General features: G+C 63.2%; 58 protein-coding genes (2 of these 58 cut by a window edge). 29 read left to right on the top strand and 29 right to left on the bottom strand.

The annotated features are described in order from the left end of the window. The 3 genes from D8W71_RS15715 to D8W71_RS15705 form a co-directional block, all read left to right on the top strand. Window positions 1-445, top strand: the 3' portion of a protein-coding gene (locus D8W71_RS15715; protein ID WP_121114584.1) for a glutamate ABC transporter substrate-binding protein. The gene continues 383 nt to the left of window position 1, outside the view; the window shows 445 of its 828 coding nt (coding positions 384-828); its start codon lies off the left edge, out of view; it ends in the stop codon at window positions 443-445. A gap of 85 nt (window positions 446-530) precedes the next feature. Next, window positions 531-1,208 carry an amino acid ABC transporter permease gene (locus D8W71_RS15710; protein WP_121114582.1) on the top strand — a complete coding sequence of 226 codons (678 nt, stop codon included), beginning with the start codon at window positions 531-533 and terminating at the stop codon, window positions 1,206-1,208. Further along, entirely contained in the window at window positions 1,208-2,089 is an 882-nt protein-coding gene (locus tag D8W71_RS15705; protein ID WP_121114580.1) for an amino acid ABC transporter permease, read from the top strand. Before D8W71_RS15710 ends, D8W71_RS15705 begins: the two co-directional genes overlap by 1 nt. 107 nt (window positions 2,090-2,196) lie before the next feature. Here the strand turns inward: D8W71_RS15705 and D8W71_RS15700 are convergent, their stop codons facing one another. From D8W71_RS15700 to D8W71_RS15675, 6 genes are all read right to left on the bottom strand, one after another. Further along, window positions 2,197-2,748, bottom strand: coding sequence for a regulatory protein RecX (locus D8W71_RS15700; RefSeq protein WP_121114578.1), 552 nt, complete (start codon window positions 2,746-2,748; stop codon window positions 2,197-2,199). A gap of 17 nt (window positions 2,749-2,765) precedes the next feature. Further along, on the bottom strand, window positions 2,766-3,803 hold the full coding sequence (gene recA / locus D8W71_RS15695; protein ID WP_121114576.1) for a recombinase RecA: 1,038 nt from the start codon (window positions 3,801-3,803) through the stop codon (window positions 2,766-2,768). A 182-nt stretch (window positions 3,804-3,985) separates the two neighbouring features. Further along, window positions 3,986-4,180 carry a DUF3046 domain-containing protein gene (locus D8W71_RS15690; RefSeq protein WP_121119311.1) on the bottom strand — a complete coding sequence of 65 codons (195 nt, stop codon included), beginning with the start codon at window positions 4,178-4,180 and terminating at the stop codon, window positions 3,986-3,988. A 23-nt stretch (window positions 4,181-4,203) separates the two neighbouring features. Continuing rightward, window positions 4,204-5,352 carry a glycosyltransferase gene (locus D8W71_RS15685; protein ID WP_201265099.1) on the bottom strand — a complete coding sequence of 383 codons (1,149 nt, stop codon included), beginning with the start codon at window positions 5,350-5,352 and terminating at the stop codon, window positions 4,204-4,206. A gap of 18 nt (window positions 5,353-5,370) precedes the next feature. After that, window positions 5,371-6,921: a glycerol-3-phosphate dehydrogenase/oxidase gene (locus D8W71_RS15680; RefSeq protein ID WP_121114573.1), complete on the bottom strand. Its 1,551-nt coding sequence runs from the start codon at window positions 6,919-6,921 to the stop codon at window positions 5,371-5,373. Next, on the bottom strand, window positions 6,918-7,529 hold the full coding sequence (locus D8W71_RS15675; RefSeq protein ID WP_121114571.1) for a TetR/AcrR family transcriptional regulator: 612 nt from the start codon (window positions 7,527-7,529) through the stop codon (window positions 6,918-6,920). Before D8W71_RS15675 ends, D8W71_RS15680 begins: the two co-directional genes overlap by 4 nt. 152 nt (window positions 7,530-7,681) lie before the next feature. On the opposite strand from D8W71_RS15675, the gene D8W71_RS15670 reads away from it, so the two are divergent. Beyond that, entirely contained in the window at window positions 7,682-9,280 is a 1,599-nt protein-coding gene (locus D8W71_RS15670; protein WP_121119307.1) for an FAD-binding oxidoreductase, read from the top strand. Then, window positions 9,277-10,167 (top strand): diacylglycerol kinase, encoded by an 891-nt coding sequence (locus D8W71_RS15665; RefSeq protein ID WP_236077453.1) that lies wholly within the window; start codon window positions 9,277-9,279, stop codon window positions 10,165-10,167. The genes D8W71_RS15670 and D8W71_RS15665 overlap by 4 nt, the downstream gene beginning before the upstream one ends. 4 nt (window positions 10,168-10,171) lie before the next feature. On the opposite strand, the gene D8W71_RS27640 is transcribed toward D8W71_RS15665, so the two are convergent. The 5 genes from D8W71_RS27640 to pgsA form a co-directional block, all read right to left on the bottom strand. Then, window positions 10,172-10,345 (bottom strand): hypothetical protein, encoded by a 174-nt coding sequence (locus D8W71_RS27640; RefSeq protein WP_201265098.1) that lies wholly within the window; start codon window positions 10,343-10,345, stop codon window positions 10,172-10,174. 105 nt (window positions 10,346-10,450) lie between these two features. Continuing rightward, window positions 10,451-11,242 carry a phage shock envelope stress response protein PspM gene (pspM, locus tag D8W71_RS15660; RefSeq protein ID WP_121114569.1) on the bottom strand — a complete coding sequence of 264 codons (792 nt, stop codon included), beginning with the start codon at window positions 11,240-11,242 and terminating at the stop codon, window positions 10,451-10,453. A 48-nt stretch (window positions 11,243-11,290) separates the two neighbouring features. Continuing rightward, entirely contained in the window at window positions 11,291-12,103 is an 813-nt protein-coding gene (locus D8W71_RS15655; protein WP_121114567.1) for a PspA/IM30 family protein, read from the bottom strand. Between the two features lie 130 nt (window positions 12,104-12,233). Then, on the bottom strand, window positions 12,234-12,590 hold the full coding sequence (locus tag D8W71_RS15650) for a helix-turn-helix domain-containing protein (protein WP_121114565.1): 357 nt from the start codon (window positions 12,588-12,590) through the stop codon (window positions 12,234-12,236). A 189-nt stretch (window positions 12,591-12,779) separates the two neighbouring features. Further along, a complete protein-coding gene (gene pgsA, locus D8W71_RS15645) occupies window positions 12,780-13,400 on the bottom strand; it encodes a CDP-diacylglycerol--glycerol-3-phosphate 3-phosphatidyltransferase (RefSeq protein ID WP_121114563.1) in 621 nt (206 codons plus the stop codon). Window positions 13,401-13,486: 86 nt separating this feature from the next. Between pgsA and D8W71_RS15640 the strand changes: the two genes are divergently transcribed. Both D8W71_RS15640 and D8W71_RS15635 read left to right on the top strand, forming a co-directional pair. After that, window positions 13,487-14,071 carry an amino-acid N-acetyltransferase gene (locus tag D8W71_RS15640; RefSeq protein ID WP_442971976.1) on the top strand — a complete coding sequence of 195 codons (585 nt, stop codon included), beginning with the start codon at window positions 13,487-13,489 and terminating at the stop codon, window positions 14,069-14,071. Between the two features lie 48 nt (window positions 14,072-14,119). Next, window positions 14,120-14,401: a YciI family protein gene (locus D8W71_RS15635; protein WP_121114561.1), complete on the top strand. Its 282-nt coding sequence runs from the start codon at window positions 14,120-14,122 to the stop codon at window positions 14,399-14,401. Window positions 14,402-14,473: 72 nt separating this feature from the next. On the opposite strand, the gene D8W71_RS15630 is transcribed toward D8W71_RS15635, so the two are convergent. Together D8W71_RS15630 and D8W71_RS15620 are read right to left on the bottom strand one after the other, a co-directional pair. Beyond that, a complete protein-coding gene (locus D8W71_RS15630; RefSeq protein WP_201265097.1) occupies window positions 14,474-17,122 on the bottom strand; it encodes a DNA translocase FtsK in 2,649 nt (882 codons plus the stop codon). A 60-nt stretch (window positions 17,123-17,182) separates the two neighbouring features. Then, window positions 17,183-17,806 (bottom strand): TIGR03085 family metal-binding protein, encoded by a 624-nt coding sequence (locus D8W71_RS15620; RefSeq protein WP_201265096.1) that lies wholly within the window; start codon window positions 17,804-17,806, stop codon window positions 17,183-17,185. 61 nt (window positions 17,807-17,867) lie between these two features. On the opposite strand from D8W71_RS15620, the gene D8W71_RS15615 reads away from it, so the two are divergent. Then, window positions 17,868-18,647 carry a sulfite exporter TauE/SafE family protein gene (locus D8W71_RS15615; RefSeq protein ID WP_121114557.1) on the top strand — a complete coding sequence of 260 codons (780 nt, stop codon included), beginning with the start codon at window positions 17,868-17,870 and terminating at the stop codon, window positions 18,645-18,647. A 46-nt stretch (window positions 18,648-18,693) separates the two neighbouring features. Here D8W71_RS15615 and D8W71_RS15610 read toward each other — a convergent pair whose 3' ends face one another. From D8W71_RS15610 to thyX, 3 genes are read right to left on the bottom strand one after another with little or no spacing between them, the layout of a single operon-like run. Then, window positions 18,694-20,532, bottom strand: coding sequence for a ribonuclease J (locus D8W71_RS15610; RefSeq protein ID WP_121114555.1), 1,839 nt, complete (start codon window positions 20,530-20,532; stop codon window positions 18,694-18,696). Beyond that, entirely contained in the window at window positions 20,529-21,437 is a 909-nt protein-coding gene (gene dapA, locus D8W71_RS15605) for a 4-hydroxy-tetrahydrodipicolinate synthase (RefSeq protein ID WP_121114553.1), read from the bottom strand. The genes D8W71_RS15610 and dapA overlap by 4 nt, the downstream gene beginning before the upstream one ends. Window positions 21,438-21,476: 39 nt before the next feature. Continuing rightward, a complete protein-coding gene (thyX, locus tag D8W71_RS15600; RefSeq protein ID WP_121119299.1) occupies window positions 21,477-22,277 on the bottom strand; it encodes an FAD-dependent thymidylate synthase in 801 nt (266 codons plus the stop codon). 51 nt (window positions 22,278-22,328) lie between these two features. On the opposite strand from thyX, the gene D8W71_RS15595 reads away from it, so the two are divergent. Then, window positions 22,329-22,772 carry a toxin-antitoxin system HicB family antitoxin gene (locus tag D8W71_RS15595; protein ID WP_121114551.1) on the top strand — a complete coding sequence of 148 codons (444 nt, stop codon included), beginning with the start codon at window positions 22,329-22,331 and terminating at the stop codon, window positions 22,770-22,772. A 17-nt stretch (window positions 22,773-22,789) separates the two neighbouring features. Here the strand turns inward: D8W71_RS15595 and zwf are convergent, their stop codons facing one another. The 6 genes from zwf to dapB all read right to left on the bottom strand — a co-directional run bounded on the left by zwf (window position 22,790) and on the right by dapB (window position 28,232). Continuing rightward, window positions 22,790-24,244, bottom strand: a complete 1,455-nt coding sequence (gene zwf, locus D8W71_RS15590) for a glucose-6-phosphate dehydrogenase (protein WP_121119297.1) — start codon at window positions 24,242-24,244, stop codon at window positions 22,790-22,792. Between the two features lie 53 nt (window positions 24,245-24,297). Beyond that, window positions 24,298-25,518 (bottom strand): winged helix-turn-helix domain-containing protein, encoded by a 1,221-nt coding sequence (locus D8W71_RS15585; RefSeq protein WP_121119295.1) that lies wholly within the window; start codon window positions 25,516-25,518, stop codon window positions 24,298-24,300. Window positions 25,519-25,553: 35 nt separating this feature from the next. After that, window positions 25,554-26,465, bottom strand: a complete 912-nt coding sequence (locus D8W71_RS15580) for an alpha/beta hydrolase (protein ID WP_121114549.1) — start codon at window positions 26,463-26,465, stop codon at window positions 25,554-25,556. Between the two features lie 85 nt (window positions 26,466-26,550). Beyond that, on the bottom strand, window positions 26,551-27,003 hold the full coding sequence (locus tag D8W71_RS15575; RefSeq protein ID WP_121114547.1) for a flavodoxin family protein: 453 nt from the start codon (window positions 27,001-27,003) through the stop codon (window positions 26,551-26,553). Further along, the gene (locus tag D8W71_RS15570) at window positions 27,003-27,467 is read right to left on the bottom strand and encodes a hypothetical protein (RefSeq protein WP_121114545.1); all 465 of its coding nucleotides are present in this window, start codon (window positions 27,465-27,467) and stop codon (window positions 27,003-27,005) included. Before D8W71_RS15570 ends, D8W71_RS15575 begins: the two co-directional genes overlap by 1 nt. A 6-nt stretch (window positions 27,468-27,473) precedes the next feature. Beyond that, window positions 27,474-28,232 carry a 4-hydroxy-tetrahydrodipicolinate reductase gene (gene dapB / locus D8W71_RS15565; RefSeq protein WP_121114543.1) on the bottom strand — a complete coding sequence of 253 codons (759 nt, stop codon included), beginning with the start codon at window positions 28,230-28,232 and terminating at the stop codon, window positions 27,474-27,476. A 178-nt stretch (window positions 28,233-28,410) separates the two neighbouring features. Between dapB and D8W71_RS15560 the strand changes: the two genes are divergently transcribed. Genes D8W71_RS15560 through D8W71_RS15540 form a run of 5 tightly spaced genes read left to right on the top strand, consistent with a single transcriptional unit; the run spans window position 28,411 to window position 32,138 of the window. Then, window positions 28,411-29,319, top strand: coding sequence for a TIGR04222 domain-containing membrane protein (locus D8W71_RS15560; RefSeq protein ID WP_153275387.1), 909 nt, complete (start codon window positions 28,411-28,413; stop codon window positions 29,317-29,319). Next, the gene (locus D8W71_RS15555; RefSeq protein WP_201265094.1) at window positions 29,316-30,257 is read left to right on the top strand and encodes a TIGR04222 domain-containing membrane protein; all 942 of its coding nucleotides are present in this window, start codon (window positions 29,316-29,318) and stop codon (window positions 30,255-30,257) included. The genes D8W71_RS15560 and D8W71_RS15555 overlap by 4 nt, the downstream gene beginning before the upstream one ends. Beyond that, window positions 30,172-30,999 (top strand): DUF692 domain-containing protein, encoded by an 828-nt coding sequence (locus D8W71_RS15550; RefSeq protein ID WP_121114540.1) that lies wholly within the window; start codon window positions 30,172-30,174, stop codon window positions 30,997-30,999. The genes D8W71_RS15555 and D8W71_RS15550 overlap by 86 nt, the downstream gene beginning before the upstream one ends. Beyond that, window positions 30,996-31,346 carry a hypothetical protein gene (locus D8W71_RS15545; protein ID WP_236077452.1) on the top strand — a complete coding sequence of 117 codons (351 nt, stop codon included), beginning with the start codon at window positions 30,996-30,998 and terminating at the stop codon, window positions 31,344-31,346. Before D8W71_RS15550 ends, D8W71_RS15545 begins: the two co-directional genes overlap by 4 nt. After that, on the top strand, window positions 31,347-32,138 hold the full coding sequence (locus D8W71_RS15540; protein ID WP_121114536.1) for an ABC transporter ATP-binding protein: 792 nt from the start codon (window positions 31,347-31,349) through the stop codon (window positions 32,136-32,138). It begins immediately after the preceding gene. Here D8W71_RS15540 and D8W71_RS15535 read toward each other — a convergent pair. From D8W71_RS15535 to D8W71_RS15505, 7 genes are all read right to left on the bottom strand, one after another. Then, on the bottom strand, window positions 32,135-33,238 hold the full coding sequence (locus tag D8W71_RS15535; protein WP_121114534.1) for an alcohol dehydrogenase catalytic domain-containing protein: 1,104 nt from the start codon (window positions 33,236-33,238) through the stop codon (window positions 32,135-32,137). The two genes, D8W71_RS15540 and D8W71_RS15535, sit on opposite strands and share 4 nt — an antisense overlap. Window positions 33,239-33,314: 76 nt before the next feature. Further along, window positions 33,315-35,984 (bottom strand): MGH1-like glycoside hydrolase domain-containing protein, encoded by a 2,670-nt coding sequence (locus D8W71_RS15530; RefSeq protein ID WP_121114532.1) that lies wholly within the window; start codon window positions 35,982-35,984, stop codon window positions 33,315-33,317. A gap of 24 nt (window positions 35,985-36,008) precedes the next feature. After that, complete coding sequence (locus D8W71_RS15525) at window positions 36,009-37,880, bottom strand: putative nucleotidyltransferase substrate binding domain-containing protein (protein WP_121119293.1); 1,872 nt, start codon at window positions 37,878-37,880, stop codon at window positions 36,009-36,011. Next, complete coding sequence (locus tag D8W71_RS15520; protein WP_121114530.1) at window positions 37,864-39,417, bottom strand: GMC family oxidoreductase; 1,554 nt, start codon at window positions 39,415-39,417, stop codon at window positions 37,864-37,866. Before D8W71_RS15520 ends, D8W71_RS15525 begins: the two co-directional genes overlap by 17 nt. After that, window positions 39,414-40,934 carry an APC family permease gene (locus tag D8W71_RS15515; protein ID WP_121114528.1) on the bottom strand — a complete coding sequence of 507 codons (1,521 nt, stop codon included), beginning with the start codon at window positions 40,932-40,934 and terminating at the stop codon, window positions 39,414-39,416. The genes D8W71_RS15520 and D8W71_RS15515 overlap by 4 nt, the downstream gene beginning before the upstream one ends. 37 nt (window positions 40,935-40,971) lie before the next feature. Then, on the bottom strand, window positions 40,972-42,477 hold the full coding sequence (locus D8W71_RS15510; protein ID WP_442972052.1) for an aldehyde dehydrogenase family protein: 1,506 nt from the start codon (window positions 42,475-42,477) through the stop codon (window positions 40,972-40,974). Between the two features lie 159 nt (window positions 42,478-42,636). After that, window positions 42,637-42,807 (bottom strand): hypothetical protein, encoded by a 171-nt coding sequence (locus D8W71_RS15505; RefSeq protein ID WP_236077450.1) that lies wholly within the window; start codon window positions 42,805-42,807, stop codon window positions 42,637-42,639. 225 nt (window positions 42,808-43,032) lie between these two features. On the opposite strand from D8W71_RS15505, the gene D8W71_RS15500 reads away from it, so the two are divergent. The 15 genes from D8W71_RS15500 to nuoN all read left to right on the top strand — a co-directional run. Next, a complete protein-coding gene (locus tag D8W71_RS15500; protein WP_121119291.1) occupies window positions 43,033-43,416 on the top strand; it encodes an Rv3143 family two-component system response regulator in 384 nt (127 codons plus the stop codon). 224 nt (window positions 43,417-43,640) lie between these two features. Further along, the gene (locus tag D8W71_RS15495) at window positions 43,641-44,000 is read left to right on the top strand and encodes an NADH-quinone oxidoreductase subunit A (protein WP_121114521.1); all 360 of its coding nucleotides are present in this window, start codon (window positions 43,641-43,643) and stop codon (window positions 43,998-44,000) included. Window positions 44,001-44,050: 50 nt separating this feature from the next. Next, complete coding sequence (locus tag D8W71_RS15490; protein ID WP_068375664.1) at window positions 44,051-44,605, top strand: NuoB/complex I 20 kDa subunit family protein; 555 nt, start codon at window positions 44,051-44,053, stop codon at window positions 44,603-44,605. Next, on the top strand, window positions 44,602-45,255 hold the full coding sequence (locus D8W71_RS15485; RefSeq protein ID WP_121114519.1) for an NADH-quinone oxidoreductase subunit C: 654 nt from the start codon (window positions 44,602-44,604) through the stop codon (window positions 45,253-45,255). The genes D8W71_RS15490 and D8W71_RS15485 overlap by 4 nt, the downstream gene beginning before the upstream one ends. Further along, window positions 45,255-46,571 carry an NADH dehydrogenase (quinone) subunit D gene (gene nuoD / locus D8W71_RS15480; RefSeq protein WP_121114517.1) on the top strand — a complete coding sequence of 439 codons (1,317 nt, stop codon included), beginning with the start codon at window positions 45,255-45,257 and terminating at the stop codon, window positions 46,569-46,571. Before D8W71_RS15485 ends, nuoD begins: the two co-directional genes overlap by 1 nt. 13 nt (window positions 46,572-46,584) lie before the next feature. After that, window positions 46,585-47,412: an NADH-quinone oxidoreductase subunit NuoE gene (gene nuoE, locus D8W71_RS15475; protein WP_121114515.1), complete on the top strand. Its 828-nt coding sequence runs from the start codon at window positions 46,585-46,587 to the stop codon at window positions 47,410-47,412. Window position 47,413: 1 nt separating this feature from the next. Continuing rightward, a complete protein-coding gene (gene nuoF, locus D8W71_RS15470) occupies window positions 47,414-48,712 on the top strand; it encodes an NADH-quinone oxidoreductase subunit NuoF (protein ID WP_121114513.1) in 1,299 nt (432 codons plus the stop codon). Beyond that, on the top strand, window positions 48,658-51,069 hold the full coding sequence (locus D8W71_RS15465; protein WP_121114511.1) for an NADH-quinone oxidoreductase subunit G: 2,412 nt from the start codon (window positions 48,658-48,660) through the stop codon (window positions 51,067-51,069). The genes nuoF and D8W71_RS15465 overlap by 55 nt, the downstream gene beginning before the upstream one ends. Then, window positions 51,066-52,328: an NADH-quinone oxidoreductase subunit NuoH gene (gene nuoH / locus D8W71_RS15460; protein ID WP_121114509.1), complete on the top strand. Its 1,263-nt coding sequence runs from the start codon at window positions 51,066-51,068 to the stop codon at window positions 52,326-52,328. Before D8W71_RS15465 ends, nuoH begins: the two co-directional genes overlap by 4 nt. Then, a complete protein-coding gene (nuoI, locus tag D8W71_RS15455) occupies window positions 52,321-52,824 on the top strand; it encodes an NADH-quinone oxidoreductase subunit NuoI (RefSeq protein ID WP_121114507.1) in 504 nt (167 codons plus the stop codon). The genes nuoH and nuoI overlap by 8 nt, the downstream gene beginning before the upstream one ends. Then, on the top strand, window positions 52,821-53,552 hold the full coding sequence (locus D8W71_RS15450; RefSeq protein ID WP_121114505.1) for an NADH-quinone oxidoreductase subunit J: 732 nt from the start codon (window positions 52,821-52,823) through the stop codon (window positions 53,550-53,552). The genes nuoI and D8W71_RS15450 overlap by 4 nt, the downstream gene beginning before the upstream one ends. Then, window positions 53,549-53,848, top strand: a complete 300-nt coding sequence (gene nuoK, locus D8W71_RS15445) for an NADH-quinone oxidoreductase subunit NuoK (RefSeq protein ID WP_068375643.1) — start codon at window positions 53,549-53,551, stop codon at window positions 53,846-53,848. Before D8W71_RS15450 ends, nuoK begins: the two co-directional genes overlap by 4 nt. Window position 53,849: 1 nt before the next feature. Further along, window positions 53,850-55,730, top strand: a complete 1,881-nt coding sequence (nuoL, locus tag D8W71_RS15440) for an NADH-quinone oxidoreductase subunit L (RefSeq protein ID WP_121114503.1) — start codon at window positions 53,850-53,852, stop codon at window positions 55,728-55,730. Between the two features lie 14 nt (window positions 55,731-55,744). Next, a complete protein-coding gene (locus D8W71_RS15435) occupies window positions 55,745-57,262 on the top strand; it encodes an NADH-quinone oxidoreductase subunit M (protein ID WP_121119289.1) in 1,518 nt (505 codons plus the stop codon). After that, window positions 57,259-57,671, top strand: partial view of an NADH-quinone oxidoreductase subunit NuoN gene (gene nuoN / locus D8W71_RS15430; RefSeq protein ID WP_121114501.1) — the 5' end (the start) only. The gene runs 1,144 nt beyond the window's last position; 413 of the gene's 1,557 nt are visible here — the first part of the coding sequence; it begins with the start codon at window positions 57,259-57,261; its stop codon lies beyond the right edge, outside the window. Before D8W71_RS15435 ends, nuoN begins: the two co-directional genes overlap by 4 nt.

The raw sequence follows: 57,671 nt of genomic DNA, 5'->3' as shown, positions 1-57,671 counted from the left end.
ACAGTCTCTCCTCGTCGCCGACGGCAACACCGACATCACCGGTCCCGACACCCTCGCGGGCAAGAAACTGTGCTCGGTGACCGGATCGACTCCCGCCCAGAAGATCGCCGACGAGTACCCCGACGTTCAGCTTCAGCCGTTCGACACCTACTCCGCGTGTGTCGAATCTCTGCGCAACGGTGCAATCGACGCTGTCACCACGGACGACATCATCCTGGCAGGCTACGCCGCTCAGTACCCAGGTGAACTGAAGGTCGTGGGCGAACCGTTCACCACCGAGAACTACGGCATCGGCCTCGCGAAAGACGACACCGAGGGCCGAAACCAGATCAACGACGCGATCGAGGAAATGGTCTCGAGCGGCGCGTGGGAAGAAGCGTTCAACGAGACCGTCGGCGCCTCGGGATACACGCTGCCCGCCGCGCCGACCGTCGACCGCTACTGACGCTTCGCCTCCACGTCGGGTGCACCTGCACCTGTAGGTGTACCCGACGTGACCGGCCCGCTCCAGCCGATTGGACACTCCTACCTTGAACCTATTGAGCAAGTACGGCGATCAACTCGTCGACGCGTTCATCATGACGATCAAATTGACGGTTCTGTCCGCGATCGGCGCACTGATCATCGGTACGATCATCGCGGCGATGCGTGTCTCCCCTATTCCGGTCGCCCGTGCAATCGCGACCGCGTACGTCACGATCTTTCGTAACACTCCGCTGACTCTGATCATTCTCTTCACCTCGTTCGGTCTCTACCAGACCATGGGTGTCGCGCTCGCCCCGGAAAATTCGTCCTCGTTTCTCGTCGACAACAATTTCCGGCTCGCCATACTCGGATTGAGTGTGTACACGGCGTCGTTCGTCGCCGAGTCTCTTCGTTCGGGTATCAACACCGTTCCCGTCGGCCAAGCGGAAGCCGGCAGGTCACTCGGCATGACGTTCACCCAGAACATCACGATCGTCGTCCTCCCCCAGGCGTTTCGGGCTGTCATCGGACCCCTGGGAAGTGTGCTGATCGCCCTGACCAAGAACACCACCATTGCATCGGTGATCGGCGTGGCCGAGGCATCGCTGCTCATGAAGACGATGATCGAGAACGAGGCAGCGATCTTCGCCGTCGGTGGTCTCTTCGCCCTCGGCTTCGTCGTCCTGACGCTGCCGACCGGACTGCTGTTCGGCTACCTCAGCAAGCGATTGGCGGTGAAGTGATGAGTGATGCCGTAGCAGTTCTCTACGATGTGCCTGGCCCGAAAGCCAAGGCGCGCTACCGCATTCTGTCCGGTGTCGTTCTTCTGGTTTCCCTTGGAATCGCCTTCCTCATCTATCTGGCGCTCGATTCGAAAGGCCAGCTGACGGCCGCGAAGTGGGAGCCGTTCGTCACCTCGAGTACATGGACCACGTATCTACTGCCAGGCATTCAAGGCACGCTGGTGGCCGCTGCGCTGTCGATCGTGTTCGCGTTGATTCTCGGTGCGGTTCTCGGGATCGGCAGGCTGTCCGACCACAATTGGGTTCGGATCGTCAGCGGTGTCTTCGTCGAGCTCTTCCGCGCGGTGCCCGTACTGATCCTGATGATCTTCCTGTACGCGGTGTACGCCGAGTACGAGGTCTTCAAAGTTCGCTACCTTGCGCTCGCCGCAGTGGTCACCGGCCTGACGCTCTACAACGGATCGGTTATCGCCGAAATCGTTCGTGCTGGGGTCAATTCGCTCCCGAAGGGCCAGACCGAGGCGGCATCCGCGCTCGGCATGCGCAAGGGCCAGGTCATGCGGATCGTTCTGCTGCCCCAAGCGGTGACTGCGATGCTGCCCGCCATCATCTCGCAGATGGTGGTGGCGCTGAAGGACTCCGCACTCGGTTATCTGATCGGCTACGTCGAAGTCGTTCGCGCCGGCCAGCAAGTCGGTGCCTTCTACGGAAACTACCTACCGTCGCTCATCATCGTCGCGCTCATCATGATCGTCATCAACTCGTTGCTGACCAAGCTTGCGACGGTGGTCGAAGGACGCATGCGTCAGAAGAAGCGCAAGACCGGCGGGACCGTAGTTCCCGCGCAGGACTTCGGCGGAGGACCCGCAGGCGCTGCGTGACAGGTCGCTCGCGATCGGACGTCGGCACATGAACGAGGCCCGTAACACCTGCGGAAGGTGTTACGGGCCTCGTGTGTTCGGCGGGAACTCGGGTTACGGGTGGACGATCACCCGTAACGTTCACCGTCGAAGTCTTCGGTTTCTGCGCCCAACTCGTCGAGCTGCTCTTTGACCACCGCGAACGCCATACCCTGCGAATAACCGCGGCGCGCGAGCATGCCCACCAACCGGCGAACCACCTTGTCGCGCTCGGCGCGTGCGTCCGGGTCGGCGGAGTCGGGCAAGGATACAGTGCGACACTTCTTGCGCACCAACTCGATTGCGCGTTCGCGCTCGTCTTCCGGCTCGATCTGATCGAGCGCGGCAACGGAGTGTTCGGGGCTGACACCCTTTTCACGAAGCTCGCGGCTCAGCGCGTTCTTGCCTTTGCCCGCGTAAGTGTGGCGCGAATGTACCCATTGTTCCGCGAATGCTGCGTCATCGACCAACTTCGCGGCGGCCAAGCGATCCAGCACCGCGGTAGCGATTGCGGCACTGAATCCCTTCTTGGCCAACCTGGTTTCGAGTTCGTGCCTACTGCGGGCCCGGTCGGTCAGCAACCGAAGGCAGACATCTTTCGCCTGCGCTTCGGTTCCGCCGCCGTCTTGTTCCGGCTCCACGTCGAGCTACTCCGCGACTAGAACTCGACAGGCTCGGCTGCGTCATCGGTGGCCGTGACGTCGGCACCGATCTGCAGCTTCTCCATGATCTTCTTCTCGATCTCGTCACGAATGTCCGGGTTCTCCAGCATGAACTTACGGGCGTTCTCCTTGCCCTGTCCGAGCTGATCGCCGTCGTAGGTGAACCAGGATCCCGACTTACGAATGAATCCGTGCTCGACACCCATGTCGATCAGCGATCCCTCACGGCTGATTCCCTTGCCGTACAGGATGTCGAACTCGGCCTGCTTGAACGGCGGCGCGACCTTGTTCTTGACGACCTTGACGCGAGTACGGTTACCCACCGCTTCGGTGCCGTCCTTGAGAGTTTCGATGCGCCGCACATCGAGGCGAACCGACGAGTAGAACTTGAGCGCCTTACCACCGGTGGTGGTTTCGGGAGAACCGAACATGACGCCGATCTTCTCGCGGAGCTGGTTGATGAAGATTGCTGTCGTGCCGGAATTGCTGAGTGCACCGGTCATCTTGCGCAGCGCCTGGCTCATCAGTCGTGCCTGCAGACCGACGTGGCTGTCGCCCATCTCGCCTTCGATCTCGGCACGTGGCACGAGCGCCGCCACCGAGTCGATGACGAGGATGTCGAGGGCGCCGGACCGAATCAGCATGTCGGCGATTTCCAGCGCCTGCTCACCCGTATCAGGCTGCGAGACGAGCAGCGCGTCGGTATCGACGCCGAGCCTCTGCGCATAGTCGGGATCGAGCGCGTGCTCGGCGTCGATGAACGCGGCGAGTCCGCCGTTTCGCTGGGCATTCGCTACCGCGTGCAGGGCAACAGTGGTTTTACCCGAGGACTCAGGGCCATAGATCTCGACGACTCGTCCGCGCGGCAAACCTCCGATGCCGAGCGCGATGTCGAGAGCGATGGAACCGGTGGGGATCACTGCGATCGGTTGACGAACCTCGTCACCGAGACGCATCACCGATCCCTTGCCGAAGTTCTTGTCGATCTGTGCAAGCGCCAGATCGAGTGCTTTGTCGCGATCGTATGCAGCCATCGTGATCTCCTAGTGTGGTCTCGTTCAGCGTGTTGTCGGTAACGGTAGAGCCAGGTACCGACAAGAAACGTCTGGGCGCGCATCCACGCGTCGTCCCGCAGCACAACCGAGTGAACTCAGCATAGGGGAACACGTGTTCGATTGTGCAACCCGACGCTCCGACACGCCGTGGAGAACTTCGGTCACCACCGAGAGCGAGGAACGTCGAACTCACTGCACAGTGCTCGCCACACCTCGCGGGGATCGACTCCTGCTTCGATCGCTTCGGCGCCTGTGCGTCCCTCGAGACTCGTGATGACGTGGTCGGCGAGAATGGAGTCACCTCGCATCTGGCCGAACTCGTCGACGAGCAATTCTCGAAATTCAGTCAATCGCACAGTACAACCGTACCGAAGCGTGATCAGGCCAGCACTGCACGGCATACGGCGACTGGATCCTCGACGCGACCCGAACTCGCTGCCGCAGCGGAGGCCGCGTGCGCGAAACTCGGATCGGCCAGCACTCGCCTCACCGCGTCTCCGATCGACTCGGGGCTGGCAGGGCGCACGATGACGGCACTGCCCTGTCGCGCAGCGCGATTGGCCAGCTCCCACTGGTCCCCGCCTCCCGGCACCGCCACTACCGGTACGCCGTGGAGCAGCGACTTCGCCAACAGACCGTGGCCACTTCCGCACACCACCACGTCGGCTTGGCTCAGCAGATCGTCTTGCCTGCCGAGACCGGCTGCGGCCCAGCTCGGCAAATCCGCAGGTGGCTCGTCGAGCATCGACGCGACAACGCGTGTACCGCTGCCGTCGAGACCCTGGAGCGCCATCTCCAACATGCCGTCGGCGCCGGTGAACGCGGTCGACGGCGCAACCACCACCACAGGGCCGGACCCAAGCGGCAGGTCCAGAACGTCCTCGGTCGGCTCCCAGAGCAACGGCCCGACCACGTGGGCTTCGATCGGCCAGTCCGGGCGCGGCACCTCCAACGCAGGGATGGTCGCGATCAACCGGGCTGCAGGCCCCGGATCCTCGGCGGGCAGCCCGATCCCCACCCGAGCGGCACTTCGCTGTGCCTTACCCTGCGCAATCGAACGTCCCGTCGCTGCTCTCATAAACGTGTCCCGCAGCCTGCCACGAATGCCCGTTCCGGGAGCTAGTCCACTTCCGATGGGGGGCAGCCCTTTCGACGGTGCGTACAACGGATGCGGCGACAACTCGACCCACGCGATCCCCAGCGATTCTGCCGCCAAACCACCACCGGCGGTCAAAATGTCGGACACAACCAGATCGACGTCGATGCCCCGCAGATCGGGTACCAGCTCGGTCGCGATGAACGCTGCCCTGGAATGAATACGCTGACCGGCATCCATGTCGTCGTCCTCGGGGCGGGGCGTGAGCCCTCTGAGAGGTCGAGCGTCGATCCCCGCGGCGCGCGCCGTCTCGACCCACCTCGTACCGGTGAACAGCACGGCTTCATCGCCCGCAGCCTCGAATTTCAGGCAGAGCGCAATCGCCGGAAACGCGTGCCCGGGGTCGGGGCCTGCCACTACCGCTACTCGCACGCGCTCAGCGTGCCACAGTCAACGGGCGGGCGAATCGAGATGGTCGTCGAGAACCCTTTTCGCTACCGAGACAGTACGTACCCGGTCGGCCTCGACGAGTCCGATCCTGGTCCGTCGATCGAGAAGGTCGGCAACCGTACGAGCGCCCTCGTAACGCACCGAGAAGGCCAATTCAGCCGCACAGACGTCGATTCCATCGGCGATGGGCGCCATGCCATCCGACATCGTCTCGGCCAAGGCCCGCACCAGAGTTGCCTCGGCACCGTACCTGCGCACGAGTGTCGCGGGCTCGCGCATCTCGTTCAACACGGCCCGCGTTGCGGCTCCGACAAGCGGTATGGATGTAGTGCGACATCCCACCGCAGACAAGCGTGCCGCCCGAACAGCAGCATCGGTGGCGTGTTGCGCCATCAGACGGTACGTGGTCAGCTTCCCGCCGACGATCCCGATCGGACCATCACCGTCGTCGAGTACAGCATGCCTGCGCGAGAGATCCGAGGACGGCCCGTCACCGGAGTCGAGTAGCGGCCGCAATCCGGCGAAGGTCCCGATGACATCGGCACGCGACAGCGCCGGGGAGATCACGGTTGCAAGGACGTCGAGAAGGAAGTCGATCTCCGACTCTGTCGCGACGGGCACATCGGGTACGGGTCCCGCGGCAGCCTCGTCCGTGAGGCCGACGTACACACGCCCGAGCGGCGCCGGCAGCGCGAAGACGAATCGCGTTCGTTCTCCCGGAACAGGTACAGCAAGAGAACACGTCAGTCCGCCGAACGATGCCGCGTCGAACACCAAGTGTGTCCCTCGGCTGGGCCGCAACGAGATTCGAGGATCGACCTCGGCCGCCCACACACCGGCTGCGTTGATCACAACCCTCGCACGGACGCGCGTCGTCTCACCGGTTGCCTCGTCGCGAAGCACTGCCGACGTTCGATCGACCTGCGATGCGCTCACCCCGGTCAGGATCGACGCGCCGAACTTCGCCGACGTGCGAGCGACGGCGACCACCAATCGCGCATCGTCGACCAGTTGTCCGTCCCAGGACCTGGCCCCGCCTCGTAACCCTGTACGCCTCACGGTCGGAGCGGCGGACACGACGTCGGCCCGGGAAATTCTGTCGGCGCGAGGCAGAACGGACGCCGCGGTGCCTACGATGGCGCGCAAGACATCACCCATCGACAGTCCGGCCCGAATGATCGCCTCTCCTGTTCGTGATTGAGACGGGTAGAGAGGAACGATCTGTGGAAGGGGTCGGACGAGATGGGGCGCGGTACGAGTCATCAGAATCCCGCGCTCGGCTGCGCTTTCGTACGCGATGGCCAACTGACCCGATGCGAGGTAACGAAGGCCGCCGTGCACGAGTTTCGAACTCCACCGACTGGTGCCGAACGCAAGATCGTGCTTTTCGACCAGCACCACCCTCAAACCCCGCGACGCCGCGTCCAGGGCGATTCCCGCTCCGGTGATTCCGCCGCCGACGACCAGCACGTCGATTGCATCACCGTTCCAGACCGACTCGAGCTCCCGTTGGCGCCTGCCTGCGTGGAGCGCAGAACTGGCGTCCGTCACGGAGTCGGTGGTCGCAGATAGGTATCGACCGCGTACGCGATTTCCTCGACGAGATCGACACCGGAGATGCGTTGCGCAACCATATCGGCCGACTGAACAGCCGACTGGACCATCAACAGAACGACCGTGGCCATGTGTCGTGTGTTGCCCGCCCGAACCGACGAATCTCGCTGGCCGACTTCCAGTATCGGCGCGAGCGTGTCGACGATGGCCGACTGGCTCGTGCCGAGCCTGTGCAGTATGTAGGTGGACAGTATGTCAGGGTCGGACTCGAGGATCTTGACGAAAAGCGGATGGACACGAATCTTGTTCGCCACGTCTTCTGTCGCGGTGGTGATCTGCGGGCGCACCGATGAGTGAACATCGAATGTCGGCATCACCGAACCGATTTCGCGAGTGAGCAGACTCGACACGACCGCGCGGGTGTCCGCCCATCGTCGGTACACCGTCGGACGACTCACCTGAGCCCTGCGAGCGATTTCGGCGAGAGTTGTACGCCGGACGCCGTGTTCGAGAATGCACGAGCGCGCAGCGTCGAGCACCTGATCTTCGACGGTGAACGTGGGAACCGCCGACGTTTCACCCTCGGCAACGGACTGCTCGCTCACTGTCTACACCTCGTTCGATGGACCACAGTGCCGAGTTCGATGCCTTTCGAGTCGATATCGGCAGGTCGGGTTACAAATATACAACTTATGTAACACTATAGATCATGCAGGAACTACCCCCGGTCGAGTTGCCCGGTGCGTCGCGGCCCGCGATGGCGTGGGACGCGTGGGGAGTTGCCGACCAGCGGCGCCCTTTGACCGCGAAGACCCGCTCCGTTCTCCAGGCCGCGCTCGGCATCTCCTCCGGTCGAGCACATCACGTGTCGACGCAGCCTGCGCTCACCCGGTCGAGCCTGTCACTCGAGCGTCGCCGAGCACTCGGCAGCATCGTCGGACCCGGACACGTGTCCTCCGAAGACACTGTGCGGGTATATCACCTGGGCGGCAAGAGCACTCTCGACCTGTTGGCGCGGCGATCGAACGACCCACAGCCTGCCCCCGACGCCGTTGTCTTCCCTGCGAACGCCGACGAGGTCGAAGCAGTCCTGCGCTACTGCAGCGACGAGTCGATCGCGGTGGTCCCGTTCGGCGGAGGAACGTCCGTCGTGGGAGGCGTCGATCCGGTCCGAGAATGGTTCGACACGGTTGTCACGGTCAGCACGCGCCGTATGAACGCACTGACCGATCTCGACGAAGGGTCCCGGACCGCGACATTGGAGGCCGGTGTCAGCGGCCCCGAGGCCGAACGCATGCTCGCTCGCCACGGGTTCTCACTCGGCCACTTCCCACAATCATTCGCGTTCGCGAGCATCGGTGGCTTCGCGGCGACCCGCTCGTCCGGTCAGGCGTCGGCCGGGTACGGGCGTTTCGATCAGATGGTCGAAGCCTTGTCCATCGCGACACCGGTCGGCACCATCACCTGCGGACACGTACCGGCCTCGGCAGCCGGGCCTGATCTCCGGCAGGTGTTCCTCGGTTCGGAAGGCACACTGGGCATCATCACGTCGGTGACCGTACGTATCCACCCCGTTCCCGAATACACCGAATATCGGGCCTGGTGGTTTTCCAACTTCACCAGTGGCGTGTCCGCATTGCGTGTCCTTTCAGCACACACTGCAAAGCCGACAGTTCTACGGTTGTCGGACGAGACCGAGACTGGCATCAACTCACTTCTCTCCGACAGCGACAGCGACAGCGACAGCAAAGGCGAGAGCGCCGCGGTTCGCGGGGGCTGTGTCGCCATTGCATTGTTCGAGGGATCCCGCACCGACGTACAGGCACGAGCAGCAGCTGCCGATGCGGTCGTATGCGCGTCGGGCGGCGAGGTCCATCCGAACGAGGCGGCCAGAGTCTGGGAACGCGGACGTTTCGATGCGCCTTACCTCCGCGATGCGTTGCTCGATGCGGGTGCCCTTGCCGAGACGCTGGAGACCGCCGCACGGTGGTCGACCCTCGCACGGGTACGTAGCGAAGTGACCGATGCACTCGTCGGAACGCTCACCGAGAGCGGCACTCCTCCTGTTGTCATGTGCCACATATCGCACGTCTACCCGACCGGAGCATCCCTCTACTTCACGGTCGTCTGCGCAGCGGGCGATGATCCGTCCGCGCAGTGGCGGGCCGCAAAGGACGCCGCGACACAGGCGATGATCGACACGCATGCCACGATCACACACCATCATGCCGTGGGACGAGATCACCTCCCTTACATGACCGCCGAGGTCGGTCCGATCGGAACTTCGATCTTGCGCGCGATCAAATCTGCGGTGGACCCCGCAGGAGTGCTCAACCCTGGCAAGCTCATCCCGTGACGGTGACCGTACTGAGCAATCCCACGGCCGGCAACGGTCGAGCGCCTCGAGTCGCAGCGGCGGTGATCACCCGGTTGCGCGAACGGGGCACCCATGTGGTGAGCATCGAAGGCAGGACACCGGGTGACGCGCTCGAGTCCACCAGACGAGCGGTTCGAGCAGGAACCGACGCGGTGATCGCAGTCGGAGGTGACGGCCTCGTCAACCTCGCATTGCAGGCAGTAGCGGGCACCACGACACCGATCGCCGTCGCGCCAGCAGGTACCGGCAACGACTTCGCGCGCTTGCTCGGCGTTCCGCTGACGAACCCCGCCGCAGCTGCGGACATCGTCGAGGACGGCAGAGTACGCGCTATGGACCTCGGCCGAGTTCACGACCGATGGTTCGCAACAGTCCTCTCGAGCGGATTCGACAGCCTCGTGACCGAGCGCGCCAATTCTCTTCGCTGGCCGACAGGTCGGCTGCGCTACAACATCGCAATGGTGCTGGAGTTGAGCAAGTTTCGACCTATCCCCTACTCGTTGGATCTCGACGGCACGTCGATCGAGGTGGAGGCCACCCTGGTCACGGTCGGTAACGGCCCGACCTATGGCGGAGGCATGGCCATATGTCCCGATGCCCGAGCCGACGACGGGATGTTCGATGTCACGGTCGTCCGCGCGTCGAGTAGAAGCCGGCTCGTGCGCCTGTCGCCCACGATCTACAAGGGCACACACGTGTCGCTACCCGAGGTGGATACCTACCGCGCCACGCGGATTTCCCTCGCCGCGCCGGGAATGACCGCGTACGCGGACGGCGAGCGATTCTCGCCGTTACCCGTCGTCGCAGAGGTCGTACCCGGTGCGGTGAACGTGCTCGTCGGTACCGATTCCGCCTTGGCCCGGTGAGCGGTCACAGCGTGGTCAGATCGCGATCGTTACCTGCCGTGATCGCCTTGAACAGCCAGTAGATCCCGAACACGATCGCACCCGCGACCGCCACCCAGAACAGACCCTTGACGACGGCGCCCAACACCGCGAAGGCCAGCCAGACGAGGACGATGATGCCGAGTATCTTCCAGAACATGCGATTCCCTTTCCTTGGTGTGCCTTCGATATTGGCACGCGGGATTCACGAAATCCCCGGTCCGCCAAGGAGTTCAGGGAAAGATGGGGGAAGACCCTGAGACCGTCACGAGTGTTTGCTTCTGATAACGGCTAGTTCGGCCAGCGCACTCGCCCAGCCTTCCAGCCGGTCGGTGGCGGAGATGAGCTCTGCTCTGCGGCCCGCAACCGTGGAGGTAGGTAGTGCACCGGGACCGGTCAGTCGCGCTGCTGCGGCCACCAGCTCCTCGTATTGGTCCACGCCGTTGTCCAGTTCGGCCGCGGCCGTGGAGATCGTTGCACTCAGGTGACCTGCGGCCCGCGCACTGCCGCTGGCCGCCCGTTCCATCGCGACGATGTCGTTCGCCATGTCGGTCAGGGCACGTGCCGCTGCTGCTGCAACCTCGGTCGTTTCCGACAGTTCTGCATGGTCGATGGATTCCGATCGCATCAAGATGCCGGACAATTCGTACATGCTGAGTTGGGCGCCCGCGAGACGATGCATCGGTTCGTAGGCGGCCGAGGTCCGCGGAGGAAGAACTGTCTTGACCGGCCGCGCTGCGGGCAGCGGTTCGCCTTTGAGTCGTCGATATCGCCCGAGCGCCGCCACGGCAGGAATAGCGAGCACGGCAGCGCCGCCGCCGGTGGCGAACATCGCCCACTCCGGAGCTGACGCCAGAGCCAACCCTGCGGTGGATGCGGCTGATACGCCCGACGCCCCGCCGAGCCATGAACCGCGACGCCGCGCCCGTCGAATCCGGCGGATCTGTTTCAGACGAGGATCGTTCCATCGACCGACGGCGTCGACCGCCGATTCGACCGACCGTCTGGCAGTCTCAGCCGCGCCTCGAACCGCGGACACGGACTCGGATACGGGCATGGCCGACCACTTTCGTGGTCGGCCATGCTGCTCGTTGGTCACGATCGATCAGTTCTGCGCCGGGGGCTCTGGAGTTGTGTTCTGCGCCTTGGCAATCGAGGGCTTCTGCGCCGCAGAGTTTCCGGAAGGCAGCTGGTCGCCGGCCATGGACGCCCTGATCTGCTCGAGGCGGCTGTGCCCAGCCATCTGGACCGATGCCTGCTGAACCTCCATCATTCGTCCCGACACCGAGTTCTGTGCGAGCTCGGCCGATCCGAGCGCATCGGCGTACCGCCGCTCGATCTTGTCGCGGACGGCGTCGAGGCTCGGCGTATTTCCGGGTGCCGAGAGCGTACTGTCCATCGACCGCAGAGATTCGCTGACCTTCTCCTGCATCTTCGCCTGCTCGAGCTGACTCAGAAGCTTCGTTCGCTCGGCGACCTTAGCCTGCAGTGCCATCGCGTTCTGCTCGACGGCCTTCTTCGCCTGCGATGCAGCCTGAAGAGACTGATCGTGCAAGACCTTGAGATCCTCGACGCCTTGCTCCGCAGTGACCAGTTGGGCCGCAAAGGCCTCGGCGGCGTTGGTGTACTGCGTCGCCTTGTCGACATCACCCGCAGTCGCCGCCTGATCGGCGAGTGTGACTGCCTGACGAGCGTTGGCGTTCAGTTTTTCGACCTCGTCCAGCTGCCGACTCAGCTTCATCTCCAGCTGTCGCTGGTTCCCGATCACCGACGCAGCTTGCTGAGACAGCGCCTGATGCTGCCGCTGCGCGTCCTCGATCGCCTGCTGAATCTGAACCTTGGGGTCGGCCTTCTCGTCGATCTTGGAATTGAAGAGCGCCATCATGTACTTCCAGGCCTTGACGAAAGGATTAGCCATGGGTTGATCCTGCCTCCATCTTGAGCGCCGCGTTCACGCGTGGAACTGCTCGTGCCACGAGAATACTGGTCTTGTTCGACTGCTGTGAGATCGATTCCACCCTAGCGGTCCGATCCGCACCGTTCACAGCTCACGCGGCAGCGAGCGCGCGCGCAGGTGCCGGGATGACTACTCGGGTTTCGCCTGCGATGCGCGGTGACGCGTCTTCGGTCAGTGCAACCTTGTCGGCATCCTCGCGTCGAGCCGCAAGCGTCGACTCCGACAACGACTCGCTCACGTCGCTCATCACGTCGGCGAGCGGGACTGCAAGTGCGTCGCAAATAGCGGCGAGCAGTTCACTCGATGCTTCTTTCCGTCCGCGCTCGACCTCGGAGAGGTAGCCGAGGCTCACACGCGCGGTGTTCGAGACCTCCCGCAACGTGCGGCTCTGTGCAACGCGAGTGCGCCGCAGACTGTCGCCGAGTGCTTCACGCAATAGCAGCGCCATCTCGCTCCTCCTCGTTCGAATCTTCATCCACGTCGATCATCTACAGCTACAACGACGGACCGGGCTCGATTGGTTCCCGACCCTATACTGCGACGGTTCCATTTACCCGTCGTAGCAGAAGTCCGACACGGTGTGTCGGACTGCATCGGCGACCGATGTTCCCGCTGGGCGACGTGAACGCGATGCGGTTCACGTGGCCACGCCGCGTCGCAGGCGGATCGCTTGCACGATGTAGTCCACACCTGTGTAGACCGTCAGGAACACGGCCAAACCCATGAGTGTGACGGACGCGAACCGCACCTCGTCCGGTAGCGGAAAGAGGTAGAAACCGATCGCGACACTCTGCACGAGCGTCTTGACCTTTCCTCCACGGCCGGCCGGAATGACCCCGTGCCTGATCACTGCGAAGCGAACGAGCGTGATGCCGATCTCTCTCACGGCAATGACGACGGTCACCCACCACGGTAGATCGCCGAGAATCGACAACCCGATCAATGCCGCGCCGATCAACGCTTTGTCCGCGATCGGGTCGGCCATCTTGCCGAATTCGGTCACCAAGCCGTATTTGCGGGCCAATTGACCGTCGATCCGGTCGGTGATGGCCGCGACTGCGAACACAACCGTTGCTGCGATCCGCCATCGCGTGTCGTGACCGTCGCCTGCGAACAGCACAACCAGGAACACAGGGACGAGCGCGATACGCAGCACGGTCAGAACGTTGGCGATATTGAGGATGGGGACGACGTCGGTACCGCCGGTTACCGAGTTGCCATGCGGCAACTGAGGGCTCGGAGGTACTTGTTCGGTCATACGTGGTGTCCCGGTACGTGGGCGACGAGTTCGGTAGCGGACACACGAGAAGAATATCTGTTCACCCGTTGGCTACTGTTCACCACATGACTTCTGCGCCGAACCGGGCGAGTCGACCGGGTGTCGACAGTGCTGCGGACTACGCCTCGAACAGCTCTGCGGCCTCTTACGGTGGAGACGAATTGGTCGTCCGACGAGCGCGCACCTCCGACATTCCCGAGATAAAGCGATTGATCGACATCTACGCAGGCAAGATCCTCCTCGAGAAGAACCTCGTGACCCTGTACGAAGCGGTCCAGGAATTCTGGGTGGCAGAGCGTGCAGGAACGGTTATCGGTTGCGGCGCCTTGCACGTGCTGTGGGCCGATCTCGGCGAGGTGAGGACTGTTGCCGTCGATCCGTCGGCGAAGGGACACGGCGCCGGCCATCTGATCGTGGACAAACTCGTCCGAGTAGCTCGCGAGTTGGCACTGCAGAAGCTCTTCGTGCTGACCTTCGAGACGGATTTCTTCGCGAGGCACGGATTCGCGGAAATCGACGGCACCCCGGTCACCGCGGAGGTGTACGCCGAAATGTGCCGCTCCTACGACACCGGTGTCGCCGAGTTCCTCGACTTGAGCTACGTGAAGCCGAACACACTGGGCAATACGAGAATGTTGCTTTCGCTCTGACAGGATTCTTTTCGTCCGCACAACGAGGAACGAAAGAGGAAGACACTCATGGCTCTGTTCGCCGTGCAATACACCTACTCCCCCACTACCGCGGACGGGCGTGACACCCACCGCGCTGATCATCGCGCGTGGCTCGCGGATCTGCTGGAACAGAAGGTTCTGGTCTCCAGTGGACCGTTCACCGAAGACAGAGGCGCCCTCATCATCGTCGAAGGCACCGACCTGACATCCGTCACGCAGTTGTTCGCCCAGGATCCTTTCGCGGTGGAGAACCTCGTCGACACGTCGGTGATCACCGAATGGAAGCCGGTCATGGGCGCATTCGCCTGACGCAGCATCGCTGCCCGTGCGCGCGTAGTTACGTCCGAACGTCACTACGCGCGCACGGGCGGCGGAGCCGCATCAATCCGCGGGTTCCTCGTCGGGGTCGCCGCCTCGAATCGACCACAGCAGCCCGTCGAGCTCGTCGGGCTTGATCAGCACTTCGCGAGCCTTGGAGCCCTCGCTCGGCCCGACCACGCCTCTGTTCTCCATCAAGTCCATCAGCCTGCCCGCCTTGGCGAAACCGACCCGCAGCTTGCGCTGCAACATCGACGTCGAACCGAACTGACTGGACACGACCAGTTCCACAGCTTGAAGAAGAACATCCATATCGTCCCCGATATCGGGATCGACGTCCTTCTTCTCCGACGCCTTGGCCGCGGTCACCGTGTCGTTGTACTCGGGCTCGGCCTGATTCTTGGCGAAGTCGACGACCGCCGCGATCTCCTCGTCGGTGATGAATGCGCCTTGAAGCCTGGTCGGTTTGCCCGCCCCCATCGGCAGGAACAACGCGTCACCCATACCGATCAGCTTCTCTGCCCCCGGCTGGTCGAGGATGACGCGTGAGTCCGTCAATGAGCTGGTGGCGAACGCAAGTCGCGACGGCACATTGGTCTTGATGAGTCCGGTGACGACATCGACCGATGGCCGCTGTGTAGCAAGGACGAGGTGGATACCTGCAGCACGTGCCTTCTGAGTGATACGGACGATGGCGTCTTCCACGTCACGGGGCGCTGTCATCATGAGGTCCGCGAGCTCGTCGACGATAGCGAGGATGTACGGGTAAGGGCGGTACACACGCTCGCTACCCAGCGGAGCCGAGATGTCTCCCGAGCGCACCTTCTTGTTGAAGTCGTCGATGTGCCGGACCTTGTTGACCTGCATGTCCTGGTAACGCTGCTCCATTTCCTCCACCAGCCACGCCAGCGCCGCCGCGGCCTTCTTCGGCTGGGTGATGATCGGGGTGATGAGGTGCGGAATTCCCTCGTACGGGGTCAGCTCGACCATCTTCGGGTCGATGAGGATCATGCGTACCTCGTCCGGCGTCGCCCGCGCGAGCAGCGACACCAGCATCGAGTTCACGAAACTCGATTTACCGGATCCAGTCGACCCCGCTACCAGCAGGTGAGGCATCTTCGCGAGATTCGCACTCACGAAATCGCCCTCGATGTCCTTGCCGAGGCCGATCACCAGCGGGTGGTGATCCTTCCTGGTCGACGGCGCGGTGAGCACGTCGGCCAATCGAACCATTTCGCGGTCCGAGTTCGGTACCTCGATACCGACCGCGGACTTACCCGGGATCGGAGCGAGCAACCGGACATTGTCGGTAGCGACCGCGTAGGCGATATTGCGGGCGAGCGCGGTGATCTTCTCGACCTTGACGCCGGGACCCAGTTCGACCTCGTACCGAGTCACGGTCGGTCCGCGAGTGAAACCTGTGACCGCAGCATCGATCTTGAACTGTTCGAGCACCTCCGAAATGGCCTCGATCATCGCATCGTTGGCCTGGCTCCGCGTCTTCGGCGGATCGCCGTCGATCAACAACGACAGTGAGGGCAGCGTGTAATCGCCGTCGACCACGCGGTCCACGACGATCTTGTCCTCGTCGGCTGCAGGCTTCGGTTCCGCTGCCTTGACGATCGGCTTCGGCTTCGGGCGCGGTGGCGTCGGAACCGATACGGGCGGTGCTGCGGCTGCCTCGGGTTCGATGACCTCGGTCGGGGCTTCCGGCGGGGTCTTTCGCGCGCGGGGCTTCTTGACCGGGACGTACTCCTCGGTCGGATAGTTGGTGTACGGGTCGCTCGACGACGTGTCGACCGGATATCCGTCGGCGTCGAAGCCGGCAGCGTCGTAGTCGCCGTAGCCCTCGTCGCCGAAATCCGACCCGAAGTCGGCCGGGTCGTAGTCACCGTATTCGTCACCGCGGCTGTCGGTACCGAACAACGACCGCAGGCGATCCGGAATGTCGCGGACGGTGGTCCCGGTGAGGAGCAACACCCCGAACAGTCCGGCCAGGAGCAGCAGCGGAACGGCAAGCCACACGGTCACGCCGTCCGTGATCGGTCCCCCCGCCACGTACCCGACGAAACCGCCGCCGGTCGAACGACCCTCGGCGTCTGCCGGCGACCCTGCCGCAAGATGCCAGAGGCCGAGAATCGGCAGCGCGAGAAGTAGAGAACCGAGGACGAGCCTGGGCCGGATTTCCGGATTCGGTTCGGACCTCATGAGGATCACTGCAAGTGCAATTCCGAGGACGGGAGCAATGTAGCCGGCGTCACCCACCACCGCGCGCACGGCGATTTCGATTCCCTCGCCGATCGGACCGCCTGCGCTGAACCACACTGCCGCCGCGAAGACGACACTGACCGCGATGAGCCCGAGCGCGATGCCGTCTCTTCGGTGACCGTGTTCGATGTCCTTGGCCTTGCTGACGGTGCGAGTAGTTGCACCGACGCCTTTCGCCGCCATGGACCAGGTGGAAGAGATGCCCCGTCCGACCGCGGACACGACGCCGCTGCCCTTCTTCTTCGCAGGCCTCCGCGGCGCCGCGGATCGTGCTGCCCCGCCGCGGGGAGCGGCCTTTCGGGGTGCAGTCGGCTTCTTGGGAGTGGTCACGGTGCGCGCGGTTCGCCCTCCGGGAGCCTTACGAGATGCCCCCGAAGCACGCGATGTCGACGAGCCTCCGGCTGTGCCGGCTCTCGAGCTTCGGGTGCTGGTCTTTCCTGCCATCCCCCTAGGTTAGTCGCAAGAGCCCCTTGGAAACCATCCGCAACACGAGTAACAGAGCTGTCAGAAGCTTCGGTTCAGTCCCTGGACTGCAGCGACGTCGGCCGGATCACCCGAGAAATCCAGAACGACCGCGTCGCGGCCGAAAGCATGCAGGAGCAGTTCCGACGGTGCGCCCGTGAGCACCACCCGGCGTCCGCCGGCCTTCTTCACGGTCGTTGTTCTCCCGTCCGGAGTTACCAGATCCACTCCGACAGGCGATGCGCGGTACGCAAGCCGTCCCACGAGCCCTGCGATCGACCACAGCTTGTTCTGCAGGTCCACCGACAGCATGCGGGGCGCCCACTCCGGCTTGGCACGTCGCAGGTCCTCGTGGTGGACGAACATCTCCCCAACGTTGATCAACGGATCAAGGACCTTGAACGGTGACCACAGCGGTGGGCCGCTTGCCACCTCGGCAACGAGGTCTCTGTACGGGCGGGCCGCGACGTTGCTCTGAACCTTCTCGGTGTAGCCCGAGAGGAACGGAAGAAGTATCCCCGGCGCTGCATCGAGCCGCCGTTCGCGGACGACGAGGTGGGCGGCGAGGTCCTTGGCGGTCCAGTCTCCACAGAGAGTCGGGGCCGATTCGCCGACGGCCGTCAAGGTCGATACGAGTTCTGCGCGTTCGTGCTGTGCGAGGGTCACACCGATCCACGGTACGTGCCCTGTGTCGGCCGTGCCGGGAAGCGTCCGTAATCTCGGATCGGTGCCGATCCATGAAATTCTGATCATCCTCCTTGCCGGGCTCGGCGCGGGCGCCATCAACGCAGTGGTTGGCTCCGGGACACTCATCACGTTCCCGACCCTCGTCGCATTCGGGTATCCCCCTGTGGTTGCGACGATGTCCAACGCCATCGGTCTCGTGGCGGGCAGCGTGTCGGGAACCTGGGGCTATCGGCGCGAACTGCGCGGCCAGTGGTCACGGCTCGCATGGCAAATGCCGGCATCGTTCGTGGGGGCCTTGGGCGGTGCGTGGCTGCTGCTGCATCTGCCGCCGTCCGTATTCAGCGCGGTCGTGCCGGTCCTGCTCGTCGGGGCGTTGGTGCTGGTCGTAGCCCAGCCTGCGATTCAGGGGTGGGCCAGGCGCCGGTCGGAGGCCGCCGGTGTCGCGGCGGACCACGTCAGCCGAACCAAGCTCATGCTGCTCACCGTCGGTACGTTCGTCGTCGGAATTTACGGGGGCTACTTCACGGCGGCGCAGGGAATTCTGCTGATCGGCGTCATGGGTGTCCTTCTCCCGGACTCCATGCAGCGAATGAACGCAGCCAAGAACCTGTTGTCACTGATTGTCAACGTCGTCGCAGCCACCACGTACACGATTGTCGCCTTCGACGACATCAGTTGGGCCGCGGCCGGATTGATTGCCGCCGGATCGCTCGTGGGCGGGTCGGTGGGCGCACGGTACGGCAGGAAGTTGTCCCCGTGGGCACTGCGAATCACCATCGTCGTCATCGGCCTCGTCGGCCTGTGGCGGTTGCTGGCCTGACGGGTTGCTGGCCTGACGCTCGAACACAGCGTCAGGCCAGCGCGCACTACTTCTGCTTGACCGCGATGACGGTCGGCACGATCATCGGCTTGCGTCGGTACTTGTCTGCAACCCAGCGACCGACAACTCGCCGAACCGCCTGCGCGATCCTGTGCGTGTCGGTGACCCCGTCGGAAGCCAGCCGTTGCAGTTCTGCTTCGACGAGCTGACCGGTTTCCTTGAGAGCGGTCGGGTCGTCGGAGAATCCACGTCCCGATACTTCCGGAGCCGTGACGGCACGCCCAGTGGTGGAATCGACGGCGACTGTGATCGAGATGAAGCCACCCTCCCCCAACACCAGTCGGTCGGACAGCGTCGAATCGCCGACGTCACCGACCGACAGTCCGTCCACGTAGACGTGTCCGACGGGCACCTGACCGGTGATGCGCGCGAGACCGTCGACCATATCGACCACGACGCCGTCTTCGGCGAGAACGACTCGGTCCTCGGCGACTCCCGTGGCCTTCGCAAGAGCGGCATTCGCTCGTAGGTGACGCCACTCGCCGTGCACTGGCATCGCGTTGGTCGGACGAACGGCGTTGTACAGATAGAGCAATTCGCCCGCCGATGCGTGGCCGGATACGTGAACCTTGGCATTCTGCTGGGTCACCACGGTCGCGCCGCGCTTGGCGAGACCGTTGACGACGGCGAACACCGAGTTCTCGTTGCCAGGGATGAGCGACGACGCGAGCACGACGAGATCGTTCGCCTTGACGTTGATCTGCCGATGCTCACCGCGTGCCATCCGGGAGAGCGCCGACAGCGGCTCACCCTGCGACCCGGTGGAGATGAGCACGAGCCGGTCGTCGGGCAGGGTCGCCGCAGTGTCGACGTTGACCTCCAACCCGTCGGGCACTCGGAGGTACCCCAGGTCCTGAGCGATCTGCATGTTCCGGACCATGGACCGACCGACGAATGCGATGCGGCGGTTGTAGCGCTCGGCAACGTCGATGACCTGTTGGATGCGGTGCACGTGACTGGCGAACGACGCGACGATGACGCGCTGCTTCGCCTTGCCGATCACGGTGTCGAGAACTCCACCGATCTCGCGCTCGGGGGTAACGAATCCGGGCACCTCGGCGTTGGTCGAGTCCACCAGGAACAGGTCGACGCCCTCGTCACCGAGACGCGAGAATCCCGCGAGATCGGTGAGCCTGCCGTCGAGCGGCAACTGGTCGAGCTTGATGTCACCGGTGTGCAGCGCGAGGCCTGCCTCGGTGCGGATCGCGATGGCGAGTGCATCGGGAATCGAGTGGTTGACGGCGAAGTATTCGCACTCGAACGGACCGTGAGTGGTCTTCTGGCCCTCGATGACCTCGACGAGGTTGGGCCGCAGGCGGTGTTCACGGCACTTTGCCGCTACCAGGGCAAGCGTGAACTTGGACCCGATGACCGGCAGGTCAGGGCGGAGCCGAAGCAGAAACGGAACCGCTCCGATGTGGTCCTCGTGGCCGTGCGTGAGGACGACCGCTTCGACGTCCGCCATCCGGTTCTCGATGTGCCGGAAGTCGGGAAGAATCAGGTCGACGCCGGGCTGCTGGTCCTCGGGGAAGAGAACGCCGCAGTCGACGATCAAGATCTTGCCCTGATGCTCGAACACGGTCATGTTGCGACCGATTTCGCCGATGCCTCCGAGCGCGACGATCCGTAGACCCTTGAACGGCGCCTTCGGCGGAGTCCCGAGACGATCGGTCGGATCGAACTCCTTGCGGGTGTCCGGACGCTGGGTCCGTGCAGAATTCTGCACTACCGGCTTGGACGCCGGCCGCGACGCCTGCGCGGGCTTGTCGGCGGGAGGGCCTGCGCTTCGGGTTGCGCGGCCGCGTGATCGTGCTGGTCTACTCATACAAGAACTCCTGCTGCTCGCAGATCTGCTGCGAGCGAATCGATTTGGTCGATGCTCGGTGGCACCTGGGGAAGTCTGGGGTCACCGACGTCGAAGCCGATGAGGCGTAGCCCTGCTTTCGATGCGCTGACGCCACCGAGGCGGGCTACCGACCTGATGACGGGGATGAGGCTGACGTTGATGGCCTGCGCACGTGCTATGTCGCCGACCATGAATGCGGTATGCAGTTCGCGTAGACGCGCGGGGACGAGATGACCGATGACGCTGACGAAACCAGTGGCTCCGACCGACAACCACGGCAGATTCAGCGGGTCGTCGCCCGAGTAGAACTGCAATCCGGTCGATGCGATCAGCTCGGCTCCGGCGTTCAGATCACCCTTGGCGTCCTTGACCGCAATGATCCGCGGGTGCTCGGACAGCCTACGCAATGTCTCGGTCTCGATCGGCACCACCGAACGCGGCGGAATGTCGTACAACATGACCGGTAGATCTGTCGCGTCGGCCACTGCGGTGAAATGTGCGTACAACCCTGCCTGCGGGGGCCGTGAGTAGTAGGGAGTGACGACGAGCAAGCCGTGGGCACCTGCGCGAGCGGCGTCGCGAGCGAGTTCGACGCTGTGCGCAGTGTCGTTGCTTCCCGCGCCTGCAACGATACGTGCACGGTCTCCGACAGCGGCGATGACCGCGCGCATGAGGTCGAGCTTTTCGTTTTCGGTGGTGGTCGGAGACTCTCCGGTCGTTCCGGCAAGGACCAATCCGTCGTGCCCCTGCTCGACCAGATGATGAGCCAGGCGAACTCCCGCGTCGATGTCCAACTTTCCGTCGGCACCGAACGGGGTCACCATGGCGGTGAGCACCGTGCCGAACGCCGGCGAAGTGGGAGGAGCGGCATCACCGTATGTCATGGTCAGCAAGGCTACCCGGTACGCGCTGCCCGAATTCCCTCAGACCTCGGTGACGAAGGGGCTGTGGGCCACCTCGGATCCATCGGGCAACGCCGAGACCTCGAAGTCGCCGAAGACATCCGGCGCAACGGTCGCCAACTGGCGCAGGCATTCGACGGCGACACGGCGTATCTCTATGTCGGCGTGCTCGGATGCACGCATGGACACGAAGTGCCGCCAAGCTCGGTAGTTGCCGGTGACGACGACCTTGGTCTCGGTGGCGTTCGGTAGGACCGATCGGGCAGCCTGACGGGCTTGTTTTCCACGGAGCGCGACATTGGCCACCCCGTCGGACGTGCGTTCGAGAGCATTCAGCAACTCGACGTATGCATCGCGGCTCGCGTCGGTGGCCTTCTCGAACAGCGCTTCCAACTCCGGGTTGCCCACGATCGCAGGAGGCACGATCACCTTTGCGTCGTTCTCCGGTACGAAGCGTTGCGACAGCTGCGAGTAGGAGAAATGTCGATGCCGAATCAACTCGTGGGTGCACGAACGAGAAATCCCACTGATGTAGAAGCTGACGGTGGCGTGTTCGAGGACCGACAGGTGACCGACGTCGAGCAAGTGACGCAGGTAAGAGGCATTGGTGGCCGTTCGTGGGTTCGGCTTCGACCAACTCTGGTAGCAGGCCCGCCCGGCGAACTCCACCAGTGCTTGGCCGCCGTCGGCGTCGGTTTCCCACGGAATGTCCTCGGGCGAGATGAAGTCGGTTTTCGCGACCAACTGCACCTTCAGTGACACCGTCTTGGACACTCTTCTCCTCCACTCGACCAGCTCGAACCTCCACGCAACTCTATGCATGCGCCACAGTGACACCTTGCGTGACGGCATGGATGACGTCAGACTGATGTCATGGAACTGGACAAGTACACCGCTGCCCTCCGCGCCGACCTATTGGCAGCCGCCGCACTGGGTGACGAACACACCCGCAACACTGCCGATGCGCTCGCGTCCGCGGCACAGGCGTCAGCGAGGTTGATGCTGCTACAGGCGCTGTCCGACTTTGCCGAAGAGATATCCGACAAGCTGGACGATCACGCCGTCCACCTTCGGCTCGCCGGGAACGACGCGGTCGCCGAGGTCACATCGACCTCCGATGCGAGCGAGCCGCAAGACTACCCGTCAATGGACGACGTCACCGGCGAAGTTCGCCGCGTCACGCTGAGGATGGTCGAGCACGTGAAGGAACGCGCCGAAGAGGCTGCGTCGATGAACGGCGTATCGCTCAATTCGTGGCTGTCGCAGGCGGTTCAAGGCGCACTGCGCGATCAGATGCGCAAGGAACGCCCCTACTGAGTAGTCCTGAGCCGCGACTATTTCTTTTCGCGCCACGCCCGCTCGAACGGCAGCCGCCACGCATGAGGCGCGATCAGCTGGTGGATCGCGTTTGGCCCCCACGATCCCGGCGTGTACTGCCGCACCGGCGGCGGATCCGCGAGAAGTGGCGCGGAGACCTCCCACAGGCGCTCGATTCCTTCCGCTGTGGTGAACAGAGTGTGGTCGCCGTGCATCGCGTCCAGGATCAAACGCTCATAGGCTTCGAGAACGTCGGAGACCCTTTCGGTTTCCTGGATAGCGAACTGCATGCTGAGTTTGTCCAGGCGCATACCCGGCCCCGGACGTTTCCCGTAGAACGACAGCGATACTTTGGACGCATCGGCCAAGTCGAACGTGAGATGGTCGGGGCCTTGCGCACCGACGCCGGAGCCGGTCGGGAACATGCTCTTCGGCGGCTCTCGGAAGGCAATGGAGATTATTCTCTGCCCTTCTGCCAGTCGCTTTCCGGTTCGGAGGTAGAACGGAACCCCCGCCCAACGCCAGTTGTCGATCTCACACTGCAGCGCGACGAAGGTGTCGGTGTCCGAATCCGGAGCTACTCCAGGTTCCGAGCGATAGCCGGAATACTGCCCGCGCACCACCTTTCGCGGATCCACAGGCAGCATCGAGCGGAAGACCTTGTTCTTCTCCTCACTGATCGCACGTGGTTCCAGCGCCGTCGGGGGTTCCATCGCCATGAACGCAAGCACCTGGAACAGATGAGTGACCACCATGTCCTTGAATGCGCCGGTCGACTCGTAGAAGTTGGCTCGCCCGTCGAGGGTCAGCTTCTCGGGGATGTCGATCTGAATGTGGTCGATGAAGTTTCGATTCCAGATCGGTTCGAAGAGGCCGTTCGCGAACCGGAACGCAAGGATGTTCTGGGCCGGTTCCTTCCCGAGGAAGTGATCGATGCGAAAGATCTGTTCCTCGTCGAATGTCTCGTGCACTTTCGCATTGAGTGCGATTGCACTGGCTAGATCCGTACCGAAGGGCTTTTCCATGATGATGCGAGACCGCTTGACCAGGTCTGCAGCGCCCAGCATCTCAACTACGGCCAGCGCAGCCTTGGGCGGCACCGACAGATAATGCAGACGTTTGGTGCCCGGACCCAACTCGATCTCCGCACGCGCTACCGCTTCGCCGAGAGCAGCCGGGCCCGACTTCTGCGACACATAGCTGAGCTTGCCTGCGAATTGTCGCCACTGTTCTTCGGACACCTTGCGCGTGGAGTATTCGTCGATAGCTTCGAGGGCCATCTGCCGGAACTCGTCACTCGTCATCTCCTCGAGGGACGTACCCACGACGCGTATCCGCGGGGCAAGATCCGACAATGCCAAGTGCATCATGCCGGACAGCAGTTTTCGTCGGGCCAGATCGCCGGTGGCGCCGAAGAGCACAACGACCTGAGGCGGCAGTTCACTGGATTTCGTAGACGCGGGCGTGGTCACATCCGAAATAGTGGCACCGATGGGCTCGGCTCGCTGAGCGAAAGGCGGATTGTTCACAAAACCGATGCCAACGCTGAAACGAGATCTCCGCGCTCGCCGACGACCACCGATTCCAACTCCAACCATTCGGCCATCTCGACAAGCACGGGAGCGAGCGCAGCTGCGATGGTCCGTGCGTCGCGATCGCCTTCCACGAACGCGCCGAGCACTCGAAGCTCGGACCGCACACTGTCCCTCTTCAGATCCACCCGCGCGACCAAGTCGCCGTCGAGCAGGAACGGGAAGACGTAGTACCCGTGGACCCGTTTGTGCTGAGGGGTGTAGATCTCGATCCGGTAGTGGAAGTCGAAAATTCGCTCGACGCGGGGTCGGAAGAAGATCATCGGGTCGAACGGACACAAAAGCGAGGCCCCCGTGGCGGACCTCGGGATCCGAGCGTCGGCATGGAGATACGCAGGCGTGGACCATCCCCGTACTGCCACGGGTTCGAGCACACCACCTTCCACGAGGTCGACGATCGCAGCTTTCGTCTGCTTCTGCGAAAGGCGGTAGTAGTCGCGAAGATCGGGCTCGGTTCCGATCCCGAGCGCGGCGGCCGACTGCGCGACTAGTGAGCGGACGGCGTCGGCTTCGTCGACACGCTGTCCCAGTATCTCCGGGGGTATCACGCGTTCGCTCAGATCGTAGTGACGGACGAATCCGGTACGCGTTGCCACTGATACGACACCGGCAGCGAACAATTGTTCGGCGATGATCTTGATGTCGCTACGGTCCCACCACGGACCTTTTCGGCCCGGTCGCTCCACCTCCAGAGCGCGTTCGATGTCGCCTGCGCTCGACGGCCCTCCATCGGTGATCACGTCGAGTACATCGCCGATGAGAGCCGGATTGCGCTCGACCACCGACTTTGCGCCACCCCACCTACCGTCTCGATAGAGCTCGGTTCGCCATCGCATGAGCGGCCAGTCCTCGACCGGGATCAGCGCGGCCTCGTGCGCCCAATACTCGACGAGCTTTCGAGGCCGTCGCGTCGTGTCGGTCCATGCCGCGGTGTCGATAACCGCACGGTCGTACTTCCCCACGCGGCTGAACACCGGCGCGTAATGCGCTCGAACCAGCACCGACACCGAATCGATCTGCAGCAATCGGTTCTTCTCGATGACCTTCTGCACTGCGCGGGTGGACGCGCCTCGCTCCGTCACGGTGTGCGGCGACGCCAACCCCTGCGCGGCCAGAGCAGCACGCCTGGCCATCGCAGCACTCATTTCGCGCATGGCCCCACCTTGCCACGGCGGTCCGACACGGTTTTCTACGGATTCCATCCGTGCGATCGCGCGATGTCTTCCATGGTCGAGACGAGCTGCGACACACCGGGTTCTTCGATGGGGAAGTGGCCGCACCCTTCGAGGAGCACCAGCGAGGTTGGGCCCGCAATCCTGTTCAAGAATCGGATGCTGAGTTCCATTGGCGTCCAACGATCTTCCGCAGGGTGCGCAAGGGTCACCTTCGGCCCGGTGTACGTCTCCGGCGCTGAGTGTTCGAAGGACATGAAGCTGCTGAGAAAACCGAGCGGCAACGACACACCACCCCCGAGCGGATCTGAGGCGCACAGCGCAGACAGTTCTGGATCGGCGCTCATGTTGTCGATGTCCATCAGCCAGCGCACCGGAACGCGTGCCCGGCCGAACACCGACGCACCGAGCTTCAGAAGGGTCGGCGCCGGCCGACCGACGAAGCTGTAGCGTGCCGCCGCCGAGCGTGCAGCCGGGTCCGACGGGTCGAGCAAGCACGTCGCGACGACGTCGTCGACCTGACCGGTTCGCGCTGCGACCTCGTACGACAACATGCCGCCCATGCTCGCACCGAACAGAACGAGCGGACGTGAATCACGTTGTCGCTCGGAGACAACGAGGTCGCACAGCATCTCGACCCAATCCTCGTATCGAACGCGACCTGGGTCGGACACGACTGTTCGTCCGTACAGCGGCATGTCGGGAAAGAGCACCTCTGCCCCTCTGGTCGCCGCGAACGCCGCGAACGGCCAGAGCGCGCCCGAGTGTCCACCTGCTCCGTGCACGGCCAGTACCTTGAAGGGCGAGTCGCCGGCGCCCGCCCTCGCGACATGCACGGCGTTGTCTCGCCATCGCCAAGTCGTCGACTCGGGCTCCGTACTCGTTCGATACTTCTGCGGCAGGAAACTCGCATATCGACCAGGAGCCATGCCGCGAGACTAGCTCGGAGGTCCGTTCGTGGGCAGCACCGCCGCGACGAGAAGAGGAAGAATTGTGTCCGACTTCGGCGGACCGTCACTCCATCAGCTGTGCGGCGACGGTTGCGCCCAGTTCCCTGCACGCCTCGAGATCGCCCTTGGTAGGCGGACCCGACGCGACAACGAACTCCGCGGTTTTGGTCCACCCCAGGCCTGTGGTGATGGAGCCGACCGCCCGCTCCGCGCCCTCGGTTCCTTCGTTCCCATGAAGGTAGAGGCCGAACGGTCGGCCCCGAGTCGAGTCGAGAATCTGGTAATAGGCGCCGTCGAATGCATGCTTGAGGGCGCCGGAGATGTAACCGAGGTTCACCGGGCTGCCAAGGACGTAACCGTCGGCCGCCAGGAATTCTGCCGAGGACACCGACAACGCCGCGCGTCGGATCACCTCGACACCGACTATGTCGGGATCGGTCGCCCCGGCTACCACTGCCTCGAACATGGCCTGCATGTGCGGCGACGGAGTGTGATGTACGAGAAGAAGAGTGGCCATCAGGATCCGGCGTCCTCACGCTCCAGTGCCACCGCACGCTTCATCGTTTCACGAGCTCGACCACGGTCTCCGGCGTAATCGTAGGCGCGTGCGAGCCGGTAGGAATTGCGCCAGTCGTCCGGGTCTTTCTCCCACTCCCCCTTGATCTGTGCGAACAACTCGTCGGCTGCTTCACGGGAAATACGACCGGAGGGCATTCTCGGCAGGTCGGAGACGTCGAGCTCCAGGTTCTCGTCGCGGATCCGCTGTCCTAGATGCTGATGCTCGAAACCCGCCTTCAGCGTGGCGCCGATGATCCAAATTCCGATGACGGGGAGGATGAGAACGCCGATTCCGAGACCGATATTCACCGCGCCGCCGGTCTGGATCAGCGAGATGCCCCTGGTACCGAGCAGATAGAAGTAGAACCCCAGGATCAGCACCATCACGCCGATGATGAGAACAACTTTCGTTACCTTGTTCATGATCGTTTACAGATCGAGTAGCGGATCGAGGCCGACGGTGAGCCCTGGCCGGCTTCCGATCTCGCGCACCCCGAGCAGTACTCCCGGTGCGAACGACGTCCGGTCGAGCGAGTCGTGACGGATGGTGAGGGTCTCGCCCTGAGTGCCCAGCAGCACTTCTTGGTGCGCAACCAGTCCGGCAAGACGAATCGAGTGCACTCGGACACCGTCGACGTCGGCGCCGCGCGCACCGTCGAGTTCGACCGTCGTCGCATCGGGGCTCGGGCCCACGCCCGCTTTCGCTCGCGCCGTCGCGATCAGCTCAGCGGTTCGGTAGGCGGTTCCCGACGGCGCATCGGCCTTGTTCGGGTGGTGCAGTTCGATCACCTCGACAGAATCGAAGAACCGCGCGGCCTGTTCGGCAAAGCGCATGCTCAGAACTGCGCCGATGGCGAAGTTCGGCGCTACCAGAACGCCTGTTTCCGGCGACGCCGCCAGCCACGACCGAACGGAATCGAGGCGACCTTCGTCGAAGCCGGTGGTACCGACGACCGCGTGGATGCCGTTCTCTACGAGAAACTTCAGGTTGTCCATCACGACGTCAGGGTGGGTGAAATCAACCACGACCTGGGTATTTGCGTCGGTGAACATCGTCAGCTCGTCACCTTGGTCGACTGTCGCGACGAGGTCCAGGTCCGTTGCGGCTTCGACGGCAGCGCAGATCGCCTGCCCAACCTTGCCGCGGGCGCCCAGGACACCGACACGAACGGGTACTTCTGAACTCACTTCTGCTCCACTCTTTTCGACCGAGACGCTCCCTGCAGGTGAAGCCTACTGACTCCGCCGGACCCCCTACAATTTCCGATAACGGATCGGTGACGATAGGTCCCCCGCCCTCGCATTTTCTCTCACTACCTCGATACTGACATCAGTTGTCACACAACAATGTTGGGGGGTGAGGGGAATGATCAACAGCGCGCAACAGTTGACGTGGGGCATCGACGGACCGACGTTCCTGCGGTGGTACCTCGTGGCCGCCCTTCTCGCGATCGTCGTACCGGCCGCGATATCGTCCTCGACCAGGGGCAACGGCCGAGCGCTTGCGCCGAGCCGCGTACTGACACCGCCCGAGGTAGGCGCTCTGACCAGCGACTATCAGGCACTCATCGCGTCGCTGTCGGTGCTACGGGCAGCGGGAACTCTCGCACCGGGTGGACGGAAGGCGCGTCCGCTCACGGCCGAAGAACGGTCGAAGTTGGATTGGTTCACGCGCATTGTCTCCGAACGCATCGGATCGGGAACCCGCCCACCCAGCAAGGCGTCGCTCATCAACTCGCTCAGTGTGACGTTCGCCCAGTTGCGCGGCCCGCTCCTCGACATGGGCTACCTCACCGGTTCACATGCAGCGCGCGCCGCGAAGTTCCGGGTCGGCTGCGTCCTAGTGGTGGTCACCATCGGCGCGGCACGTGTCATCGCAAGAATCGCCGGCGGAAAGCCCGTCGGCTACCTCGTACTCGCCATCATCGCCTTGCTAGCCTCGGTTCCGTTCGTTCGACGCGTACCTCGCCGAACACCGCGTGGATCGGCGGAACTTCGCAGACCGACCAGCGACTACGCGCACCTACAACCCCGTATGCGACCCGCGTTCGAGACCTACGGGCCCTCACACGCGGGAATGTCGGCGGCGCTGTTCGGCGGCGCTGCACTGCTGTGGCTCGACCCCCAGCTGGCGGGTGCCATGAACGCCGGTGCGAGTACGAGTGCCGGTTTCGGCGGGTTCGACGGCACCGGAGGCGGTTTCGACGGTGGTGGCAGTGGTTCGGACAGCGGCAGCTCCGGCAGCAGCTGCGGCGGCGGTGGGTGCGGAGGATGAACGACACATGGGGAATTCCGTCCGATGTGTTCTGGAAGCTCTACGTGCTCACCGCACTCGGACTACTCGTTGTCGCAGTAGCGTGTCGAATCATCTTGCGACCCGAGCCCGAAGCCCAGAGCGCGTACCTGCTGACGCCACCGGAGATGGGGATGTTGGCGGGAGGAAGCAGCCGCGCGATCGCGGCGTCACTGGCAGTTCTGCGCACTGCGGGGGCGATCACCGTCACCGGGGAGATCCATGGGACTCTCCCGGTGAACGACCCGACATTCGATCGGTTCACCAGAGCCGTGTATGCGAAACTTGTCCTGACCAGGGTGTTCGGAGCACGTCGCAACCTCGGTGACCTGCTCGGCTCGGAAACGTCCGCGCTTCGCCAATCGTTGACCGACCGGGGTTACTTCACCCCGGCGACGTGGTCGCGGACTCTGACGCTCAACACCGTTCCGCTCATCGTTCTCGGAATGATCGGTGTCGTACGTCTGGCTTTCGGTGTCGCCGGCGGGAAACCGGTCGTATTTCTACTCGTTGCTGTGATCGGCATCGCGATCGCCGTATCGCTACTTCGGGTATCCGACGGGCGGACGCGTGCTGCGCGCACGGCAGTGTTGGATTCGACGATCGCACATTCCTATCTCGCCCCGAGCGCAAAGCCTGCGTTCGCGGCATACGGTCCTCGCCTGGCTGGGGTGTCTGCGGCGCTGTTTGCCGGGTCGGCGTTGCTGATGATCGATCCAGCGCTTGCCAGCGCGGCCGGGATCACAGCCGATGGCGGCGGCGCGGGCGGAGACGGCGGAGGGGAAGCGGGTGTGGCGGCGGCGGATGTGGCGGCGGAGGCGGAGGTTGCGGCGGATGAGCGCTCTCGACGGACTCGGTATCGGATGGCGTCCCGAAATCGCAGGCATCATTGCCCAATTGGACGGGCTCGCCTTCTGTGAAGTAATCGCGGAATCCGTGGGCACCACCGCGCCGGAGTCGTTGGCTGCGTTGTCGTTACCGACGGTGCCGCATGGCATCTCGTTGTCATTGGGCAGCGCCGAGGGCATCGACACCGACCGAGTGGACAATCTGGCACGGGTTGCGGCGCTGCTCGATGCACCCCTGGTCAGCGAACATGTCGCCTTCGTGAGGGCGGGCGGAGCAGAGGCAGGGCATCTACTGCCTGTCCCCCGAACCTACGAGGCACTCGACGTGCTGGCCCGAAACATCACCGTCACCCAGAGCGGACTACCAGTGCCGCTGGCGGTGGAAAACATTGCAGCCCTGTTCGATTGGCCGGACGACGAGCTGAGCGACGGCGAATTTCTCGCCGAGCTGATTGAACGCACCGGCGTCACACTCGTTCTCGACATCGCAAATGTCTACGCGAATGCGCTCAATCGGCGGCGGGACCCATGGACGGAGCTTCAGAGGTTGCCCGTGGACCGAATTGCGTACTGCCACATCGCCGGAGGTAGCGTCCGCGACGGCATGTATCACGACACCCACACCGATCCCGTTCCGCAGGAGGTACTCGAGCTGCTGACAGAGGCGACGCGCTCGGGGTTTGCCTCCGCGCTCATGCTCGAGCGGGACGGGCACTACCCTCCCGCGGCCGAACTACTCGACGAACTCGACGCGATCGCGGATGCCGCTGGTATGGAACGCGTCACTGCGAACACGGAATGGAGTCGGTTGTGAGCGAGCTCGCGCAGCGGCAACTCGATCTGGTGCGCGCCCTCGTCGACGGCGGCCCTACGCCGGAAGGTTTCGACGCCTCGGCCCTCGGTGTCGCCGCAGCGGCGTTGCTGCGCAAACGCGCAGGTGCCGCACGACATCACATCCCGGTCGCAGCGGCATCCCTCGGCGACCGGTTCGGCCCGCTCTTCACACAGTGGGCGACGCATCGACCGAAATCCGACTCGGCGGCCGAAGCGCACGAGTTCATCGAGCATTTGTACTCGATCGGCGAGCTGGACAGACCCATGACGGCGCGCCGATTCCGACCCGCTGCCCGATGGTTCTCCGTGCGGCGATACCGTCGGTAGGTGACGACCGAATCTCCTGCCGTTCTTCGCGCCGACAACGTCGACCTCGTGCGGAACGGGCGATACCTCCTACGGGACGCGACACTGCGGGTGGACGAGGGCCAACACTGGGTTCTGCTCGGCGCCAACGGCGCCGGCAAAAGCACGTTGCTGAGCTTGCTCGGGGCGTTCGTTCACCCCACGCACGGAACGGTTCACGTCCTGGGACATCGACTCGGCCGGGTGGACCTACGCGAACTGCGCACCCACATCGGTCACGTGGATCCGCGGTTGCGGGTCGAGCCGTCCCTGACTTTGTTCGAATCGGTCCTGACAGGGCTGACCAACACCCCGGACATCATTCCCAGATGGGCGGCAAGCGAGGACGAGGCCGCTCACGCACGTGTGCTCATCGACTCCATGGGCGTCCGGAATCGTTCGGAGTCACCGTGGTACACACTGTCCCAAGGCGAGCGCGGACGAGCACTCATCGCACGTGCTCTTCTGGCGAACCCTGCTCTGCTACTTCTGGACGAACCCGCGACCGGTCTGGATCTCGCCGCGAGAGAACAACTTCTGACCGCGATGGACGCTTTGCGCGCCGACCATCCCGCGCTGGCAAGCATCCTCGTCACCCATCACCTCGAGGAGATTCCTGCGTCCACGACGCACGCCGTTCTCATCCGAGACGGCAAGATCACCGCGCACGGCGTCGTCGAAGAGGTCATCACAACGAAGAACATCAGTGAGTGCTTCGACCACCCCATCGTCATCGACCGCCGAAACGGCCGTTGGGCTGCAACAGCCGGCTAGAACGTGATTACCTGCCGGATGGCGTTGCCGTCTGCGAGTTCGTCCATGCCGCGGTTGATCTCGTCGAGACCGATGCGCGAGCTGATCAGCTTCTCCACGGGAAGCCGTCCCTCACGCCACATCTGGGCATACTTCGGAATATCTCGCGCAGGCACCGCGGAACCGAGATAGCTGCCGATGATCGTTCGTGCCTCGGCGACGAGACCGAGTGGCGAGATCGACGACCTCGCGTCGGGAGCCGGGAGGCCGACGGTGATCGTCTTACCACCCGGTGCTGTCGCCGAGACAGCAGCTTCGAACGCCCGCGCGTTTCCGGCGGCCTCGATGACGATATCTGCCTTGATCCCCAGCTCTTCGCGCTCGGCAGGCGAATATGTCTGTGTGGCACCGAGTTCACGCGCAGTGGCCAATTTGTCCGGGACTCCGTCGACCCCGATGACTTCGCCTGCCCCGACCGAGACTGCAGTGAGAACCGACGCCATGCCGACGCCGCCCAGTCCGATCACCATCACCGACTGACCTGGCCTCGGCTGCCCAGCGTTGAGAACCGCACCGCCACCGGTGAGTACAGCGCAGCCGAGAACAGCGGCAACATCGGCGGGAATGTCGTCGTCCACAGCCACTACCGATTTGCGGCTGACCACAGCGTGAGTCGCAAAGCCCGAGACTCCGAGGTGATGCTTGACCTCGGCGCCGTCACGGGCCAGCCGTGCACCGCCGTCGAGCAGAGTTCCCGCGTTGTTGGCAGCACTTCCTGGAATGCACGGCATCTGGCCGTCGGTTCGGCATCCTGCGCACTCACCGCAGCGTGGCAGGAAGGTCATGACGACGCGGGTCCCGAGGGGCAGATCGTCGACGCCGTCACCGAGCGATTCGACCCGCCCTGCTGCCTCATGGCCGAGGAGCATCGGCACCGGCCGGACCCTGTTGCCGTCGACGACCGACAGATCCGAGTGGCAGAGCCCCGCCGCTTCGATCCGGACGAGAAGCTCGCCGGGGCCGGGAGGTGCAAGTTCCAACTCCGAGATCGAAATGGGAAGCGATTCCGCGAACGGCCGTGGCCGCCCGATCTCCTCGAGTACAGCGCCGCGAATCTTCATGGACCCACTCTAATGTGAGTGGTGGAACACGAGCGGCAGGTATTGATCGCCACTCGCGAATTTAAGAGAGAGGCACTCACAATGGCAGCCGAGGCCGAAGTAGGTGCGCGACCAGTCCCGTCCACCCTGTCTGATGCGACGCGCCGAGACCTTCACCGGTGTCACCGTCGAAGTACTCGTTGAAGGTCGGATGAACGCTCCACAGTGGATCGTTACTCGACTCTATCCGCTCACCGTCGGCCGGGCGTTTCCCGTTCACCGGCCGGAACAACGAGGCAAGTCCATTGTCGATGAGATCGGCGGCGTCGGTCAGTGTGCAGTGATTACCGGACCCAGTGGGAATCTCGATCGTGAAGGAATCTCCGTAGTGACGTCCGTAGGCGCGGAGCTTGTCGGCGAGTAGGACATTGACCGGGAACCAAATCGGTCCGCGCCAGTTGGAGTTCCCGCCGAACATCCCGGTCCTGGACTCCCCCGGTTCGTATTCGATGGACAGGCTTCGCCCATCGATGTCGTACGTGACCCCCTCCCGATAGGAGGCAGACAGTGATCGAATTCCGAACTGTGACAAAAATTCTTCGGAGTCGAACATGCGCGAGAGAACTCTTTTCAGTCGCTCGGGCTCTACCAGCGAGAGCAGCACACGCACCTCGTCCCCGTCCTTGCGCGCCAGGAGAGGACTGATCATCTCGGGCCTGCGGCGCTGCACCCAACGCAGCCTCGCCGTCAAATCCGGGCATTCTTCCTCGACCCACGACGGTATCTCCGTCGCGCCGAGAATCGGCAACAACCCGACCATCGAGCGGACCCGCAACGGAACGGCGTCACCCTGGGGCGGCACCAAGACGTCGTAGAAGAAGCCGTCCTCCTCGTGCCACAACGAAATATGCTGCGAACCGAAGGATTTGACCGCCTTTGCGATCGAGAGGAAATGCGCGAAGAATTTGGTCGCGACGTCGTCCCACGCACTGTCGTGGCGGGCGAGTTCCAGCGATATCTTGAACATCTGCTGGCAGTAGAACGCCATCCAACTCGTGGCATCCGACTGCTCCAGCCGAAATCCCGGTGGCAGCGGTGCCGACCTGTTGAACAGTCCGATGTTGTCCATTCCGAGGAACCCGCCCTCGAAGATGTTCGATCCCTCGGAGTCCTTCCGGTTGACCCACCACGCAAAGTTGAGCAACAGCTTGGTGAAGACACGAACGAGAAACTCGCGGTCTCGATACCCGTCGATGCGATAGACGTGCCACGCGGCCCATGCGTGCACCGGCGGGTTGACATCTCCGAACTCCCATTCGTACGCCGGCAGTTGACCGTTGGGGTGCATCGACCACTCCCTGCACATCAACACCAGTTGTTCCTTCGCGAAATCCGGGTCGACATGCGCGAGCGGAATTGTGTGAAACGCCAAGTCCCACGCCGCAAACCAGGGATACTCCCACTCGTCGGGCATAGAGATCACATCGGCCAACGCAAGGTGACGCCAATGCGTGTTGCGTCCACCCGGACCCTGCCGGGACTCCGGAGCCGGTTCTCCCACCTTGTCACCTTCGAGCCATTGCTCGACGTCGTATCGGTAGAGCTGCTTGGTCCACAGAAGGCCTGCATATGCGCGACGCGCCACGTGCCGATCCTCGTCGTCGAGGTCCTCGCCGATGACCTTTCCGTAGAACTCGTCAGCTTCGGCGCGCCGATCGGCGACGACCGCGTCGAACCCTCGGCCGAACGTCTGTTCGTCCGGCGCGTTGGTGGACAGGCGAAGCTTCACCTCGACGGTCGCGCCCGGAGCAATGTCGTCGAACGAAAACCAGAATGCCGACTTGGTTCCTGTCTTGTCCGGGTTGACGGCTGCATTGTCCCCGTTCACCACTCGATGCCCGATCCCGTCCTTGCTGTACCGGGACCTGTTCTCCTGTCCCCACAACTCGGCCGAGTTGGTCTCGTTGTCGCAGAACACGGCCTCGGGATGGCCCTCCGCCGCGAGGTAATACCTGCCGAGGAATCCGTGCTCGGCTTCGATTGCGCGCATCCCACCCGACTGAAGTTCCGGCGGCACAACCTCTTTCAGTATTCCGCCGCGTTCGTCGCGACCCCAAGACCACGTATTGCGTAGCCACAGATGAGGAAGCAGGTCGACCGACGCCGCCTCGGGCCCGTTGTTCGTGATCGAAATGACGATACAAATGTCGTCGGGGGACGCCTTGGCGTAGGTGACCTGGACGTCGAAGAACCTGTTGCCTTCCAGGATTCCGGTGTCCGACAGTTCGTATTCGCGCTCGTCACGCCCACGACGGGCATTCTCCTCGCGTAGCTGCTGATACGGGTATTCCGCCTGGGGGTACCGATACAGCCACTGCATCCAGCTGTGCGTGGGGGTGCCGTCGACGACCCACCAGTATTCTTTGGCATCCTCGCCGTGATTGCCCTCTCCGTTGGTGAGCCCGAAGAGCCGTTCCTTGAGAATTGGATCCTTACGATTCCACAGCGCGAACGCGAAGTTCAGAAACCCGAACCGATCGCTGATACCACCGAGTCCGTCCTCCCCCCAGCGGTATGCACGCGCATGCGACTGGTCGAAGGGGAACGACTGCCATGCATCGCCGTCGGCCGAATAGTCCTCACGCACCGTCCCCCACTGCCGGCCGGCCAGGTACGGCCCCCACTGCCGCCAGGGTCCCGAGACTCCCGGCGATTCGGCGAGGCGAGAATGTTCGGCGGTGGAAGGCGTGTCAGCGTCGTCGGTCACGCTCCTCAGTCTGCTATCTCGACGTCATGGACGCACGCCGACGTTGCTGGCCACGTATCCCACCCGACGCTGTACCGCTGCGATTTCACGGACCCCGTCTCCGAGTGAGCTCCGCTCCAGCGGGGATAGGTCGGCCATCACCAGAATGTCGCCCGGCTGAACGCCTGCTTCGATCTGCTCTATCTGGTGGCCGAGCCGAAGTCGCTGAAGCATCTCGAATACCTCGGTCAGAACGCCGACGTCGCGATCGTCCAGCAACCCGTTACCCGACGCCGCCGCCAGTCTGGCGGGCGTCGACGCCGACGCGAGTCCGACAGACATGCCTCCCCATCTGGCCAGATTCACGATCGGAGTGATCGCGTGCGATTTGAGGTCGAAGGTCCCTCCGCGTCTGGCCAGAACGTCGCGCAACGATCTGAGTCTCGCGCGCCCCGCAAGCGCATCGCGCAGCTGAAGACGCAGGGCATCCGGATGGTCCTCCGCCATCGTGCGATACACCTGGGGAACAGTGTGCAGATCACTGTTACCCCACACGACTCGTCCATCGACGAGCAGTGAGGACATGATCAGACCGGAGTCGCCGGAGGGATTTCCTCGATCCCCGAACGGATTGCTGAGCCAATGCGCCGCTGCGGTACGCCACTGAGAGGCCGATCGCGCAAATCTTGGAGAACTGGCGAGAGCGCCGTTGGTATCGGCGGGCAATCCGCAGGCAGCGAGGGTGCGGTGTACACGAGCCGCGAGTTCCATGAGGGCCGTGTCCCTGGTGCGACCCCTGTCCGCCGGGTCTGTCAGCCGATCGGACCAGGACAGGGCGCTGTCGACGTCCGACGACGGCATAGCTTCGCGTCGCGCGACGCTCCCGAGCGTCAACCACGCCATCTCGGTTCGCGGCACCTCCGGATCGGCAGACCACTCGAGCTCCAGCGACCGGCGTACGACGCTGTCGATGACGACCGACAGAATCGCGCTGACTGCCGCCGCATCGGTGCCCCCGCGGAAGAGATCGACAGCCAAACCGGGGATTCTGCGTGCGGCGACCGCCAGTTCGTCGGCGTCCGACGCGAGCGCCACAGCTCGCCTGAGAACGAAACTGCGTCTCGTCGACGCCGCGTGTAGTTCACTGTCCTCGACGACACCGAGCACGTCACCGCGGGCCGACGTCACCGGCATGTGCCGCAACCCGCGGTCGAGCATGTCCACCAGAACGGTGGCCGCGAGGCGGTCGGCGGTCACCGTGGCGGCCGGCGCGGTCATGACGTGTCGTATCGGTGTATCCACACTGATTCCTGCCGCGACGACTCGAATTCGGAGATCCCGGTCGGTGAAGATCCCGTACGAGCCGCTCGCTAGCGGGATCACCACACACGAACTGCCGCGTTCGGTCATCTGCACAACCGCGACTCGCACGTGGGTGTCGGGATCGACCAGAACCGCAGGTCCGGACAGCAACTCGCCGACCGTGCGCTTCGTCGTCCGGTCGACGGCGCCTCCGACCTGAGAGTTGGCCGTCGACACCGCGTCGGCAAGAAACTTCAGACCCGCGGGCTCGGCAAACAGGGGCCGCATGAGCTGGCCCGGCAATCGAAGAAGGGCACTGGGCTCGGTCGTCCGAGCGACGAACCCGAACGACGAGCCGGACAGCATGGCCGAGAATCCGAACACTCCACCTACGTCGACGGCATCGATCGGAACCGTCTCATCGGGCGCCAGAATGACCACGCGACCACTCTCGACCACCCACACCGAATCGACGTCACGCATCTCGACATCGAGAATTGTTGCGTCGCTGCCGTATTCGAAGCGAACAGCGTGCGCGGCGAGGTCTGCGAGCTCGCCGGGGGTCGCGGACTGGAACGGCGGGAACCGGCGGAGAAACTCAGCTGTGTCGACCACGGACGAGATCTGCACACTTCTCCGCCATCGTCATGACGGTGATGTTCGGATTGACCGATGGGAGTTTGGGCATCGCAGATGCGTCGACCACACGAAGATTTCTGACACCTTTGACGCGAAGCTCGGGGTCGAGGACTGCCATCACGTCGCCCACAGCGCCCATACGGGCGGTGCCTGCCGGGTGGTAGACGGTGTTGTGCGTCTTGTGCACGTAATCGAGAAGATCTTCGTCGGTCACAGCGTCCGGACCGGGAGCGAGCTCACGCCCGATCCACGCTGTGAGCGGGTCCTGCGCAGCAATCTCACGCGCGAGTTTCAGTCCCGCGAGCATCACTGCGTCGTCGTGTCCCTCGGGGTCGGTGAAATACCGCGGATCCACCTTCGCCCTGTCGCGGAAATCTCGGCTGCGTAGTCGAACAGTTCCGCGGGAGCGGCCCTGAGTGACGTTGGGCGTCAGGCAGAATCCATTGTCCGTGGTCGGATAGCCCCATCGCAGAGTGTTCATGTCGAACGGAACGCTGCCGTAGTGCATCATCAGATCCGGATACGACAGATCCGGCTGCGTCGTTGCGAAAACACCGATCTCCCACCATTGCGACGACGTCGTCACCATGGGTCGCGACGCCTCCCAGAACACGAGGCCTTCGACGTGGTCGTCGAGGTTCTCCCCCACCCCGGGCGCGTCGACTCGCACTGCGATTCCCATAGCGCGCAATTGTTCTGCGGGTCCGATCCCGGACAACATGAGCAATTTGGGGGTGTCGATCGCACCTGCGGTGACTATCACCTCTCGTGACGCGGACACGGTGTCGTAACCGGTCAGATCCGGCCGCTGGTATCGCACGCCCGTCGCCGACAATTGGTCGTCGATCAGGATCTCACTGATCCAACAATTCGTGCGCACTTCGAGATTGGGACGCGAATCCAATATCGGGTGCAGGTACGCGTGCGAGGTGGACATCCTCTTTCCGTCCTCGCCTGCGTTGATCTGGAACCACCCTGCACCGTTGAGAACGGTGGTACCCCGGTTGAACTTCACGGTCGGCAACCCGACCTCGGCCGCGGACTCCAGAACCGCCGTGCCACAGGGATCCTCGGGCGGAATGTCGCGGATGCGAACGGGGCCGTCGTGTCCGCGACCGGTGTCGTTGTTCTCGACGCGCGCCACCAAGGGCACGATGTCCTTCGAACCCCATCCAGTCGCGCCGGCGGCCTCCCAATCGTCCAAGGTCTCCGCCGGTGGATGAAATGCGATACAGGAGTTGTGCGACGAACACCCGCCCAGAACCTTGGCTCGCGCGTGACGCATGAAACTGTTGCCGCGCTCCTGCGGCTCGACGGGGTAGTCCCAGTCGTAGCCGGAGTCCAGCAGATGCATCCACTCGGACAGTTCGAGGATGTTGTCGTCCCCGACATCCGATGGACCCGCCTCGACCAGGCACACCGTGACGGTGGGATCCTCGCTCAGCCTGGCCGCAAGGACACAGCCTGCGGTGCCTCCTCCTGCAATGACGTAATCGAAGACGGTGTCGGTCACGCTGCGCTCCTGTCGTCACCGGTGGATGCATGAGATTGCAATGTACCGATGTGGTGGCGACCGGTGACGGAGTACCAGATCAAGCCGACACCGAGGATGCCTCCGATGTACACGAACGCACCCCATGTGTTGTACCAAGGACTGCCGTACACCTCGACTCGCGGCCATGCCAGATTCAGTGCCATTCCTGCGCCCCAGACGACCGCGACCACATTGACGAGCATGCCCCACTTGCCCATCGTGAAGTAACCGCCCGGCTTCAGATCCTTAGGTGGCCATTGACCTTTGAGCCTTTTGACGAGCAATGGCCCGGTCACCATCAGGTAGGCGAGGTAGATCATGATGATCGCGATCGAAGTCAGGACGGTGAAGATCTGAGGCTGGCCGACGTTGACGACGAGAATCAAGATCGCGAGCACTCCGATCGTGATCGCGGGCACCACCGGAGTCTGCGTCTTGGGGTTGACCCTTGCCAGGCTTTCGCCGAAGGGCAGCGCATTGTCACGAGCCATAGCGAATGTGAGCCGGATCGCAGCGGTATGTACGGCGAGTGAGCAGACGATGACTGCGATGACGATGCAGATCAGGAAGATCGTGCCTAGTGGACCCCACATCACGGACTCGACGATCGACTGCAGGCTCCCTTCAGGGGTGCCCAAGGAAGGGTCGTCCAGGTCCGGCGCGGCCATCACTGCGAACACGAGAATTGCACCGCCGATCACGAACGATGCGAGTATCGCCCGCAGAATTGCTTTCGGAGCAGTCCTTCTCGGTTCGACAGTCTCCTCGCCCAGCGAACTCGCCGTGTCGAATCCGTACATGACGTAGCCGGATGCGAGAGAGGCGACGAGGAACGCCGCGAGGAAGCCGCCGCTCACACCCGCGCCGTATCCGTTGGTGGAGAAGAAGACCTCAGGGCCTCGGGTGATGTTCGCTGCAAGGATGATCGCGATGAGCACAGCGGCGATCAGCTCGATGAACACACCGGCGCTGTTGATCATGGCCATCAGCTTGACGCCGAGCGCGTTGATCGTGGTGGTGATCGCAATCATGATCGCACCGAGCAACACGGCGTTGGTCGCGAAGTCGTTGTCCCCGCTGCCGTCGCCGATGATCTGAAATCCGGTCCAAATTCGGGGCAGGTTCAGCTGGAGTGCGAGAACCACGGCCGCGAGAGTGACTATGGACGCGGTCAGCATCAACCAGCCCGCAGACCAGCCGACGATGCGCCGGCCCAGCAGCTTTGCCCAGTTGTACACCGATCCGGCCACAGGATATTTCGCAGCCAACTCCATGAAACACAGTGCGACACAGAATTGGCCCACGAACACCAACGGCCACGACCATAGATACGCAGGCCCCGCTGTGCCGAACCCGAAATAGAACAGCTGGAACGTTCCGGTGAGGATGGATATGTAGCTGACGCCTGCGGCGAACGAAGCGAACTTGCCCAAGCTTCGATCGAGTGATTCCTTGTAACCGAAATCGTCCATGCCGCTGTCGGTGTTGGATGTCATGGCCGGCCTGCCTTTCTGTGGCAGAACTCAGGTGAAACTATCGGATGTGAAACCACCCCGCCGCCGCTGGCGCGGTGTTGTGCCAAATGTGTTTCGCTTCTTGATATTCGGACAAACCGGACGGTCCAAGTTCCCGTCCGTTACCGGAACGCTTGAACCCGCCCCATTCGGCGGCGGCCGTATAGATACCGAAATCGTTGAGCCACACCGTTCCGTGGCGCAATCCACGCACCATACGTTCACCTCGCGCACTGTCCGATGTTCGTACGCCTGCCGCGAGACCGTAGTTCGTGTCGTTGCCGAGCCGTAGAGCTTCCTCCTCGGTTGTGAAACGCTCAACAGTGAGTATGGGGCCGAACGTCTCCTCTTGCACGATATTCATCGAGCGATCGCATTTGTCGAAGATCGTCGGAAGAAAGTAGCTGCCGTCGGCGAGATCCGGATCTTCGGGCCTCGCGCCCCCGATCACCAGTTCGGCGCCCTCGTCGACCCCGAGCGCAACGAAATTCTCGATCTTGGTGCGTTGGGCCTCCGACACCAGCGGTCCAGTCTCGCTGGCCTCGTCGAGACCCGGGCCCATCTTGATCCCACGCGCGCGTTCGGCAACGGCTGCAACGAATCGGTCGGCGATGGAGTCCTCGACTATCAGCCGAGTTCCGGCCGAGCACACCTGCCCGGAGTGCAGAAACACTCCGGTCAGCACGTGGTCCACCGAATCGTCGAAGTCCTGCTGATCCTCGACTGCGTCGGCGAACACGATGTGCGGATTCTTACCGCCCAATTCGACCGCCACCTTGGTGACGTTCGCGGCGGCCGTAGCGAGGATGGTCCGTCCGGTGGCAAGTCCACCCGTGAACGAGATGAAGTCGACGTCGGGGTTGGCCGTCAACGCTTCGCCGAGCACTGCGCCGCTTCCCTGAACGAGGTTGACCACCCCGGACGGCACTCCGGCTTCTTCGACGAGCTTGACGAAGGCGATGGTGCTCAACGGGGTCACCTCGCTCGGCTTGAGTACCATCGTGCATCCGGCTGCCAGTGCAGGAGCGATCTTCCACGAGATCTGCAGCAGTGGGTAGTTCCACGGCGCGATCATCACGCACACGCCGATCGGCTCGTGCACCACCCGACTGATGACCTCGGGCCGACCCACGTCGACGAGTCGGTCACCGTGCACCGCGGCCAGCTCGGCGTAGTAACGAAAAACCGAGGTCACGTCGTCGATATCGATTCGACTCTCCGCCAACGTCTTCCCGGTATCGAGCGTCTCGATGTGCGCGAGTTGTTCCTTGTCGCGCTGAAGTAGATCTGCGATTGCGGTCAGCAGGGCAGTTCGGTCGGCGACCGGCGTCGACGCCCACGACCCCTCGTCGAACGTTCGGCGCGCTGCATCGACAGCCCGCAGCGCGTCGTCCGGGGTGGCTTCGTCGACCACGAGAACAACGCTGCCGTTCGAAGGATCGATGATCTCGCGTGTCCCTCCGTCGGAGGCGCCCACCCAGGCGCCGTCGACGAGAAGGGAGGGCCGCAGGTTGCCAAACTCGATTGCACTGTTTCCGGACGTGGACACTTCGCACTTCCTCCCGCTGCTGACGCTGGTGACCGATGCGTCAACCGTAAGCCCGCGTGCAACGCAGCCGAAACCCCCGGCACGCATGACCCCGCGTCCGTGGCCGACCCGCGCCTGCCGCCGCAGCTACTTCGATCAGGTACACACAGCCAACAGCGCTGCGACGTCTGCGTCGTTCAATCCACGAGGCGGAGGGTTCTGCAGAAGAATCTCGCGAAGGCGCCGAACGAATCCCTGACGATCGACACCGAACTCGGTGAGGACCGCATCGCCTGGTCCGTCACCACGAGGGAAACGATCGGTCACGTGATCTCGCATCGGGTTCCTCTCGCGGCGTCGATTCTTCGGGACTCCGGGGCGGTGGCAGGTCGGGGGTCGAGCCACCGCCTCGGAGTTGCACTGTGTATCAACTCAGGGTTTCGAACCGTTACACATTGATACCAAATGGAACGACAGTCCGCAGAAGACGCCGGTGCGCCCAACACGGCGAATCGACCACACCGCCGAAAGTTCGGACGTAGCATCGGCTTCGTGACGGTTCCGCTGCGCATCCTCGTATACAGCAGCAACGCGCACACGCGCGAGGAAGTCACTTCCGCAATAGGCAGACGCCCGAACCCGGCGCTACCGGAGTTCGAGTACCTCCAGGTCGCCACCGAGCCGATGGTCGTGCACTACCTCGACGCGGGCGGTATCGACCTTGCGATTCTCGACGGGGAGGCGTCGCCTGCCGGCGGCATGGGCGTCGCCAAGCAGCTGAAAGACGAAATCGAGAACTGTCCACCTCTCGTCGTACTCACCGGTCGCCCGGACGACAGATGGCTCGCGGATTGGTCAGGGGCCGAGGCCGCGGTATCGCACCCGCTCGACCCGTTCGTACTCACCGCAGCTGTGACGGCCTTGCTGGGAAACTGACCTAAGTCGGTCGGTCACAACTCATTCCACCTTCGGACCTGCTGATCGGCGCAAGATCAACTTGCCCGGGTGACACGCCGATTCAACTGGTCGAAAACCAAGACAAGCCGGGGTCGCACAACGGTAGGCTGTGGTTCAGCTCACATTTTTCTATTGGCTAAGGACCTCTTGGTCGACAGAACTCCTCAGATGCCCACAAGGCAGGTACGGAGAGGCGAAACAGGTTGAACGAGTTCATCCCCATTCTGGTCCTGGGCGCTGTCGCAGTCGCCTTCGCCCTCGTGTCCGTCGTGATTGCAGCAGTAGTGGGCCCGAAGCGTTACAACCGGGCCAAATTGGATGCGTACGAGTGCGGCATCGAGCCGACTGCGCAGCCGATGGGCGCCGGTCGCTACCCCGTGAAGTTCTACCTGACCGCGATGCTGTTCATCATCTTCGACATCGAGATCGTCTTCCTCTACCCCTGGGCGGTCCATTTCGACGCGCTGGGAATCTTCGGTTTGCTCGCCATGGGCATGTTCATCGTCAGCGCGGCCGTCGCCTACGCATACGAGTGGCGACGAGGCGGTCTCAGCTGGGATTGACGCCCGGCAACCGACGCACGACGCGCACCGCACAAGAAGGGTCTGGCCATATGGGTCTCGAAGAAAAGCTCCCGAGCGGGTTTCTGCTGAGCACGGTGGAGGGCCTGGCCGGGTACGTCCGCAAGGGCTCGCTGTGGCCTGCGACGTTCGGACTCGCCTGTTGCGCTATCGAGATGATGGCCACCAGCTCGGGACGCTTCGACATCGCACGTTTCGGGATGGAAGCGTTTCGCGCGTCTCCGCGGCAGGCCGACTTGATGATCGTCGCAGGACGAGTCAGCCAGAAGATGGCACCTGTGCTACGACAGATCTACGACCAGATGGCCGAACCCAAATGGGTTCTGGCGATGGGGGTATGCGCGTCGTCGGGCGGCATGTTCAACAACTACGCCATCGTGCAGGGCGTCGACCACGTCGTTCCCGTCGACATCTATCTGCCGGGCTGTCCGCCCCGGCCCGAGATGCTTCTCGACGCGATCCTGAAGCTGCACGAAAAAATTCAGGAGATGCCGCTCGGCGCCGACCGTGAGAAGGTCGCGCGCGCAGCCGAAGAAGCTGCGCTGCAGTCGAGGCCGACCATCGAGCTGAAAGGCCTTCTGAGATGACGGTCGATCGACAGGGAATGTTCGGCGTCCACGGCACCGGTGACACATCCGGGTACGGCCGACTGGTCGTTCCCGCACTGACACAGGGCAGCTCACATCCTCCGTTCGGCGGCTACTTCGATGCGATCACCGACCAATTGCGGGACTCACTGGACGCCGAGGACATCCCGTTCGACGAGGCCATCGAATCGACCGTCGTCTTCCGCGGCGAACTCACACTTCATGTTCGACGAGAGCATCTCGTTCGCGTCGCGACCACCCTGCGCAATCGACCCGAACTCCGCTTCGAGATGTGCCTCGGTGTGAACGGCGTGCACTACCCACAGAATGTCGGGCGCGAGCTGCATGCGTCGTATCCGCTGCTGTCGATCACCCACAACCGACGGGTTCGCCTGGAAGTGTCTGTGCCCGAATCAGATCCGCACATCCCCAGTCTCGTGCGCATCTACCCGACCAACGACTGGCACGAACGCGAGACCTACGACTTCTTCGGGATCCAGTTCGACGGCCATCCATCTCTGACCCGTATTCAGATGCCCGACGACTGGGTCGGTCATCCGCAACGCAAGGACTACCCACTGGGCGGAATCCCTGTCGAGTACAAAGGCGCCAGCATTCCGCCACCGGATCGACGTCGGGAGTACAACTGATGACCGACACAGCAGGGCGCGAGACGTCGTTCACAGTGTCCGGGCAGGACTGGGACGACATCGTTGCCGCAGCCGCCGAGACTTCGGCCGGATCATCCGAAGAACGCATCGTTGTCAACATGGGCCCTCAGCACCCGTCCACCCATGGGGTGCTTCGACTGATACTCGAGATCGAGGCCGAGACTGTCACCGAGGCCAGGTGCGGAATCGGCTACCTGCACACAGGAATCGAGAAGAACCTCGAGTTCAGAAACTGGACTCAGGGCGTCACGTTCGTCACTCGCATGGATTATCTGTCACCGTTCTTCAACGAAACCGCCTACTGCCTCGGCGTGGAGAAACTGCTGGACATCACCGACGATGTCCCGGAACGGGCAACGATCGTGCGCGTCATGCTCATGGAGCTGAACCGGATATCCTCGCACCTCGTTGCGCTGGCGACGGGCGGAATGGAGCTCGGAGCAGTCACCGCCATGCTCTTCGGTTTCCGTGAGCGCGAACTCATTCTCGACGTGTTCGAGTCGGTCACGGGTCTGAGGATGAACCACGCCTTCGTTCGGCCCGGCGGACTGGCTCAGGACCTACCCGACGACGCACTTCCGAAAATCCGTGAACTTCTGAAAATACTGCCGGACAGGTTACGGGACATGTCGAACCTGCTGGACGACAACAGGATCTGGAAGGCTCGCACACAAGGCATCGGTTACCTGGACCTCACGGGATGCATGGCGCTGGGAATCACCGGACCCATGCTGAGATCCACCGGCCTGCCTCACGATCTCCGTGTGTCACAGCCTTATTGCGGATACGAGAACTACGAATTCGAGGTCTGTACCGACACCGGATGTGACGCCTACGGGCGGTACGTCATTCGAGTCGCCGAGATGAAGGAGTCCTTGAAGATCGTCGAGCAGTGCCTCGACAAGCTCCGTCCCGGCCCCATCATGGTCGACGACAAGAAGATCGCCTGGCCTGCCGATCTGTCGGTTGGATCGGACGGAATGGGCAACTCCAAGGAGCACGTGCGGGACATCATGAACACCTCGATGGAATCCCTCATCCATCACTTCAAACTCGTGACCGAGGGATTCCGAGTGCCTGCAGGCCAGGTATACACCGCAGTGGAGTCACCCCGCGGCGAACTGGGGGTCCACATGGTCAGCGATGGCGGCACCAGACCGTTCCGAGTGCACTACCGGGACCCCTCGTTCACCAACCTGCAGGCAGTCGCCGCTACCTGCGAAGGCGGAATGGTCGCCGACGTCATCGCGGCGGTCGCAAGCATCGATCCGGTCATGGGCGGAGTCGATCGATGAGAGGCGTGCAGCCATGAGCGAGAGAGTGTTCCTGCAACTCGGAACCCGGCCGGTCCCCTACCCGGACGACGTCCTGGCACGCCTCGACGCCGATGCGATCGACATCATCGCCAGGTATTCATCGTCCGAAGCCCCGAACCCTGCGATGGCTCGATCTGCGCTCCTGCCACTGCTGCACCTGGTTCAATCGCACGACGGTTACGTCTCGGCCACCGGAATCGAATTCTGCGCGATCAAACTGGGACTCACCGGCGCCGAGGTCACGGCCGTGTCCACCTTCTACTCCATGTACAGGCGCGAACCGACCGGCGACTATCTGGTCGGAGTGTGCACCAATACTCTGTGCGCTGTCATGGGCGGCGACGCAATCATGGACGCCCTGCGCGAACACCTCGATCCGTCCGACGAGACGGTGACGCTCACCCATCTCGAGTGCAACGCCGCATGCGACTACGCACCGGTGGTGATGGTCAATTGGGAGTTCTTCGACAACCAGACACCGGAAAGCGCCCGCACCCTCGTCGACGCGCTTCGATCCGGCAGTGAGGTCACTCCCACTCGCGGAGTGTCGTTGTGCACCTTCAAGGAAACCGAACGTATCCTCGCCGGCTTCCCCGACGAACGACTCGGCGCTGTCGAGGCCGGGGGCACGCCGGGAGCACCGACGCTCGCAGGTCTTCGCGTCGCGCAGCGAGACGGCATGCGCGCGCCTAGCGTCCATACACCGACCGATAGCGGGTCTGCTCCACTCGGCTCCGAAGAAGCCAATGCCCGTGAATCCACCAAGGAGAAGCCCGCACCCGCGCCGACAGAATCGGTTCCGCCCGAGAAAGGACACTGACGTGCCATTGACTCCGGTGCTGAGCAGCTACTGGGACGACCCACAGTCGTGGACGCTCGAGACCTACCGTCGACACGGCGGGTACGAGGGCCTGCGCCGGGCGTTCGAGATGGCGGAGGACGACGTCATCGCCTTGGTCAAAGACGCAGGTCTACGCGGGCGAGGCGGCGCAGGATTCCCGACGGGCATGAAGTGGTCCTTCATTCCTCAGGGCGACGGTAAACCTCATTACCTTGTGGTCAACGCGGACGAGTCCGAACCGGGAACGTGCAAGGACATGCCACTTCTTCTCGCGACACCTCAGGTGCTCGTCGAGGGAATCATCATCGCCGCGTACGCGATTCGGGCTCATCGCGCGTATGTCTACGTCCGCGGAGAGGTGGTCCCCGTTCTGCGCCGTCTGCAGGCCGCGGTGGCCGAAGCCTATGCCGCGGGCTACCTGGGACAGAACATTGCGGGAACGGGTTTCGATCTGGACGTCGTCGTTCACGCGGGTGCCGGAGCATACATCTGTGGGGAGGAAACAGCGCTGCTCGATTCGCTGGAAGGCCGTCGTGGACAACCGAGGCTGCGCCCTCCCTTCCCGGCCGTTGCCGGACTGTATGCGTGCCCGACAGTCGTGAACAATGTCGAGTCGATCGCCAGCGTTCCGGCCATCCTCCGCAACGGTGTGGATTGGTTCCGGTCGATGGGCAGCGAGAAGTCCCCTGGATTCACGCTGTACTCGTTGTCCGGACATGTGACGAACCCCGGTCAGTACGAGGCTCCACTCGGAATCACGTTGCGGGAGCTACTCGAATACGCCGGCGGTGTGCGAGACGGCCACACCCTCAAATTCTGGACGCCGGGCGGATCGTCGACACCGATCTTCACCGACGAGCACCTGGATGTTCCGTTGGACTACGAAGGCGTCGGTGCCGCGGGATCGATGCTCGGTACCAAGGCACTGCAGATTTTCGACGACACGACGTGCGTCGTGCGGGCTGTACGCCGCTGGACGGAGTTCTACGCGCACGAGTCGTGTGGCAAGTGCACGCCGTGCCGCGAAGGTACCTACTGGCTGGTGCAGATCTACGAACGCCTCGAAACCGGCCGGGGAACCGCCGGAGATCTCGACACACTTCTCGACGTCGCGGACAGCATCCTCGGAAAGTCGTTCTGCGCCTTGGGCGACGGAGCAGTAAGTCCGATCACGTCGTCGCTGAAGCACTTCCGCGAGGAGTACGTCCGGCATCTCGGAGCGCCATGTCCGTTCGATCCACACCGCTCGACACTGATGGCAGGAGAACTGACCTCGTGAGCGTCGAAACGACCACTGTCACCGTCAGCATCGACGGCACCGAGGTGCACGTGCCGTCCGGCACACTCGTGATCCGTGCGGCCGAACTCAGCGGGATCCAGATCCCGAGGTTCTGCGACCACCCTCTCCTCGATCCAGTCGGAGCCTGCCGACAGTGTCTCGTCGAAGTCGAGGGGCAGCGAAAGCCGTTGGCCTCGTGCACAACCACCGTCACCGAGGGAATGGTGATCCGGACGCAGCTCAGCTCTCCGGTAGCCGCGAAAGCCCAGAAGGGCGTGATGGAACTGCTGCTGATCAACCATCCGCTCGACTGCCCGGTCTGCGACAAGGGCGGCGAGTGCCCACTGCAGAACCAGGCGATGTCGTCGGGTCGATCGGAATCGCGGTTCACCGACGTCAAGCGCACCTATCCCAAACCGATCCCGCTGTCCTCGGAAGTGCTTCTGGACCGTGAACGCTGTGTGCTGTGCGCACGGTGCACCAGATTCTCGGAGCAGATCGCAGGTGACCCGTTCATCGAACTCATCGAACGTGGTGCGCTGCAACAGGTGGGAATCTACGACAGCGAACCCTTCGAGTCGTACTTCTCTGGCAACACCGTCCAAATATGTCCTGTCGGTGCGCTGACCGGCGCAGCCTACCGATTCCGGGCCCGGCCCTACGATCTCGTGTCGACGCCGAGCGCGTGCGAGCACTGCGCGAGCGGATGCGCCCAACGGACCGATCATCGACGCGGAAAAGTGCTGCGCCGGTTGGCTGGTGACGATCCTGCTGTCAACGAGGAGTGGAACTGCGACAAGGGTCGATGGGCGTTCACCTACGCCACCGAACGCGACCGCCTCACCACACCTCTGGTTCGATCCGCCGAGGGGACCCTGGAACCGGCCTCGTGGTCGGAAGCAATGACCGCCGCCGCTGCAGGGCTCGAGGCGGCGGGCAACAACGTCGGAGTCCTCGTCGGTGGTCGATCGACAGTCGAGGATGCGTACGCCTATTCGAAGTTCGCCCGTGTCGCGCTCGGAACGAACAACATCGACTTCAGAGCACGCGCACACAGCTCCGAGGAAGCCGAGTTTCTCGCGTCGTCCGTCGCCGGGCGCGAGATCGACGTGACGTATCAACGACTGGAAGATGCACCTGCGGTGGTTCTCGTCGGGTTCGAACCCGAAGAAGAATCGCCGATGATCTTCCTCCGACTTCGCAAGGCGGTGCGAACCAAGAACCAAAGGGTGATCGCCATTGCTCCGTATGCATCGCCTGGCGTGAGAAAGTTGGGCGCATCCCTGGTGCAATGCATTCCCGGTGGTGAAGCCGAGATCCTGGACGGTCTCACGGAGCTGATCCCGGGAACCGTAATCCTCGTCGGCGAACGCCTCGCGCATACGCCGGGCGGGTTCTCGGCCGTCGTGCGGCTTGCGGCGAGGACCGGCGCACCGTCGGCGTGGATTCCGCGGCGCGCAGGTGATCGCGGTGCGCTCGACGTCGGGGCACTGCCAACGCTGCTTCCCGGCGGCCGACCGGTGTCCAGCGATGCTGCCCGCGCCGAACTGGCCAGATACTGGGCCGTGGACGGGGTTCCGGAATCCCCCGGACTGGACGGCGCGGAGATTCTCGCGGCAGCAAGGTCAGGAGCAGCTCTTGTGGTGGGCGGGGTCGAACTAGCCGATCTGCCGGACCCGATGGGAGCCGCCGCTGCCGTCGACAGCGCCTCGTTCGTCGTCAGCCTCGAGGTTCGCCACAGCAGTGTCACCGAGCGAGCAGACGTTGTCTTCCCGGTGGCGACCGTGACCGAGAAGTCCGGAACCTACCTCGATTGGGAGGGTCGCGCACGGTCCTTCGAGTCAGCGATGCCAGGATCGCGCTCCCTGTCCGACGGGCGAGTGCTGCATGCGCTGGCGGCCGAGATGAAGATCGCGCTCGGACTGCCCGACACCGACGCAGTCCGACGAGACATCGCGGGACTGGCGCCGTGGAACGGACCGTATGCCGCGGAACCGACACGATCCCACCCATCGGCCCCCGAACCGGAACAGGGGGAAGCATTGCTGACGACATGGCGAATGCTTCTCGATTCCGGTCGAATGCAAGACGGCGAGCCCCACCTCGCCGGCACAGCTCGTACACCGGTGGTTCGCCTGTCCGCCGATACCGCGCAGGAAATCGGTGCAGCGGAGGGCGACCAGGTCACCGTCGGATCTGATCGAGGACAAATCACACTTCCCCTCGCCGTTACCGCGCTTCCTTACCGCGTCGTATGGCTCCCGCAGCGCTCTCCCGGCTCCGAAGTGAACTCCACGCTCGGCGTCGGCACCGGGTCGATCGTGCAGATCCACCTCGCCGAACAGGACGCGTCATGATCCCGGGCTTCGGTATCGACCCGTGGTGGATGGTCGTTGCCAAAGCAGTCGCGATCTTCGTCTTCCTGATTCTGACACCGTTGATCGCCATTCTCGCCGAGCGAAAAGTCATGGCTCGCATGCAGATGCGAATCGGGCCCAATCGCGTCGGGCCCGGGGGCATGCTTCAAAGCCTCGCCGACGGTGTCAAGCTGGCTCTGAAGGAAGGGATCGTCCCCAAGGGCGTCGACAAACCGATCTACCTGCTGGCACCTGTGATCGCCGCCGTTCCCGCCTTCATGGCATTTGCCGTGATTCCGTTCGGGCCCGAAGTATCCATCCTCGGACACCGAACTCCGTTGCAGTTGACCGACTTTCCGGTCGGGGTTCTGTACATTCTTGCGGTCACCTCGGTCGGTGTGTACGGCATCGTTCTCGCCGGGTGGGCATCAGGATCGACGTATCCCCTGCTCGGCGGGCTTCGATCGACGGCACAGGTCATCTCGTACGAGATCGCAATGGGACTGTCGTTCACAGCCGTGTTCCTGTACGCGGGCACAATGTCCACGTCGGGTATCGTTGCTGCCCAATCGAATACCTGGTACATCTTCTTGCTCTTCCCGTCGTTCCTGATCTACCTGACGTCCATGGTCGGCGAGACCAACCGTGCACCGTTCGACCTACCCGAGGCCGAAGGCGAACTGGTCGGCGGTTTTCACACCGAGTATTCGTCGTTGAATTTCGCGATGTTCATGCTCGCGGAGTACGTCAACATGGTCACGGTGTCCGCCTTGGCCACGACTCTGTTCCTGGGCGGCTGGCACGCACCGTTTCCGATCAGCCTGTGGGACGGGGCCAATTCCGGATGGTGGCCGGTCCTGTGGTTCACGCTCAAGGTGTGGGCGTTTCTGTTCGTGTTCATCTGGCTTCGTGCCACGCTTCCGAGACTGCGCTACGACCAATTCATGAACCTCGGGTGGAAGGTCCTCATTCCGATCTCGCTGGTGTGGATCGTCCTCGTCGCTACTGTCCGAGCATTCCGGATCGAAGGCTACGGCTCGTTCGCGGTCGCCCTCGTGGTCGTCAGCGCAGTCGCCGCAGCGTTGGTCGCGCTGTTCTTCTGGCGCCGATCCCGTCGACGACCGGAAACCGACACTCCGACTGCAGGAACCGAGCTCGGAAGATCGGCTCCGTTCGATCCGTTTGCGGGCGGGTTCCCCGTCCCGCCGATGCCGGACCAGACTTTGTCCACGCCAGAGAAGGAGCGCAGCGATGCCTGAATTCCTAGGGCCGATAGCAGGATTCGGCGTCACGTTCGCGACGATGTTCAAGAAGCCGGTAACCGAATTCTATCCGGAGACGAAGACTCCGACGGCCCCGCGCTACCACGGCCGCCACCAGCTCAATCGGTACGCGGACGGCTTGGAAAAGTGCATCGGCTGCGAGCTGTGTGCGTGGGCGTGCCCCGCAGACGCGATCTACGTAGAAGGTGCCGACAACACCGAGGAGGAGCGCTTCTCCCCTGGTGAGCGATACGGACAGGTGTATCAGATCAACTATCTCCGGTGCATCGGCTGCGGCTTGTGCATCGAGGCCTGCCCGACTCGTGCACTGACGATGACCAACGAGTACGAGCTCGCAGATGACAATCGTGCAGATCTCATCTACGAGAAGGATCGGTTGCTCGCGCCGATGGAGCCCGGAATGGAGGCCGCGCCGCATTCCATGGCGGAGAACGCGACGGCAGCGGACTACTACCGCGGGACCGTCGAGTGACCACATCGACCGCCGAGGCCGTGCAATTCTGGCTGCTCGGTGGACTCGCAGTGATCGGTGCGCTGGCGATGGTCTGTGCAACGAAGGCGGTGTACTCGGCGCTGTTCCTTGCGATCACGATGATCATCCTCGCGGTGCTCTACATCGCGCAGGGTGCCGTCTTCCTCGGAGTCGTCCAGGTCGTCGTGTACACGGGCGCGGTCATGATGCTCTTCCTGTTCGTGCTGATGCTCGTGGGAGTCGACTCCGCGGACTCGTTGACCGAAACGCTAAAGGGACAGCGGTCTGCCGCGGTGGCCTCGGGTCTCGGCTTCGGACTCGTCGTGGTCGGGGCGATCGGAAACGCCTCGGTCCAATCAGGACGGCCGCAGTTCGTCGGACTCGACGCGGCGAACGCAGGCGGAAACGTCGAGGGGCTTGCCGAACTCATTTTCATTCGCTACCTCTGGGCTTTCGAGCTCACCGGCGCCCTGTTGATCATTGCAACCGTCGGCGCGATGGTTCTGGCTCACCGTGAGCGTTTCACCGAACGCCCGGGCCAGCGGGAATTGTCGCAGCAGCGCTTCAAAGACGGCACACACGTCACACCGATGCCGAGTCCTGGTGTCTACGCCCGACACAACGCGGTGGACTGGCCCGCGCGGCTGCCGGACGGATCGCTGTCGGAACTCTCGGTCAATCCGATGCATCGCGGACATCGCGGTGACCAGGAGGGCGGCGGCGTATGAATCCGGAGAACTATCTCTATCTGTCGGTGTTGCTGTTCTCGATCGGCGCAGCCGGAGTTCTGCTCCGCCGCAACGCCATCGTGGTCTTCATGTGCATCGAGCTGATGCTCAACGCTGCAAATCTCGCGTTCGTCACATTCGCCCGAATGCACGGCAATCTGGAGGGACAGGTCTTTGCCTTCTTCACCATGGTCGTCGCCGCCGCCGAAGTGGTTGTCGGACTTGCGATCATCATGACCATCTTCCGGACCCGACGGTCGGCCTCCGTCGACGACGCCAACCTTCTGAAGAACTGACATGGGCGCTCTCTGGATTCTTCCCGGACTCCCACTGTTCGGCGCGATCGTACTGCTGCTGTCCGGACGGAAAGCCGATCGTTGGGGACATGTGTTCGGCACGCTCGTAGCCGGTGCCGCGTTCGCGTTCGCCGCTGCCCTGTTCGTCTCCATGCTCGGTCGCGGAGCGGACGATCGTCCAGTGTCGCAGACCCTGTTCAGCTGGGTTCCGGTCGCTGAGCTACGTGTCGACTTCGGTTTCCAACTCGACCAACTGTCGATCTGTTTCGTGCTGCTGATCACCGGTGTCGGCACGCTGATTCATGTGTACGCGATCGGGTACATGGCGGGCGATCCCGATCGACGACGGTTCTTCGCGTACCTGAATCTGTTCCTTGCCGCAATGCTGCTTCTGGTGACAGCGGACAACTTTCTCGGCCTCTATGTGGGGTGGGAAGGGGTCGGGCTCGCCTCGTACCTGTTGATCGGGTTCTGGCAGTACAAACCCTCCGCTGCCACCGCAGCGAAGAAGGCATTCGTGGTGAACCGAGTGGGCGACATCGGATTGATGATTGCGTTGATGATCATGTTCGCCACCTTCGGCAGTGTGTCCTTCGTCGACGTCTTCGACGGGGCCGAATCCGCATCCAGCGGCACCCTCACCGCACTCGGTCTTGTCCTGCTACTCGCTGCCTGCGGCAAGTCTGCGCAGGTACCGCTGCAGTCCTGGCTCGGCGACGCAATGGAAGGTCCCACTCCGGTATCGGCACTCATACACGCCGCGACCATGGTTACCGCCGGGGTGTATCTCATCGTCCGATCGGGTCCAATCTTCGAGGCGGCACCGACAGCGCAGACCGTGGTCGTGATCGTGGGCGCGGTGACACTGCTGTTCGGCGCAGTCATCGGCTGCGCGAAAGACGACATCAAGAAGGCACTCGCCGCGTCGACGATGAGCCAGATCGGCTACATGGTGCTCGCCGCCGGACTCGGCCCTGCCGGATACACCTTCGCGATAATGCTTTTGCTTGCCCACGGATTCTTCAAAGCGGGCTTGTTCCTCGGGGCAGGTTCGGTGATGCACGGGATGAACGACGAGGTGAACATGCGCAAGTACGGCGGACTCCGCACCGCAATGCCCGTTACGTTCGTGACGTTCGGTCTCGGTTACCTCGCAATCATCGGAGTCCCGCCGTTCTCCGGCTTCTTCGCCAAGGACAAGATCATCGAAGTGGCGTTCGGAGCAGGCGGCATTGCGGGAGCAGTGCTCGGTGTGGTCACTCTGCTGGGTGCGGGACTCACGGCGTTCTACATGACTCGGGTCATGCTGATGACGTTCTTCGGCGAACCGCGCTGGGAACCAGACGCACACCCCCACGAGTCACCGGCGAACATGACCGGCCCGATGATCGTCCTCGCCTTCGGGTCCGTAGCCGCTGGAGCACTTTTCACCCTGGGAGGGTCGCTCGGTCACTGGCTCGAACCCGTGGTCGGGGTAGCCGAAGAGGCACATGCACTTCCAGCGTGGGTGGTGACCGCCCTCGCGCTCGCCGTCGTCGCTCTCGGTGTCGGTGTCGCCTATCGCCGTTATGCCATGGAGCCGGTGCCTGCCCACGCTCCTGATTCGATCTCCCCAGTTACCGCAGCTGCTCGTGCCGATCTCTATGGGGATGCGGTGAACGAAACGATGTTCATGAAGCCCGGCCTTCGGGTGGTCAGCGCCACCCAGCGGTTCGACGACGTCGCCGTGGCCGGCGCGACCCGAGCAGTGGCGAGCGGGATCGCCGTTGTGTCCGGAAGAGCCCGAGGTACCCAGAGCGGTTACGTTCGTTCCTACGCGCTGACGATGCTGGCAGGAACAGCGATCGTCCTCGCGATGATGGTGGCGGTGATGGTGTGGTGAATTCCTCCGTCTCGATGTCCACTCTTCCGTGGTTGACGATCCTGTGGCTGCTCCCGCTGATCGGCGCCGTGGTCACGCTCCTCGTTCCACGAAGGCGCCCCATGCTGGCAAAAGCCTCTGCGCTCGGCACCTCCTTGCTGACTCTGGCCGTCGCCGTGGTGCTCGCGCTGCAGTTCGAGCCGAACGGAGCGAGCTTTCAGTTCGTCGAATCACATTGGTGGATAGAATCTTTCGGCGCACGGTACGAACTGGGTATCGACGGAATCGCATTGGTACTCGTACTGCTCACGACGGTCCTACTTCCATTGCTGCTCGTCGCGGGATGGAACGATCCACGGGTGGGCGAATCGGCCCATGTGTACGTGGCGTCGATACTGATCGTCGAATCGATGGTGCTGATGTCCTTCTGCGCTCTCGACGTACTCCTGTTCTACGTGTTCTTCGAGGCGATGCTGATTCCAATGTATTTCCTCATCGGCGGATTCGGCGGTCCGGGCCGAGCCGGCGCCGCTGTGAAGTTTCTGCTCTACAACCTGGTTGGCGGCTTGGTGATGCTTGCAGCCGTCATCGGGTTGTATGTCGTCGCCGGAACGTTCTCGTTCCGCGAGATCGCGGGCTCAGCAGCGGCGGGCGAACTCGGGGTCACCCCCGGCGTACTCAACGCCCTGTTCCTAGGCTTCATGTTCGCGTTCGCGGTGAAAGCGCCGTTGTGGCCGCTGCATTCGTGGCTTCCCGACGCCGCCGTCGAATCGACTCCGTCCACTGCCGTTCTGATGATGGCCGTCGTCGACAAAGTCGGTACGTTCGCGATGCTGCGCTACTGTCTGCAACTGTTTCCCGATTCCTCGCGCTATTTCGCCCCGGCCGTCGTGACTCTCGCGGTGATCGGAATCGTGTACGGAGCTGTGATGGCGATCGCGCAAACCGACGTGATGCGATTGATCGCCTACACCTCCATCTCTCACTTCGGGTTCATCATCCTCGGCATCTTCGCCATGACCGCCCAGGGCCAGGCGGGCTCGGCGCTCTACATGGTCAATCACGGAATCTCCACGGCAGCACTCTTTCTCGTCGCAGGTTTTCTGGTCACCCGACGGGGCACTCGCGTCATCGCGCACTACGGCGGAGTGCAAAAGGTCGCGCCAGTACTGGCGGGGACATTTCTCGTGGCTGGGCTCGCCACGTTGTCGCTTCCGGGCCTCGCGCCCTTCGTCAGCGAGTTCCTGGTCCTGATCGGCACATTCGCGCGATACCACGTGGCGGCAGTCGTCGCCACGGTCGCGCTCGTCTTGTCGGCCGTCTACATTCTGTGGCTGTATCAGCGGGTGATGACGGGGCCCACTCGTGCCGAGAACGACGGCATGAAGGATCTGGCGCCCCGCGAACTCGTGGTGATGGCGCCGTTGATCGCGTTGCTGATAATTCTCGGCGTCTACCCGAAACCGCTGTTGGACATCGTCACTCCCGCCGTCGAGACAACCGTCACCGCTGTCGACAGCCCCGCCGCCACGACCGCTGGAGGTACGCGATGAACGACGGCATTGTCACCGCACCGAGCATCGAGTACGGTCTGCTCTCGCCGATGTTGATCGTGTTCGGTGCTGCACTCCTGGGGGTACTGATCGAGGCGTTTGCACCTGCATCCGCTCGGTATCGCGCTCAGACGGTGCTCGCGCTCGGCGCAAGCGGGATCGCCACGGCTGCGGTCGTCGTCGTGGCCGTGGGCCAGTGGAACTCTCCGGGTACACGAGCGGTGATGGGCGCCGTCGCAGTGGATATGCCGACCCTTTTTCTGCAAGGGACCCTGTTGTTGGTGGCCGTGCCGTCGCTGCTGATGGTTGCCGAACGCTCTCTCGACCGAATACCGGCCGATTCTTTCGCGCCGCAGGCATCCGCAGTGCCTGACAGTGTGGCCGAACAGCAAGCCGCCCGCGCTGGAGC

It is taken from the genome of Rhodococcus sp. P1Y (genome assembly GCF_003641205.1).
GTDB lineage: Bacteria > Actinomycetota > Actinomycetes > Mycobacteriales > Mycobacteriaceae > Rhodococcoides.
The sequence above is the reverse complement of the archived record's forward strand: the minus strand, read 5'-3'. Positions and strand labels throughout refer to the sequence as shown.

Bases quoted from the DNA above. Each gene is read 5' to 3' on its own strand.
- D8W71_RS15705 (WP_121114580.1), top strand. From the start codon at position 1,208: ATGAGTGATGCCGTAGCAGTTCTCTACGATGTGCCTGGCCCGAAAGCC.
- recA (WP_121114576.1), bottom strand. From the start codon at position 3,803: ATGGCTGCATACGATCGCGACAAAGCACTCGATCTGGCGCTTGCACAG.
- D8W71_RS15670 (WP_121119307.1), top strand. From the start codon at position 7,682: ATGGCGTGGGACGCGTGGGGAGTTGCCGACCAGCGGCGCCCTTTGACC.
- D8W71_RS27640 (WP_201265098.1), bottom strand. From the start codon at position 10,345: ATGTTCTGGAAGATACTCGGCATCATCGTCCTCGTCTGGCTGGCCTTC.
- pspM (WP_121114569.1), bottom strand. From the start codon at position 11,242: ATGCCCGTATCCGAGTCCGTGTCCGCGGTTCGAGGCGCGGCTGAGACT.
- D8W71_RS15655 (WP_121114567.1), bottom strand. From the start codon at position 12,103: ATGGCTAATCCTTTCGTCAAGGCCTGGAAGTACATGATGGCGCTCTTC.
- D8W71_RS15650 (WP_121114565.1), bottom strand. From the start codon at position 12,590: ATGGCGCTGCTATTGCGTGAAGCACTCGGCGACAGTCTGCGGCGCACT.
- pgsA (WP_121114563.1), bottom strand. From the start codon at position 13,400: ATGACCGAACAAGTACCTCCGAGCCCTCAGTTGCCGCATGGCAACTCG.
- D8W71_RS15640 (WP_442971976.1), top strand. From the start codon at position 13,487: ATGACTTCTGCGCCGAACCGGGCGAGTCGACCGGGTGTCGACAGTGCT.
- D8W71_RS15635 (WP_121114561.1), top strand. From the start codon at position 14,120: ATGGCTCTGTTCGCCGTGCAATACACCTACTCCCCCACTACCGCGGAC.
- D8W71_RS15630 (WP_201265097.1), bottom strand. From the start codon at position 17,122: ATGGCAGGAAAGACCAGCACCCGAAGCTCGAGAGCCGGCACAGCCGGA.
- D8W71_RS15610 (WP_121114555.1), bottom strand. From the start codon at position 20,532: ATGAGTAGACCAGCACGATCACGCGGCCGCGCAACCCGAAGCGCAGGC.
- dapA (WP_121114553.1), bottom strand. From the start codon at position 21,437: ATGACATACGGTGATGCCGCTCCTCCCACTTCGCCGGCGTTCGGCACG.
- thyX (WP_121119299.1), bottom strand. From the start codon at position 22,277: ATGCATAGAGTTGCGTGGAGGTTCGAGCTGGTCGAGTGGAGGAGAAGA.
- D8W71_RS15595 (WP_121114551.1), top strand. From the start codon at position 22,329: ATGGAACTGGACAAGTACACCGCTGCCCTCCGCGCCGACCTATTGGCA.
- D8W71_RS15585 (WP_121119295.1), bottom strand. From the start codon at position 25,518: ATGCGCGAAATGAGTGCTGCGATGGCCAGGCGTGCTGCTCTGGCCGCG.
- D8W71_RS15580 (WP_121114549.1), bottom strand. From the start codon at position 26,465: ATGGCTCCTGGTCGATATGCGAGTTTCCTGCCGCAGAAGTATCGAACG.
- D8W71_RS15575 (WP_121114547.1), bottom strand. From the start codon at position 27,003: ATGGCCACTCTTCTTCTCGTACATCACACTCCGTCGCCGCACATGCAG.
- D8W71_RS15570 (WP_121114545.1), bottom strand. From the start codon at position 27,467: ATGAACAAGGTAACGAAAGTTGTTCTCATCATCGGCGTGATGGTGCTG.
- D8W71_RS15560 (WP_153275387.1), top strand. From the start codon at position 28,411: ATGATCAACAGCGCGCAACAGTTGACGTGGGGCATCGACGGACCGACG.
- D8W71_RS15555 (WP_201265094.1), top strand. From the start codon at position 29,316: ATGAACGACACATGGGGAATTCCGTCCGATGTGTTCTGGAAGCTCTAC.
- D8W71_RS15550 (WP_121114540.1), top strand. From the start codon at position 30,172: ATGAGCGCTCTCGACGGACTCGGTATCGGATGGCGTCCCGAAATCGCA.
- D8W71_RS15535 (WP_121114534.1), bottom strand. From the start codon at position 33,238: ATGAAGATTCGCGGCGCTGTACTCGAGGAGATCGGGCGGCCACGGCCG.
- D8W71_RS15515 (WP_121114528.1), bottom strand. From the start codon at position 40,934: ATGACATCCAACACCGACAGCGGCATGGACGATTTCGGTTACAAGGAA.
- D8W71_RS15490 (WP_068375664.1), top strand. From the start codon at position 44,051: ATGGGTCTCGAAGAAAAGCTCCCGAGCGGGTTTCTGCTGAGCACGGTG.
- D8W71_RS15485 (WP_121114519.1), top strand. From the start codon at position 44,602: ATGACGGTCGATCGACAGGGAATGTTCGGCGTCCACGGCACCGGTGAC.
- nuoD (WP_121114517.1), top strand. From the start codon at position 45,255: ATGACCGACACAGCAGGGCGCGAGACGTCGTTCACAGTGTCCGGGCAG.
- nuoE (WP_121114515.1), top strand. From the start codon at position 46,585: ATGAGCGAGAGAGTGTTCCTGCAACTCGGAACCCGGCCGGTCCCCTAC.
- D8W71_RS15465 (WP_121114511.1), top strand. From the start codon at position 48,658: ATGTCCGTTCGATCCACACCGCTCGACACTGATGGCAGGAGAACTGAC.
- nuoH (WP_121114509.1), top strand. From the start codon at position 51,066: ATGATCCCGGGCTTCGGTATCGACCCGTGGTGGATGGTCGTTGCCAAA.
- nuoI (WP_121114507.1), top strand. From the start codon at position 52,321: ATGCCTGAATTCCTAGGGCCGATAGCAGGATTCGGCGTCACGTTCGCG.
- nuoK (WP_068375643.1), top strand. From the start codon at position 53,549: ATGAATCCGGAGAACTATCTCTATCTGTCGGTGTTGCTGTTCTCGATC.
- nuoL (WP_121114503.1), top strand. From the start codon at position 53,850: ATGGGCGCTCTCTGGATTCTTCCCGGACTCCCACTGTTCGGCGCGATC.
- D8W71_RS15435 (WP_121119289.1), top strand. From the start codon at position 55,745: ATGTCCACTCTTCCGTGGTTGACGATCCTGTGGCTGCTCCCGCTGATC.